The following is a 57,291-nucleotide window of genomic DNA, read 5'->3' on the forward strand; positions in this document are numbered from 1 at the left end:
ACTGGTGCGGTGCGCTGCCGTCCGGCGACGAGGTCGGCTGACGGCCCGGGGACGTCAGACGGGCGCGCCCCGCTCCGTGGCAACGCGAAGCGTTGCGCGGGGCGCGCCGACCGAGCCTGCGGGGGAGGCCCGTTGCCAGCCGGCAACGGGCCTCCCGTCGATCAGGTGGTGACGACTACGCCAGCGTGGCCGCGTCGATCACGAAGCGGTAGCGCACGTCCGAGGACAGCACGCGCTCGTAGGCCTCGTTGATCTGGTCGGCGCTGATGAGCTCGGTCTCCGGCAGGATCCCGTGCTCGGCGCAGAAGTCGAGCATCTCCTGGGTCTCCTGGATGCCGCCGATGGCGGAGCCAGCCCAGCTGAGCCGACGCGGGATGAGCGCGAAGGCCGGGACCTCGAGCGGCTCGGACGGAGCGCCGACGTTGACGAGCGTGCCGTCGACCTTGAGCAGGCCGAGGTAGGCGCCCATCGGGATCTTCGCCGAGACGGTGTTGATGATGAGCTCGAAGGAGTTCGCGAGCTTCTCGAACGTCTCCGGGTCCTTCGTCGCGTAGTGGGCCTTCGCGCCGTAGCGGAGCGAGTCCTCCTGCTTCGAGGTGGTCTGCGACAGGACGGTGACCTCGGCGCCGAGCGCGACGGCGATCTTGACGGCCATGTGGCCGAGCCCGCCCATGCCGACGACGGCGACCTTGGTGCCCGGGCCGGCGTTCCAGTGGTGCAGCGGCGAGTAGGTGGTGATGCCGGCGCAGAGCAGCGGCGCGACCTTCTCGATGTCGAGCGACTCGGGGACCCGGAGGACGAAGTCCTCGTTCACCACGACGGCCTGCGAGTAGCCGCCCTGGGTGATCGAGCCGTCGGCCGGGTCGACGCCCGCGTAGGTCTGGATGTTGCCCTTGAGGCAGTACTGCTCCTGGCCGGCGACGCAGTTCTCGCACTCGCCGCAGGAGTTCACCATGCAGCCGACGCCGACGCGGTCGCCGACCTGGTGCTTGGTGACGTTCTCACCGACGGCGGAGACGTGTCCGACGATCTCGTGGCCGACGACCTGCGGGTACTGGATGGGGCCCCACTCGCCGCGGACGGTGTGGATGTCCGAGTGGCAGATGCCGGCGTAGGCGATGTCGATCTCGACGTCGTTCGGGCCGACGTCACGACGGGTGATGGTGGTCTTGACGAGCGGCTCGGTCGCTGACGGTGCCGCGTACGCGTTGACGGTGCGCAATGATCTCCTCGTGGGGTGGTTCGTCGCGGGCCGGTTCCGGCCCGGAACCAGTCTGCGCGCAGGCGAGGCCGGGTGGGAGGTACAACCAGGACACCCCTGTGCCCGCGGACGGGCGCGTCGCGGCGGCTGCCCGGCGCGTCGGCGCGGCACCGCGCCGCCGCGTTGCTCGCGTCGTCCTGTTCGCTCAGACGAGCCGGGCCAACCGCTGTCCCGCGATCGTGGCGAAGCGCAGCGGGTCGGCGAGGGCGTCGTCGGGCTCGCCGGTGGTCTGCGTCGCGAGCACGGTGAGCGATGCGGCGGCCGCGTAGTCGTCGAGCGGGGCCTCGATCGCGCCGGCGACGAGCATCGAACGGGCGCCGGGAGCGTGCGCCGCGGTCAGGTCGCGGACCACCGAGGGCACCTTGCCGACGGCGCTCTGCCCGTCGAAGCACCCTTCGCCGCTGACCACCACATCGGCTCCGTCGAGCAGTGCCGGGAGCCCGAGGACCTCGGCGACGGCCGCGGCCCCGCCGGCGAGCGTGGCGCCCCACACCAGCAGGCCGAACCCGACACCGCCGGCGGCTCCGGCGCCCGGGGTGTCCGGGTCGACGTCGGGGAACCGCGCGGCCCAGGTGGCGAGCCGGTCGTCGACGGACGCCACCCGGTCGGGCGTGATGCCCTTCTGCGGGCCGAAGACCGCGGCGGCACCGGTCGGACCGAGCAGGGGAGAGGTCACGTCGGTGAGCACGGTGACGCCGAGCGGGGGGAGTTCCCGGAGGCCGTCGGTGCCGGCTCCGTCACTGTCGAGTCCGAGCGCCTCGAGCACCGGACGCCCGCCGTCGGTGGACGCGCTGCCCCCGATGCCGAGCACGAGCCCCGTGGCACCGGCGTCGAGCGCGGCGGCGATCGCTTCGCCGAACCCGCGGCTCGTCGCCGTGTCCGGCATCGGTGCGTCGAGCAGGGGGAGGCCGCTCGTCGCCGCGAGCTCCACGACCGCGCGGCCGTCGGGCAGCCGCAGCCAGTGGGTGTCGACCGGCGTGCCGCCCGGTCCGGTGACGGTGACGGGGACCCGGACGGCTCCGGGGACGGCGGTCGCGAAGGCGTCGAGCGTGCCCTCGCCGCCGTCGGCCATCGGGACGAGCACCACGTCGTCGTCGGGCCGCTCGGTCAGCCAACCGTCGCGGACCGCCGCAACGATCGACGCCGCCGTCGCGGTGCCCTTGAACGAGTCCGGAGCCACGATGATGCGCACAGCTCCCACCGTAGCGGCCCGTCGCGAGACGCCGTCGTGCGGTGGACCCGTCCGTGCGTCAGGTCGCGGGCACCGGCTCCGGCAGGGCGAAGCGCGGGTGTGGCACGCCACCCGTCGCGAGGTCCGCGAGCATCTCGCCGAGCAGTGGCGCGAACTTGAAGCCGTGCCCGGAGAACCCCGTCGCCACGGTCAGTGGCCCGACCCGGTCGATGACGAAGTCCTCGTCGGGGGAGTTGTCGTACAGGCAGCTGATGAACTCAGGCTTCGTCGCGTCGACCCCCGGCACGTACCGCGCGACGTACGCCTGCAGTCGCTCGGCCTCGGCCGGCACGGGCACGAAGTCCCGGTGGTCCGGGTCGACGACGGGCCCGGTGCCGTGGAACCCGACCTTCACGCCCTCACCCGGCGTCAGCAGCCCGTACACGTCGTCGCCGTCGGCCCAGTGCACGAAGCTCGGCCAGGCCGCGTCCGGCAGGTGGCTGGGGAAGTGGGCCGGCTGCTCCTGGGTGACGCGGATGGCCGGGAGGCCCGCCCCGCGTCCGGCGAGCAGCTCGCCGACCAGCGTGGGGGCCCACGATCCCACCGCGGCGACCACGGACGCGGTGCGGACCGCGCTGCCGTCGGACAGCGTCACGGTGACGTCGTCACCGTGGTCCTCGAGCCCGGTGACCCGGGTCTCGAAGCGCAGGTCCGCGAGTCCGGTCGCTTCGGCCAGCGTGAGGAACACCTCGATCGTCCGGTCGGAGCGGATGCGTCCTGCCGACGGGTGGGTCAGCACGTGCCCCTCGAACGCGATGCCGGGCCAGCGCGCCGCCGCCTGGTCCGGCGAGAGCGACTCGTGGGAGATCCCCGCGTCGGCGAGGGCGGCGGCGATCGCGTCGACGACCTCGGGCCGGCCGTGGTCGACGGCACCCGTGCGGACGATGAGCTCTTCGCCGGCAGCGGCCTCGAACGCTTCCCACAGCGCCAGTGCCCGCGTGGTCAGCGCGACGTACTCCGGGTCGGCGTAGCCCTGCCGGAAGATCCGGGTCGCACCGTGCGAGGAGCCGAGGTGATGGCCGCGGGCGTGCTGTTCCACGAGCAGGACGCGCTCGCCGCGGGCGGCGAGCGCGTACGCGGTCGCGGCACCGACGACCCCGCCACCGATGACGACCACGGGTGCCACGTGTTCGGGGGAACCGGGAGAGGAGGACATGCGGCGAGCGTACGTCCGACGGAGCGAGTGACGGGAATCGAACCCGCGCTACCAGCTTGGGAAGCTGGAGTTCTACCATTGAACTACACTCGCGCGCCCCGCAGAACGGGACTCGGCAAGCCTAGCGGATTCTCGCCTGGAAGCCAGCCGACCGCGCACCGTACGCCGTCTCGCGGCCGCGTGTCGCGCCTCCCGAGTCTCCGCTGTGAGGGTGCGAGCCTGACGGACAGGTGTCGCCCCCGTGTGTACCGTCCAGGGAGTTCCAGCCCCGAACCGAGGAGGACCCGGATGGTCAGGCATCCCCTCATCGACGACGTGGTCGGCTCGGCGATCGTGGTCGAGTCCGCCTCGCCCGTCGTGTGGCTGACCGACGCGCTCGCCTCGCTGCTCCGTCGGTCGGCGGACGCCGGACGGACGGTCGTGCTCCGCACCGGCCGGGCCGCAGCGATCACCCCGGCACTCCGGCACGCGCTCGGCGCGTACGGCGCCGCGTGGGCGGTGTCGGACTTCGACGGCACACTGCGTGACGGCCGGACCGGCGTCGCCGCATCGGACATCGAGGACTTCGTGCACCGCGGCCCCGAACTCGTGGGCACGCCGTCACCCGAGCACCCGGTCTCGGCCGACTCGGTGCGACAGATCAGCATCGACCTGACCCTCCGCCACCACCCCGGCCGTGCCGTCGACATGGGCTCCGCGATCGAGGCGCTGTGCCACACCGTCGGCACCTGCCCGACCCGGTGGGGCACCGCCGAACCGCTCACCGTGCCGTGGGACCGCTGGGTCGTCACGCAGTACGCGAAGCACGAGGCGCCCGGCATCTCCACCTCGTACGCCGTCGGCGAGGGGTTCTCCGCGACGATGACCGCGCACCTGGTCGGCGGGGTCGTCGTCGAGACGATGTCCGCCGTGCTCACCGTGCCCGAGGAGAACACCGACCCGGGCCTGGCCAACCGCATGTTCGACGCCGTGCAGCGGGTCGCCGACCAGGTCGTCCCCGTGTTCGGTGTGGTCATGCAGCGCCGCGGCGACGCGGACCACCTGGTGCGGGCCGTCTCGCACGGCGAACCGTCGCCGCTCGCCGTCGTCGTGGGCCCCGAGGCCGCCGGCTTCCTGGACCGCGACGGCGTCTGGCCGCCACCGCGCACCACGACCGCGACCTTCGCAGCCGGCTCCGGATCGGCCGCCCGTCCGGACGCCGACGCCGCTGACGACGGCGGCATGATCGTCCGCTTCGAGGACGGCTGGGAGGCGCTCGAGTCGTTCCTGGACCGCATCGACGAGGACCGCTTCCTGCAGCTGGTCGGTGGCGCACCGCTCGACCCCGCGCACGACGAGGGCACGCTCGACGGGCACGTCCGCGACGACCGGATGGTGGGCGGTCAGGGTGCCGCGTGACGTCACCATCCTCTGCCGCCAGCCGGTGGAGACGCGCGAGGTGGCGGAGGCGCTCCTGCTGCACGACGAGACCTGGGGTGTCCGGGCGCTCGACGACGGCCCGATGATGCAGGTCTGCCGGGACGCCACCCACCCGGTGATCACCGTGCTCGGCGTTCGCCGGGTGGACTCCTCCGATGAGGTCGAGCGGATCCTGCCGGACGCCCCGACCCTGGCGACCCCGCTGTGGTGGGTCGACACCGTGACGCCCGCCGGCCCCGACGGGGAATCGGGGATCTCGGCCGCGCTCGAGGCCGCGATGGACCTCGACGCGGTCTGCATCGTCCACGGGGACTGACCCGGGTCGTGCCAGCAGTGTGGCCGGTGCCGCGCGTCAGTCCCGCTTGCTCATCGCGGCCAGACGCTCGTTGTAGGCCTTGAGGTCGGCGTCACCGTCGCGGTCGGCCTTGCGGTCCAGGCGCTTCGCGTCGCGCTTGTCCGAGCGCATCCAGTTCCGGACGACGAGCAGGGCCACGAACACCATCGGGAGCTCCGATGCACCCCAGGCGATGCCGCCGCCGGTGTGCTGGTCGTCGAGCAGTGCGGCGTCGTTCGTCTGCCCCAGTGCGTGGAACCAGTCGATCGCGAACACCGACTGCGACGTCATGACCGCGACGCCGAAGAACGCGTGGAACGCCAGGGTGGCCAGCAGCGTGATGATGAGCATCGGGTACGGCGGGCGCTGCGGGCCCGGGTCGACGCCGACGAAGACCCAGAAGAACAGGTAGCCGCTCAGGACGAAGTGGATGATCATCGCGACGTGCCACTCGTGCGACTGCATCGCGGCCTGGTACGCCGGCGTGAAGTAGAACACCACGAGGGACCCGGCGAAGATGATCCCCGCGACGGCGGGCTTGCCGAGGAACTGCATCCAGCGGGAGTGCACGAAGAGCATGAGCCACTCGCGGGCGCCGCGTGAGCCGTCGTTCCGGACCGGCAGGGTGCGGAGCGCGAGGAGCACCGGGCCGCCGAGCACGAGCGGCAGCGGGACGAACATCATCAGCAGCATGTGCTGGAGCATGTGCGACGAGAAGTGGATCATGCCGTAGACCGCGGGGCCGGCCGACGTCGTCCAGATGAACAGGGCGCAGCCGAGCAGCCAGGCGATGGTGCGACCGACGGGCCAGGCGTCGCCGCGCTTCCGGAGCTTGCGCACCGCCAGCAGGTACCAGACGGCCCCGACGACGGCCAAGCCGAGCCACACCCAGTCGATGTGCCACTGGGTCAGGTAGGTCTGCGTGGTCTGCGCCGGCGGGAACGGGAACCCGATCAGGCCGGAGCGGGTGTCCTCGCCCGTCGCCGGGGTCTGCGGGATCGGCGGCTGTGAACGGGACACGGCGACCGAGACACCGATGGCCACGGCCATGAACACGATCTCGGCCAGGGCGAACCGGGTGAACAGGCGGCGGTCGAGCGGAGCGCGGAGGAGCCCGGGAACGAGCTTCCGGCGCTGCACGATCCCCGCGACGCCGAGCAGCACGAGGATGAGCGCCTTGACGGTGATGAGCCAGCCGTACGAGGTCGTGACCAGGTCGAGCGGGCCGGTCAGTCGGAGCGACGCGTTGACGATGCCGGAGAACGCGACGGCTCCGAACGACCAGCCGGCGAGCGTCGAGTACCGGGCGATCACGCGTCCGGTCGCGCCCCTGGTGCGGGTGCGGAGCAGGACCACGGCGACCAGGCCGCCGGCCCACACGCACACCCCGACCAGGTGGATGGCGAGCGAGTTCACCGCGTTCGCGTGCTCGAGCGACCCGGCGGCGTGCCCGGACAGCGCCAGGGGGAGCAGGGCGAACAGGCCGATCACGGTGGCGAACGCCAGGGTCGTCACCCGGGTGGCGAAGGCGGCGACCACCGTGGCGACCAGGATCGCGGCAGCCGACACCACGAGCGCCTGGCCGATCTCGACCTGGAACGCGAAGAGCATGAAGTTGCGGGCGAACACCGGGCTGGTGAGCGGGACACCGAGGGTGTTCGCGCCGGTCAGGACGATGCTCACCGCTGCGGCCAGGAACCAGACGGCGCCGGTCGCAGCAGCCCACCGGGTCGCACGGTGCTGCACGCTGGACACGGCGCCGTGGTCCTTCTTCTGCGCGGGGAGCGCGAACGCGGCGACGATGAGGAGCCCGATGGTCAGCGCCGCCATCGTGTCGTGCACGACGCGGGCGATCGGCAGGCCGTACTCGACGACCTCGCCGGCGGACACCAGCTGCTGACTCGCGCTGAAGGCCCCGGTGACGGTCAGCCCGAGGATCGAGCACGCGACGGCCAGCGGGATCGCGATGACGAGGACCGTCGCGACGGTGGACGAGCGCCCGGTGGTGGGGGCGGCGTCCGGCGCTGACCCGGTGGGCTGGGTTTCGGGTGACGTGACGGTCATGACCGTCCAATGGTAGGCGTGTCGGCTGGACGGCGGCCCCTCGGATGCGCCCTCAGACCCGCCGTTCCCAGATGCCCTCGCAGCCGACGCCGACGAACCCGACGGCCTCGTTCACGTCGAGCATGTGGCGGTTCTCCTCCGCGTTGAACGTGATGACCGAGGGGCGCCCCGGGAACCGCCGCTCGAGTTCCTGGATCCCGACGACCTTGAGCAGCCAGCCGAGCCGGTGGCCGCGGTGCTCCCGGAGCACCAGGGTGTCCCACTGCTGTGCCGGCCGTGCCGGGTCGTCCGGCACGGACAGCTGCGTGAAACCGGCCAGGATGGTCGTCGGCAGGTGCTCGACGGCCACGGTGAGCAGGGTGCGCGGTGCCCGGGCGAGCTCGTCCTCGTGCTCCCGGAGTCGTTCGGCGGTCCAGACGTCCTCGGGCTCCTCCATGTCCCCGGCGGGCGCGTCGGTGCTCATCCGGGTCTCGAGCAGGGCGATGCCGTCGAGCCACTGCTCCGGTGTGCGACCCGTCCAGGCGTGCACGCGGTACTCCGGGCCGGCGGCAGCGGACGCCCGCTCGTGCAGTCCGCGCACCAGGGATGCGTCGGCGGGCAGCGGGAGCCGGCTGATCCGGTTGACCTGGCCGAAGTGCCAGCCGCGGGCGGTCAGGAACCGCACCCCGGCCTCGTCCTCCGGCACGGCGCCGAACCCCGTCGGTGCCTGCACGTACCCGGGCCCCGACGCGGGACCGACCTGCCGCGAGACCGCGTACGTCTTCCACTGCGTGCGGCCGTCGGCACGGGCCATCGCCTCCAGGTGGTCGGCGAGCAGCGTCCCGACGCCGCGGCGCTGGTGCTCGGGGGCGACGCCGACCGACAGCCAGCAGTTGGTGGTGCCGGGCTCCTGCTTCGTGTCGTACGAGCCGGCACCGACCACGGTGCCGCGGTCATCGCGCGCGACGACGAGTCGGCTCGGCGCTCCCGGCTCGCGGCACAGCGGCAGGTACTCCTCCGGGGTCCAGGCCAACTCGTGCAGCCCGTGCACGGCTGCTCCGGCCCCGTCGGACACCGCGAGCCACTCGGCGAAGGTCGCGACGGTGGACGGGTCGTCGTCCATCGAGGTGGGCACCGTGATCTCGTCGACGGTGTACGTGGTCATCACTGCTCCGAACGCCGCCCGCCCGGGTGGTGGGCAGCCTGGCAGCATACCGGCGCGACGCCCGCTGCCGCTAGGCTTCGTCCGTGCTGCTCTCCGACCGCGACATCACCGCCCAGCTCGCTGCAGGCCGGATCGGCCTCGACCCGTACGACGCCTCGCTCGTGCAGCCGTCGAGCATCGACGTCCGGCTCGACAAGTTCTTCCGGCTGTTCGACAACCACAAGTACCCGCACATCGACCCCGCGGTGGACCAGCCCGACCTGACCCGTCTGGTCGAGACCGACCCGGACGAGGCGTTCGTGCTGCACCCGGGCGAGTTCGTCCTCGGCTCCACGTTCGAGGTCGTGACGCTGCCCGACGACATCGCCGCACGGCTCGAGGGCAAGAGCTCGCTCGGTCGCCTCGGCCTCCTGACCCACTCGACCGCGGGCTTCATCGACCCCGGGTTCTCCGGGCACGTGACGCTCGAGCTGTCGAACGTGGCGACGCTGCCCATCGAGTTGTGGCCGGGGATGAAGATCGGACAGCTGTGCTTCTTCCAGTTGTCGAGCCCGGCCGAGAAGCCCTACGGATCCGCCGAGTACCAGTCCCGTTACCAGGGCCAGCGCGGCCCGACCGCGTCGCGCTCGGCGCTGAACTTCCACCGGGCGGACGTCTCCGACCACCGCTGAGCGTGTGCCGCTCCGGCGGCAGACGAAAATGTTGGATGCTGTGTATCGTTGCAGCATGTCCGCTGTTCCCCAACGGTCCGCCCGGCCACTGTCGGCCGCGGTGCTCATCCGCGACGCCCGTGAGCGCGCCGAACTGACCCAGGTCCAGCTCGCCCAGCGTGCCGGCGTCACGCAGAGCGTCATCAGCACCTATGAGAACGGTCGGCGCGAACCATCGCTCGCGGCGCTGCAACGCATGCTCCACGCCGCGGGCTTCACGACCAGCATCGACCTGCAGCCCGTCGAGGAACCACCGCCCCTGCGGGACCGCGTCACCGCCGCGCGGCAGGAGCTCATCGCGATCGTCGAGCGCTTCGGCGGGCACCGTCCTCGACTCTTCGGCAGCGTCGCTCGGGGCGAGGACGGCCCGGGCAGCGACGTCGACCTGATGATCGACCTCGACCCGGGGCTCGGGATCTTCGCGCTCATGCGGATCCAGGACGCGGCTGAACGACTCCTCGGTGTCCGCGTCGACGTGGTCGATGCGGCGGGGATGAGCCGCGAGGTCGTCCGGACCGCGGTGCCCCTGTGACCCGCGGGTCGACCACCCGTCGCGACGTCCGCGATCGTCTCGACGACGTCATCGCCGCCTGTGCCGCGATCCTGCGCTACGTCGACGACCGCCGGTTGCCCGAGGACCTCGTGCACGACGCCGTCCGGATGCGCCTGGTCGAGATCGGTGAGGCCGTCCGCGTGCTCCCCGCGGCGGTCACCGCGGGCGAGCCGAGCATCCCGTGGTCGCGGGTGTCGGACCTGGGTGAGCGACTCACCCGGCGGTACTTCGACACCACGCGAGCCGTCGTGTTCGGCACCGCGCGGACGGACGTGCCGCTCCTGGCCGAGGCGGCTCGGCGGCTGCGCGCCGCTCAGCCGTAGACCGGACCACAGGGCGGACGGGAGGCACGGCCACGACGTGCACCGAGCCTCCCGTCCGCCCTGTGGCCGGCCTCCGGACGACGCAGGACGGCCCCGTCTCGCCGAGGCGAGACGGGGCCGTCCGTGGTGCTGGGGAGATCAGCCCTTCTTGGCGAGCTCCTCGAGGGTGTCGTTGCCCTTGTAGGCCTCGACGGCGTTGTCCTTGGTGACCAGGACCGGCGTGAGCTCGATCGCGGGGACCGTCTTCTTGCCGTTGTAGTTGTTCGTCTTGTCCATCGTCGTGTCGGGCTTGTCGCCCTTCGACAGCGTGGAGACGAGGTCGACGGCCGCCTGGGCCTCCTTCGACGTGTCCTTGAAGATCGTCGAGTACTGCGTGCCCTTCATGATGAGCGGGATGGACGCGGTCTCCGAGTCCTGGCCCGTCACGACGGGGTTGTCCTTGCCGGCGGCCTTGGTCGCGGTGAGGATCGCACGGGCGAGGGTGTCGTTCGGCGACAGGACGCCGTCGAGCTCGGTGTCACCCGTGTAGTACTGCGAGAGCAGGTCGGTCATGCGCGACTGGGCCTTCTGCGCGAGCCAGCCCTGCGTGACGACCTTCTGGAAGGTGGTCTGACCGGAGACGACCTTGATCGTGCCGTCGTCGATCTTCGGCTGCAGGACGTCCATCGCACCGTTGAAGAACACGGTCGCGTTGGCGTCGTCCGGCGAACCGGCGAAGAGCTCGACGTTGTACGGCTTGTCGCCCTTCTTCTCCTCGAGGCCCTTGAGCAGCGCCTCGGCCTGGAGCTGGCCGACCTTGAAGTTGTTGAACGCCACGTAGTAGTCGACGTTCTTCGTGTTCAGGATGTTGCGGTCCCAGGCGATGACGACGGCGCCACGGTCCTTGGCGGACTTCACCTGCGCGGTCAGCTGCGAACCGTCGGCGGCACCGATGATGACGGCCTTGGCACCCTTGGTGATCATGCCCGAGATCTGCGACTGCTGGTCGGGGACCGGGTTGCCGGCGTTGGCGTACTGGATGTCGGCCTTGAAGCCGGCGTCCTCGATCGACTTCTTGAAGGCGGCGCCCGCGAGGACCCAGTTCTGCGAGGTCTTGGCCGGCAGGGCGACGCCGATGAGGTCGCCCTTCTTGATGCTGCTGGTGCTGCCGGCGTCGTCGGACGAGCCGCGTGCCGAGCAGCCGCTGAGGGCGAGGCCCGCGATGAGCGCCAGGCTGAGGCCGGCGACGATCTTCTTGCGCATGTGATTGCTTTCTCTTCGTTGAGGAGGTGTGGGGCCGGAGCCCCGCTGTGGGGAGGGGTGGACTAGGGGAGGGTGATCTTGTCCGGCTGGTCCTCGATGGACCGCGGCTGCTGGGCGGCCACCGTGTTCTGCTCGGTGTCCTTCCGCTGGAACTGCCGCATCATGCCCCCGATGAGCGACGGGCGTCCCTGCGACTTCGAGTAGACGTCGAAGGCGACGGCGACGAGCAGGACCAGGCCGCGGATGATCTGCACCTGGTTGGACTCGAGGCCCATGAGCTGCAGACCGTTCGACAGCAGCGCCATCACGAGACCACCGATGATCGAGCCGGAGATCGTGCCGACACCACCGGCGACCGCCGCGCCACCGACGAACACGGCGGCGATCGCGTCGAGCTCCCAGCCGGTGCCGTCCGCGGGGCCCGAAGCGCCGGAGTAGGCGACGAACACCATGCCGGCGATCGCGGCGAGGACGGACATGTTCATCATGACGAAGAAGTTGACCCGCCGCGCCGAGACGCCGGACAGGACGGCCGCGTTGGCGTTGCCACCGACGGCGTAGACCTGGCGACCGAAGATCGTGTTCTTCGTGACGAAGCCGTAGACGATGGTCAGGATGCCGAGGATGATCGCGACGATCGGGACCGAGGTGCCGACCGGACCGGCACCGAACAGGTACGTGGCGACGAGCGTGACGGCGACCAGGATGCCGGTGCGCACGATCGAGACCCACAGCGGCGGGACCTCGGCCTGCATCTTCCGACGGCGGGCACGGCCCCGGGCCTCGATGATGATGAGCGCGAGGACTGTGACGAGGCCGATGAGCAGCGTGCCGTTGCTGAAGCCGAAGTCGGGGCCGAAGTCACCGAGGAAGCCGGCGCCGATCGGGGTGAAGGCATCCGGGACGGGGACCGACGTCGAGTTGCCGATGATCTGGTTCACACCACGGAAGATGAGCTGACCGGCCAGCGTCACGATGAAGGCCGGGACCTTCACGAACGCGACCCAGAAGCCCTGCCACGCACCGATCAGGGCACCGCATGCGAGACCCAGGATGATGGCGGCCCACACCGGGAAGTCCCACACGGCCATGGACTGCGCCACGACGATGCCGACGACCGCTGCGACCGAACCCACCGACAGGTCGATGTGCCCCGCGATGATGACCATGACCATGCCGAGCGCCAGGATCAGGATGTAGGAGTACTGCAGGAACAGGTTGATGACGTTGGTCGGCTCGAGGATGAGCCCGTTCGTCGTGACCGAGAAGAAGATCAGCAGCACGATGAGCGCGATGATCATGCCGTACTGGCCGATGCTGTTGCCCTTGCCGAAGAGCAGTTTCAGGTTGTTCATGAGGCGGTGGCGCCCTTCCGCGCGGAGGTCATGCTGCGCATGAGCGATTCGGGATCGGCCTGGTCGGCCGGGAGGTCAGCGGTGATCTGGCCCTCGAAGATGGTGTAGATCCGGTCGGAGAGACCGAGGAGTTCGGGGAGCTCGGACGAGATGAGGATGATGCCCTTCCCCTCGGCGGCGAGCTGCTGGATGATCCCGTAGATCTCGAACTTGGCGCCCACGTCGATGCCGCGGGTGGGCTCGTCGAGGATCAGGATGTCCGGGTCGGTGAACATCCACTTGGACAGGACGACCTTCTGCTGGTTGCCACCGGACAGCTTGCCGACGTTGTCCTCGACGCTCGGCACCTTCGTGCGGAGCATCTTGCGGTACTTCTCGGCGACCGAGTACTCCTCGAGCGAGTCGACGACACCGAGCTTCGAGATCTTCTGCAGGTCGGCGGCGACCGTCGAGCGCTTCACGGTGTCGAGCAGGTTCAGGCCGAGCGCCTTGCGGTCCTCGGAGACGTAGCCGAGGCCGTTCTCGATCGCCTGCTGGACGTTCGTGACCTTGATCTCGCGGCCGTCCTTGATGATCTGGCCGTCGAGCCAGGTGCCGTACGAGCGGCCGAACAGGCTCATCGCGAGCTCGGTGCGTCCGGCGCCCATCAGGCCGGCGAAGCCGACGATCTCACCGCGGCGGACGTGGAAGTTCGAGGCCTTGCAGACCAGACGCGACGAGTCGAGCGGGTGCTGCACGGTCCAGTTGCGGACCTCGAAGAAGGTCTCGCCGATCTTCGGGGTGCGGTCGGGGAAGCGCGACTCGAGCGAGCGGCCGACCATGCCGCGGATGATGCGGTCCTCGTTGACGCCGTCCGCCTTGACGTTGAGCGTCTCGATGGCCTTGCCGTCGCGGATGATCGTGATCTCGTCGGCGATCTGCTCGATCTCGTTGAGCTTGTGGCTGATGATGATGCTCGCGATGCCCTTGGCCTTCAGCCCGACGATCAGGTCGAGCAGGTGCTGCGAGTCGTTCTCGTTGAGCGCGGCGGTCGGCTCGTCGAGGATCAGGAGCTTGACGTCCTTGTGCAGGGCCTTCGCGATCTCGACGAGCTGCTGCTTGCCGACACCGAGGTTCTTGATCTGCGTGTCCGGGTCGTCGGCCAGGCCCACGCGGGCGAGCAGGTCCTGCGCACGGAGCTGCGCGGCGGTCCAGTCGATGCGTCCGAAGCGGCCCGGCTCGTTGCCGAGGAACAGGTTCTCGGTGATCGAGAGCTCCGGGATGAGTGCCAGCTCCTGGTGGATGATGACGATGCCGGCCTGCTCGGACTGCTTGATGTTCGAGAAGCGGACTTCTTCGCCCTCGTAGACGATCTCGCCGCTGTAGGTGCCGTACGGGTAGACGCCCGACAAGACCTTCATCAGGGTCGACTTGCCGGCGCCGTTCTCGCCGCAGATCGCGTGGATCTCGCCGGCGCGGACGCTGAGGGAGACGTCGGCCAGCGCCTTCACACCAGGGAACTCCTTGGTGATCGAGCGCATCTCGAGGATCGTCTCGGGTGCGGTGATCGACCGGGTCTCGAGGCCGGTGTCGATCGGGGTTGACGCCACAGTGCATCTCCTTCTGCCGCTGCGATGCGGCAGTTGTTCGGGTGGTTCTGCTGCGGCAGCGAATGGGCGCAGGTGGCCTGCGTGGACTTCGTTGTCGCGTCCGGTGTCCTGCTGGTGTGACGCTCATGTGAACGGTCACATCGGCTGGACGGAGGCAATTTACGCACAGCCTCGGTGCGGCTGTCAATTCGGATTGGTCGCGTTTTCGTAACGGCGTGCGTGATCCGGAGGGAACGTCCCCCGGGTTGGGGCCAGGGGCCCCGGAACCGGGCGCTTCGTTGCGTGGATCCGCATGCGCGGACGGGAGGCCCGTGGCGGGCCCGCCACGGGCCTCCCGTCCGTTCGATGGCCCGTCCGGGGCCGCGCTCGCCTTGTCGGAGCGGGTGTACCTGGCGCTTCCGGGCGTACCGGGTCGGAAGTTCGTGGCAGGTACGCCCGTTCCTGGCAGGTACTCCGGGGTGGGCGCGGCCCGATGTGCGTCAGCGTGTGCGGGGCGCGCTGGTGGAGGCGCGCACGACCAGCTGCGGGACGATGTCGATCGGGCGGAGCAGCTCGCCCTCACTCGGCAGCAGCAGGTCCACACAGCGACGCCCGAGCTCGGCGAAGTCGACCTGCACCGTGGTGAGCGGCGGCCAGAAGTGCTTCGCCTCCGGGATGTCGTCGTAGCCGACCACGGACAGGTCGCCCGGGACGTCGAGCCCGTACGAGCGCGCTGCGTGCATCACGCCGAGCGCCATCTGGTCGTTCGAGCAGAAGATGGCGGTGCAGTCCCGCCACCGCAGCAGCTCGCGGCCGGCGTGGTAGCCGAAGTCGGCGGTCCAGTCGCCCAGGATCGGCGGGGCGACGGCCATGTCGCGGTCGGACATCTCGCGCAGGAACCCCTGCATCCGGGCATCGGCCTCGATCCAGTCCTGCGGCCCCGCGATGTGTCGGACGTACTCGTGCCCCAGGTCGAGCAGGTGCGCGGTCGCGAGTCGTGCGCCCTCCATCTGGTCCACCCACAGGGCCGTCGGGTCCTCGCCGACGCTGGCGCGCATGGTGACGTAGGGGGTGCGGATCCCGAGCTCCGCGATCAGGTCGAAGACCCGCTGCTGGGGCGCGATGACGACGATGCCCTCGACGTCGAGGTCGAGCAGGTGCCCCAGTCCTTCACGGACGGCGGCGTCGGTCGCCTCGGCGATGTTCGCCGTCGTGACCGAGTAGCCGCGGAGCATCGCGGCGTCCTCGATCGCCTGCAGTGCCACGGCGGGGCCGTAGTGGGCGCGGCGGGCCGTCAGGACGCCGATCGTGTGGGTCCGGCTCGTGACCAGGGCGCGTGCAGCCCGGTTCGGCCGGTACTGCAGCTGCTCCATGGCCGCCAGGACCTTGTCGCGTGTCTCGGCCCGGATCGCGTCCGAGTTGTTCAGCACCCGCGAGACGGTCTGGTGCGAGACGCCCGCGATCCGTGCGACGTCACGGATGCTGGGCGAACGCGGTTGCTGTGTCCGCGATGACGCCATTGCTGCTCGTTTCCGCCCGGGTGTCGTGGCACATCGATGTGCACGTTCACATTCCGGGCCAGATCATTATGCACGTCCGGCGGATCGACGCCACCTGTGCGTCGATCCGCCGTCCGCTCAGAGCCAGTTGCGCTTGCGGAAGATCGCCCAGAGCACGCCCATCAGCAGGAGCATGCCGAGGATCGCGACCGGGTACCCGTAGTGCCAGTGCAGCTCGGGCATGTGGTCGAAGTTCATCCCGTAGACACCGGCGATCAGGCCGGGCGCGAACAGGATCGCCGCCCATGACGAGATCTTCTTGACCTCTTCGCCCTGGCGGTGGGCTGCCCGGGCGAGTTGCCGGCTCTCCTCGCCCTGGGCCAGGCTCGCGCTGGTCATCCGGCGCATCGCCTCGTTCTGCTCCTGCGACACCAGGGTGGCGTGCAGGGTCAGGGCGTTCTCGAGCAGGGCCCGGAACGAGTCGACGCGCTCGGTGACCCGGAGCGCGTGGTCGTGCACGTTGCGGAGCCGGTGCTGCACGTCGTCGTCGACGCCGTACTTGTCCGCACCGCGGAGCAGCCCGGTCACCATCGCCGGCACCGGGGTGGTGGCCCGCTGGAACGCCAGGACCTCACTGAGCAGCTGGTAGATGCGCTTCGAGACCCCGGCGTCGACCTGTCCGGCGAACAGCTGGTCCTCGATGGCGTCGATCTGTTCCTGCAGCACCTGGACGACTGGGCCGTAGCCGTCCACGACCTCGTCGAGCACGGCCGCGGTCACCGCCTCGGACCCCTTCGCCAGGAACTCCGGGTCCGCCTCGACCTGTGCCCGGAGTGCCGCCAGGTCGGGTCGGGCGGCGTGCCGGACGCTCACCACGAAGTGGTCGCCGACGAACAGGTGCACCTCCCCGAACTCCACGGTGCCCGAGGCCGGGTCGAACCAGGCCGGACGGAGCACCAGGAACAGGGTGTCGCCGTAGCGCTCGAGCTTGGCGCGCTGGTGTCCCTTGCGGGCGTCCTCGACGGCGTTCTCGTGCAGGTCGAACTCGGCGGCGACGGCCTCGAGCTCGTGCGGGTCGGGCCGGAGCAGCCCGATCCACGTCAGGTCGCCACGAGCCGGGCGCGACGGGGTCGACGGAGACTCCACGCGGCGTCCCCGGACGTAGATCGCGTTGTCGATCAGTGCCATGTGCGTGCTCCTCCGGTGGGGAGCAGGCGGGCGCGATGGCGCCCCGGAGGCGATCCGGGGCGGGGCAGGGTCAGCGAACGGGCGCGACGACCGACACGGGCGGCCGGCCCGATCGAGGATGGTCACCCGACATCGCGCCTCACCTGCCCTTCTCGTCTCGTCGTGGCGGCGCCCAGAGCGCTACCGACGGTCGAGCGTACGCCTGCGGCGTGGGGTCGGACAACCCGTGGCGCCTGACGCAGGAACGTCAGCGCGTGACGTGCAGCCCGGCGGTCTCGAGCTCGGCGAGCTGCCACCCGAGCCACGGGCTCCAGGCGAACGGCGCGCCGGCGACGGCCTGCCTGAGAGAGTCCTCGGACACCCATGCCCACTCGGCGACCTCGTCGTCCGCGGGCGCCGGGGTGTCGTCGGTCACGGCGCGGAAGACGGGGCAGACCTCGTTCTCCACGATGCCGGAGGCGTCGACCGCGCGGTACCGGAACTCCGGCAGCACGACCTCGACGTCGCGCACCGTGATGCCGAGCTCGCGGGAGGCCCGACGGGCGATGGCGTCCTCGAAGGACTCGTCCGGCCCGGGGTGGCCGCAGAAGGTGTTCGTCCACACCCCCGGCCAGGTCTTCTTCGACAGTGCTCGTCGGGTCACCAGGACGTCACCGTCGGTGTTCCGGACGTGGCACGAGAACGCCAGGTGCAGGGGCGTGTGGGCTGTGTGCACCGTGAACTTGTCCGCCGTCCCGATCGGGGTACGGTCGTCGGCCAGGAGCACCACGGATTCAGGGAAAGCGTTCATCTGTGTCGATAGGTTAGGCCAATGAGCGAGGAAGCGACCACCGTGCCGCACATCGACCTCGCGCTCGTCGACGACTGCCTCGAGCGCTTCTTCGCCGTGTCGTCGGCACGCGCCGAGCGCTACGGCCGACCGTCGGAAGAACTGTGGCGCGTGCTCCGCAAGGCGAGCATGGGCGGCAAGCGCTTCCGGCCCCGCATGGTCATGACCGCGTACGCCGGCATGGGCGGCACCGACGTGCACGCCGCCGCCAACGTCGCCGCGGCCTACGAACTCCTGCACACCGCACTCGTGGTGCACGACGACGTCATCGACCGCGACTGGTCGCGCCGTGGGCAGCCGAACGTCGCCGGGTCCTTCCGGGACAACGGGACGACGGGCGGCCTGCCGCTGCCGACCGCCGAACACCGGGGGATGAGTGCCGCCGTGATCGCCGGTGACCTGGCCCTCGCCGGCGCGCCCCGCTTCATCGAGGCCGCGGGCGTCGACGGCACCCGGCGCGAGCGGCTGCTCGAACTGTTCGACGAGGCCGTGTTCGCCAGCGCCGCCGGCGAGATGACCGACGTCGACCTGGCCCTCGGCGTGATGCCGACGGTGGACGAGGTCCTGGCGATGGAGCGGGCGAAGACGAGCGTGTACTCGTTCGAGGCCCCGCTGCAGTCCGGTGCCGTCCTGGCCGGCGCCGACGAGGAGATCGTCACCGCCCTCGAGGCCTTCGGCCGAGAGATCGGCATCGCCTACCAGATCGTCGACGACCTGCTGGGGGTCTTCGGCGACGAGACCATGACCGGCAAGACCGTGCTGGGCGACCTGCGCGAGGGCAAGCGCACGATGCTCATCGCGTACGCGGCGACCACGGACTGCTGGCCCGACCTCGAGCCGTACCTGGGTGACCCGGACCTGACCGAGGCCCGTGCGGACGAGGTCCGTGCGACCCTGGTCTCCTGCGGTGCGCGCGGCGCCGCGGAAGCACGCGTCGCCGACCACACCGCACTCGCCCGGGCCGAGCTCGCCCGGCTGCCGTACGACCTCGCCGACCGCCTGGAGGCCCTCGTGACCGAACTCGTGGAGCGCGCCCGGTGACCCACAGCACCACCACGGCGACCGGACCCCGTCCGGCTCGCCTCCAGCTCTACGACGCCACGGCCGAGGCCGCGTCGGGGGTCGTCATCGACCGGTACTCCACGTCGTTCGGCCTGGCGAGCCGCATGCTCGCCCGCGACACGCGCGAGCACATCCGGAACGTCTACGCGCTGGTCCGCGTCGCGGACGAGGTCGTCGACGGCCCCGCGACCGAGGCCGGGCTCGACCGCGAGCTCGCCCGCACGGTGCTCGACGAGCTCGAGGCCGACACCGAACGCGCCATCGCACTCGGCTTCTCGGTGAACCCGGTCGTCCACGCCTTCGCCCGCACCGCCCGTGCCACCGGCTTCGGCGCCGAGCTCACCGCACCGTTCTTCGCGTCGATGCGCATGGACCTCGACCGCACCGAGCACGACGACGCCTCGTTCGACGCGTACGTGTACGGCTCCGCCGAGGTCGTCGGCCTGATGTGCCTGCGTGCGTTCGTGTACCGGGCTGGTCGTCCGACGTTCGACCAGGCCGAACTCGTCGCCGGCGCGCGTGCGCTCGGTGCCGCGTTCCAGAAGGTGAACTTCCTGCGAGACCTGCATGCCGACTTCGAGGTGCTCGGTCGCTCGTACTTCCCGGGCGTCGACATCCGGTCGTTCGACGAGGCCACGAAGGACCGCTTGGTCGCTGACGTGCAGGCCGACCTCGACCACGCCGCACGGACGATCCGGCTGCTGCCGGCCGATGCCCGCAACGCGGTCGGACTCGCACACGCGCTGTTCCAGGAACTCAACGACCGACTCGCGCGCACGCCGGCGAGCCGCCTCGTCACGACGCGCGTGCGCGTCCCCAACCCGGTGAAGGTGCGCCTCGCCGCGCAGGTCCTCGCCGGACGCGCACCGCTCCGGTCGCGCGTCACCACCCACCGGCCGGGAGGCTCCTCATGACCCCGCCACGCGCCTCCCGACCGACGACGGTCGCCACCACCACCCGGCGCAAGGTGCCCGCGCGTCGTGCCGTCGTCATCGGTGGCGGCATCAGCGGCCTGGCGGCCGCCGCGCTGCTCGCACGCGACGGCTTCTCGGTGACGGTGCTCGAGCAGCGCACGCAGCTCGGCGGCCGTGCCGGCTCGTGGGAGCAGGACGGGTTCCGGTTCGACACCGGGCCGTCGTGGTACCTCATGCCCGAGGTCTTCGACCACTTCTTCCAGCTGCTCGGGACGTCGGCCGAGGCCGAACTCGACCTGGTGAAGCTCGACCCCGGCTACCGCGTGTACAGCGAGGGCCACGACGAGCCGATCGACCTGCGAGCCGACGCCGAGGCCAACATCGCGCTGTTCGAGTCCATCGAGCCCGGTGCCGGCGAGCGGCTGCGGAAGTACCTCGCATCGGCCGAGGACACCTACACGATGGCCGTGCGCCGGTTCCTGTACACGAGCTTCCAGGACCTCACGAAGCTCGCCGCACCCGACGTCCTGCGTCGTCTGCCCAAGCTCGCGCGCCTGCTGCTCGAGCCGCTCTCCACCTTCGCCGAGACCGCCGTGCGCGACCGTCGCCTGTGGCAGATCCTCGGCTACCCGGCGGTGTTCCTCGGTACGAGCCCGTACGCGGCACCGAGCATGTACCACCTGATGAGCCACCTCGACCTGGCCGACGGCGTGCTCTACCCGAAGGGCGGCATCACCGAGGTGATCTCCGCCGTCGAGCGTGTCGCCCGGGCCGAGGGCGCGAAGATCATCGCCGGCGCGAAGGTCGAACGGATCGTGGTCGAGGACGGCGTCGCCACCGGGGTCGTCCACCGCGACCGCGACGGTGTGCAGCACACGGCCCCCGCCGACCTCGTGGTCAGCGCCGCCGACATGCAGCACACCGAGATGCAGCTGCTCGAGCGTGAGCACCGCGCCCACGGCGCCGACCACTGGAAGAAGCGCGACCCGGGCCCGAGCGCGGTGCTCGTGTACCTCGGCATCGACGGTCCGACGCCGGGCCTGCTGCACCACACCCTGATGTTCACCGCGGACTGGAAGGCGAACTTCGGCGCGATCTTCGGGGACGACCGGCACGTGCCGGACCCCGCCTCGATCTACGTCTGCGCCCCCTCCGAGACCGACCCGAGCGTTTCCCCGCCCGGCACCAGCAACCTGTTCATCCTGGTGCCCCTGCCCGCCGACCTGTCGATCGGCAAGGGCGGCATCGACGGTGCCGGTGACTACCAGGTCGAGCAGATCGCCGACCGTGCCATCGACGTGCTGGCCGAGCGCGCCGGGGTGCCGGACCTGCGCGACCGCATCCGGGTCCGACGCACCATCGGACCGCGCGACTTCGCCGACGACCTGAACGCCTGGAACGGCTCGATGCTCGGTCCGGCGCACACCCTCAAGCAGAGCGCGTTCTTCCGCGAGAAGAACGCGTCGAAGAAGGTCGAGGGGCTGTACTACGTCGGTGCCTCGACGATCCCTGGGATCGGTCTGCCGATGTGCCTGATCAGCGCCGAGGTCCTGCTCAAGCGCATCCACGGCGACCGGAGTACCGAGCCGCTGCCGACGCCCCTCGGGGCCCCGCGGGACCGGACCGAGCAAGCCTGATGCCCGGGGTCTACCTCGCCGGCCTGGTGGTGTCCCTGGTCGGCATGACCGTGCTGGACGCCCGCTTCCGGCTGTTCTTCTGGCGGGCTCCGTGGCGGGCGGCGGCCGTGATGGTCGTCGGTGTCGCGTTCTTCATGGTGTGGGACGTCGTCGGTGTCGCCGCCGGCATCTTCTTCATCGGCCCGCAGGACCTGCTCACCGGGGTGCTCCTGGCGCCCGAGGTCCCGCTCGAGGAACTCTTCTTCCTGCTGCTGCTCTGCTACTCGACGATGGACCTGGTCGGCTTCGTCCGGCCCCTCGTGCAGCGGGCGACCGATCGGCGGCGCGCGTGAACGGCACCGGAGCGTACGCGCTCCTGGCCCTGCCGTTCTTCGGCGTCACGGCCGTCGTGGCCGTGGTCGCCGGGGTCGTCGCCGCTCGCCGAGCCCGTGCGGCGGGTCGACGGCCCACGGTCGGGCGACGGGTCGCGGTGCTCACGTCCGTGATCGCGGGCATCGTGCTGCTGGTGATGACGATGGTGTTCGACAACGTCATCGTCACGCTGCGGATCGTCGCCTACGACCCCTCGCTCATCAGCGGTGCGAAGATCGGTGCCATCCCGGTCGAGGACCTCGCCTACGCGATGTCCGCCATCGTGCTGCTGCCCAGCCTGTGGGTCCTGTTCGACCGGACCGGCGCACGCGACCGGACCGGCGCGCTCCCCGCGCCCGACCCGACCCCAGCACCAGCAGAGCCAGCACCAGCAGAGGACATGAAGTGAACGCCAGCACCGCCTCCCGGCCGTCGACCCTGCGTGCCCTGTTCGTCTCGTCGCGCCCGATCAGCTGGGTGAACACCGCCTACCCGTTCGGCGCCGCGTACCTGCTCGGCAGCGGGGTCGGGGTCGAGGGCGGCGGCGGGTTCTCGCTCGTCGCGTTCCTGGTCGGCGTCGTGTACTTCCTGGTGCCCTACAACCTGGCGATGTACGGCATCAACGACGTCTTCGACTACGAGTCCGACCTGCGCAACCCGCGGAAGGGTGGTGTCGAGGGCGCCCTGCTCGACAAGAGCGTCCACCGCACCACGCTGTGGGCCGTCGTCATCACGAACGTCCCCTTCCTCGTCGCGCTCGTGGTGCTCGGCGCGGTCAGCGGCAACGGGCCGTGGTCGTGGCTCGTCCTGGCGATCAGCGTGTTCGCGGTCATCGCGTACTCGGCCCCGGGCCTGCGGTTCAAGGAGAAGCCGTTCCTCGACTCGCTCACGTCGAGCACCCACTTCGTGTCGCCGGCGGTCTACGGCCTCGCCCTGGCGGGCCCGCACTGGACCGCGGAACTCGTCGCCGTGTGCATCGCGTTCTTCCTGTGGGGCGTGGCCTCGCACGCGTTCGGCGCCGTGCAGGACGTCCTGGCCGACCGGGCCGGTGGCATCGGCTCCGTCGCGACCGTCATCGGCGCCCGCTCCACCGTCCGTCTGGCCTTCGTCGCCTACCTGGTCGCCGGGGTCGCGCTGCTGTTCTCGGCGTTCCCCGGTCCGATCGCCGCGATCGTCGTCATCCCGTACGCGCTCAACGTGCTGCCGTGGTGGAACATCACCGACCAGGGTGCCGAGGCCGCGAACGCCGGGTGGAAGCGCTTCCTCTGGATCAACTACCTGGCCGGGTTCATCGTCACGATGGCGCTCATCGCGTACGCCTTCACGCACTGAGGCCGGCGACGGCCCTCGACCGCCCGCCCACCCGTCGTCGCCGCCGCCTGACAGACTGGACGCACGCACCGCGGCGTCCGTGGTGCGTCACCAACCACGACGGCAGTCACGAAGGAGTGCGCGCATGAGCGTCCGGATCATCCACGTCGGTCTCGGAGGGTGGGGCGGCAACTGGGCCCGCACCGCCATCCCGGAGGTGTCGGAAGTGCAGGTGGTCGGGATCGTCGACCCGTCGGCGCCGACGCTCGAGGCCGTGCGGACCGACCTCGGGCTCCCGGCCTCCGCTGCGTTCGGGTCCCTGACCGAGGCACTCGCCGCGGTCGACGCCGACGCCGTCGTCATCACCGCCCCGGCCGTGACGCACGTGCCGCTCGCGCTCGAGGCCCTCGACGCCGGCAAGCACGTCCTGGTCGAGAAGCCGTTCGCCAACACCACCGACGAGGCCGTCACCGCGGTCCGTCGCGCCGAGGAGCTCGGCCTGGTGCTGCAGGTCAGCCAGAACTACCGCTGGTACCCGGCACCGCGGGTGGTGCAGGAGATGCTCGAGGCGGACGTCGTCGGCGAGGTCTCCGCGATCAACGTCGACTTCCGGCAGTGGGACAACGACCAGCCCGCCGAGACGTACCCGCACTACCGGTTCCCGCACGCGATGATCAACGACATGGCGATCCACCACTTCGACCTGCTCCGGATGATCACGGGGCAAGAGGCCGTCCGCGTCTTCGCCAAGGCCAGCTACCCCGCCTACAGCAAGTACCAGGACGAAGCGGTCGCCTCGATGATCATCGAGCTCGACGGCGGCACGGTCGTCAACTACCGCGGCAGCTGGCTGAGCCGCGGCCCGCGCACCGCCTGGGCCGGCGAGTGGAGCATCGAGGGTGAGGACGGCGAGCTCTGGTTCACGAGCCGCGACGGTGAGCCGAACGCGGTCGACGGCGACCGGGTCACCGTCCGCCGCACGCAGGACGACGTCGCCGAGTCGGTCGAGCTCCCCGTGCTCGCGCACACGGACCGCCAGGGCGGGCTGCAGGCGTTCGCGCGATCGGTGCAGGGCGGCCCCGCCCCGGAGACGAGCGGGCGCGACAACCTGCGGAGCCTCGCGCTGATGGAGGCTGCTGGCCGCTCCGCGGCGTCCGGCCTGCCCGAGGACGTCGTCGTCCCGTCCTGACCGCGACCACCCACGGCCTGGAGGCGCGAGGCGGGCCCGCACCGCGCCTCCAGGCCGGCTCGGGTCGCCTCCACCGCCGCCAATGCGACAGTGCGCTGCGGAACGTCCGCGGCACACTGTCGCGTTCGTGCACCAGACCCGGTGGGGTCCGCCTCATCTGTCGCGTCCGCGCGTCAGGCGGCGCCAGCCGCCCGCCGCGCCTGCGCGACGGCACTCCGCACACCGAGCGACCAGCCCGGTCCGTGGCCGGGCAGCACGTGCTTCGCCTCGGTGTCCGCGAGCCGGTCCAGCGACGCGACCGCCGTGTCGACGTCGGACGTCGCCGCCGGTGCCACGATCCGGGGTCCGATCCCGCCCGTGTACGGGTCGAAGGTGACGAGCGCATCCCCGGCGATCACGGCGTCGCGGTCGGCGAAGTGCAGTGCCACGTGCCCGTCGGTGTGCCCCGGGGTCTCGATGATCCACGGGTTGCCCGGCACGTCGGCGCGGTTCTCCAGCGGTTCGGTGTCCGTGATGCCGTCGCCGGTGACCGCTCCGGCCAGGAGCATCCTGCCCAGCGGGCGCAGACCGCCCGGGTGGAGCGCGACGAACCCGGCACGGTTCGTCTGCGGCCGGTACGAGTACGGGTGCGCGGCGAGGTGCCGGTCGCCCGGGTGGACGAACACCGGCGTGCCCCAGTCGCGGTGCATCCGTGCGGCGGTACCGACGTGGTCGAAGTGCCCGTGCGTGAGCAGGAGCCCCTCGACCTGGTCGGGCGTGTACCCGAGGTCGTGCACGGCGAGCTGCAGGTGCGGCCACGCGGCGGGCAACCCCGCATCGACGACGAGCAACCGATCGCCGGTTTCGACGAGGTAGGTGTTGGTGTGTGCGATCTCGAGGCGGTGGATCCCCTCGGCGGCGTCCCGGAAGAGCATGTGCGGCACGGTAGACGCGGCCTGCTGGGCACGATCCCGGGTGGGACGTGTACGAAATGGGGAATGGCCAAGGACAGTCTGCCCGAGCTCGAACTCGCCAACGTGCGCACCCGCGAAGGCATCACGGACACCGTGACGGAGCTGAAGCGACGCGCGGACCTGCCCGCCCGCACCCGTCTCGCGGTCGCCAAGACGAAGCAGCGGTGGCACCGGGACCCCACACCCCTGGTGGCGATGGGCATCACCGGGCTGACCGGTGTCGCGGCGATCGTCCTCGGCATCGCGCTGCGGAACCGCCCCGCCGGGCACCTGGCCGCGCCGCCGGCGAACTCGGCGTTCACCGCGCTGCTGCCGTTCGGTGCGCGCGGCGACGCCCCCTCGGCGAAGGAGCAGGCCCAGGCAGGCCGGAAGGGCCGGAAGGCGCGGGCCAAGGCGGCCGAGGAAGCCCTCGAGCAGGACCCGGCGCACAAGGCGCGCGTGAAGCAGCAGGTCGGCATCGCGGCAGTGCAGCGACGGGCGAACAAGAACCGCAAGCAGGCGGTCAAGCGGTCGAAGCAGGCCGCGAAGCGGGCGAACACGGCGCGGAAGGGCTGAGACGATGACCGACGCACAGCAGAAGCCGGATCCGGACGACGCCCGGAAGCCGGACAACCCCACCGACCTCAAGAAGCCGACGCTCGTCTACACGCTGAAGAAGACGCTGCGCGAGTTCACGAGTGACCAGTGCACGGATCTCGCCGCGAGCCTGACGTACTACTCGGTGCTCGCGCTGTTCCCCGGGCTGCTGGCGGTCGTGTCGATCCTCGGGCTGGTGTCCGACCCGAAGAAGACGATCGACACACTGCTCGACATCATCGGCAACATCGGGTCGCAGCAGGTCGTCGAACTGATCCGGGATCCGGTCGAGGGGCTCGTCCGCTCGCCCGCTGCTCCCATCACGTTCATCGTCGGCATCGTCGGTGCGCTCTGGTCGGCCTCCGGCTACGTCGGCGCCTTCGGTCGCGCGATGAACCGGATCTACAACGTCCGCGAGGGCCGCCCGATCTGGAAGCTCCGCCCGACCATGCTCGGCGTGACCGTCACCACGGTCGTCCTGCTCGTGGTCGGTCTGCTGGTGCTGGTGAGCGCGCCGCTCGCCCGCAGCTTCGGCGACGTCATCGGCCTCGGCGACGTGGCCGTCACCGTCCTGTCGATCGTGCAGTGGCCGATCCTGCTCGTCATCGCGATCATCGTCGTCGCCGTGCTCTACTACTGGTCGCCGAACGTCAAGCAGCCGAAGTTCACCTGGGTCAGCGGCGGGTCGATCCTCGCGCTCCTCATCTGGATCATCGCGAGCGTCGGCTTCGGGTTCTACGTCGGGAACTTCTCGAACTACAACGCCACGTACGGCTCGCTCGGTGGGGTCATCGTGTTCCTGCTCTGGATCTGGATCACGAACAACGCCCTGCTCTTCGGTGCCGAGTTCGACGCCGAGATCGAGCGGGGTCGCGAGCTGCAGGCCGGCATCCGCGCGGAGGAGGACATCCAGCTCCCCGAGCGCGACACCCGCCAGATCGAGAAGCAGGACGAGAAGCGTGCGCAGGACGTGCTGGAGGGCATCCGCATCCGCCAGGGCGTCGACAACGACTGACGGTCGGTCCCCGGGTCGGGGCGCTACCGTGCGAGCGTGCCGTCCTTCCTCGAGGGGCTCCCGTTCCGGTGGCTCGTCCTCGCGCTCTTCCTGGTCGTGTTCTGCCGCGCGCAGGCCACGTACTGGGTCGCGCGGCTCGCGGTGGCGGGTGCGTCCCGCTCGCGGTGGGGTGGCTGGTTGCGCTCGCCAGCCGTCCGTCGCGGTTCGGCGTTGCTCGACCGCTGGGGCCTGCCCGTCGTGACGGTGAGCTTCGTCGTGGTCGGCCTGCAGACGGTGATGAACGCCGCAGCCGGGCTGGCACGGGTCGCCTGGTGGCGGTACACGATCGCGATGGTGCCGGGGTGCGTGGCGTGGGCGCTCCTGTACGCGACCGTCGGGCTCGCGGTGTTCTGGGCCGTCGTCGCGGCGCTCGCCGGCTCGCCGTGGGGCATCGCGGCGCTCGTGGGTTTCGTGGTCACCGCCGGTGTCGCGCTGACGGTGCTGCGTCGTCGCCGCGACCGCACAGGAGGCCCATCCCGGCTTCCGTAGGCTGGCCCACGTGACGACAGAACCGCTCCAGAACCGTCCGGTCGCCCTGGTGACCGGAGCCACCCGCGGCATCGGCCGTGCGATCGCCGCCGACCTCGGCCGCACGCATCACGTGCTCGTCGGCGGCCGGTCCGCCGACGCAGTGGACTCCATCGTCCAGGAGCTGCCGAGTGCTGCGCCGTTCGTCGGTGACCTCGGCGCGGGCGAGGTCCCGGCGCTGCCCGAGCGGCTCGACGTGCTCGTGCACTCGGCCGGCGTCGAGCAGGGCACCACCGTCGCCGAGACCCCGCGTGCCGTGTGGGAGCAGGTCTTCGCGACGAACGTGTTCGCGGTCGCCGAGCTCACCCGGGCGGCGCTGCCGGCACTGCGGGTGGCGCGAGGCATCGTCGTACCGATCAACAGCGGGTCCGGGTTCCACTCCGGCCCCGGCGGTGGCGTGTACGCGGCGTCGAAGTTCGCGCTGCGGGCCTTCGCCGACGCCCTGCGTGAGGAGGAACGGGCGAACGGCGTCCGGGTGTCGAGCGTGCACCCGGGCCGCACCGACTCGGACATGCAGCGGCAGCTCGTGGCGAAGCTCGGGGAGTCCTACGACACCGACTACTACCTGGCGCCGGAGGACGTCGCCGCCGCGGTCCGCACCGTCGTCGACCTGCCCGAGCGCGGCACGGTCGAGTCGCTCGCGATCCGACCGACCCGACGGCGCTGACCGCGGGTTACGTCAGCTCGATGCGCGCGTCGAGCTCCAGCCGCTCCAGGAACGTCGCGTCGTGGCTCACCACGACGAGTGCTCCTCGGTAGGCCCGCAGCGCGTCGACGAGCTGGTCGACGCTCGTCAGGTCGAGGTCGTTCGTCGGTTCGTCGAGCACGAGCAGCTGCGGCGGCGGGTCGGCGAGCACCAGGGCCGCCAGCGCCACCCGGAACCGCTCCCCGCCGGACAGGTCCCCGGCCGGGCGGTCGACGGTGTCCCCGCGCACCAGGAACTTCGCCAGCCGGTTGCGGACTTCGGCGACGGGGACGTGCGGGGCGTCCCGGCGCACGTTGTCGAGCACCGTGGCGGTGTCGTCCAGGCTGTCCTTCCGTTGCGGCAGGTACGCGATCCGGTCGACGTGGGCGACGGCCGTGGTCTCGGGCAGCGGGTGCTCCCGGGCCGCGGGGTCGCCGACCAGCTGTTCGAGCAGGGTGGACTTGCCGACGCCGTTGTCCCCGGTGACGGCGATCCGTTCCGGCCCCTGCACGATCACGTCCCGTCCACGCACCGTGACGGTCGCGATCCGCCGTGACGCCGGCACGTCCGGGTCGGGCAGGGTGACGTGGATCGACTCGTCGTCCCGCAGGCGGAGCTCGGCCTCGCGCTTGGCGGCGAGCGCGGCGGCTTCGTCGTCCGCGTACCCGACGCGCAGTCGGCCGGCGGTCTCCTGTGCTTTCTTCCGCTGCTCGTTCGCCAGGATCTTCGGCATCGAGCGGCCCGCCTTCGCACCGGCCTTCGCACGACGCGCGATCTTCGTCTCCGCCTCGATGCGCTGCCGCTTCTCGGTGCGGTGCCGCTGCTCGGCGACGCGGACCTCGCGTTCGACGGCCGCCTGCTGCACGGCCAGGTGCTCCTCGAACGCGCTGAACGTCCCGCCGAAGACCGTCACCGCCCCGGCGCGGAGCTCCACGGTCTCGTCGACGTGCTCGAGGAGCTCCCGGTCGTGGCTGACGAGCACGAGCGTGCCGCGCCAGTCGTCGACCAGGTCGAGGAGCAGCCCGCGGGCCCGGCGGTCCAGATTGTTCGTCGGCTCGTCCAGGAACACGATCGGCCGGGCGCGCAACCGCACCCCGGCGACGGCGACGAGCACCGACTGCCCGCCGGACAGCGTCGACACCGGCCGGTCGAGGTCGTCGCCGTCGATCCCGACCCGGTCGAGCACGGCGGCGGCCCGTTCCTCGAGGTCCCAGTCGTCGCCGACTGCCTCCAGCTGTGCGGCCGTGGCGTCGCCGGCCAGGACGGCCCGGAGCGCGGTGAGTGTGGGCCGGACGCCGAGCAGGTCGGCGACGGTGTCGTCGGCACCCGTCGCCAGGCGCTGCGGCAGGTGGTCGACGGGACCCGACGTCGCGATGCTGCCCGACGTGGGGTGGAGCCGGCCGGTCGCGAGCCGGACCAGCGTGGACTTGCCGGCCCCGTTCCTCCCGACCAGGCCGGTCCGGCCATGTCCGAAGGCGGCGGTGAGGTGGTCGAGCGCGACGGTGCCGTCGGGCCAGGCGAAGCTGACGTCGTGCAGGACGACGGACGGACTGGTGGGCATGGGGGTGTCTCCCGGTGTCGATGCTGGGCGCACGACACCGAGGCCACCGCGGTGCGGTGGAGCGCCCGACGGGGCGCGCGATCACGGTGTCAGCGCGTGGGCTGAGCGGTACCGGTGATCGACAGCAATCCGTCTGCTTCCGTCGGGGGACCCCCGTGTCCGCCATCCGTTCCGCCGGTCGGTCTCCCGCCCCGGCGGCCCCGCGATGACGACGAGGTGACCTCCACGGTAATCCCGTGACGCGGGCACCCGCAAGGGATGACAGGCTGGGGGCATGCCGGAGAACCTGTTGCCGACCCCGTCGTCGAACCCCGAGACCCTGCTGCCCGCCGAGCCGGAGGTGACCGCCGCGATCGAGGCGGACGCCCCCGTCGCCAGCGTGGTGGTGTCCTACCCGTCGTCGAGCCTGGCGTGGGCGCTGCTCGCCGACGAGGCGTGGGCGCGCGGCGCGACCCTCGAGTCCTACGCGTACGCCCGTGTCGGGTACCACCGTGGGCTCGATGCCCTGCGCAAGGCCGGCTGGCGCGGTGTCGGTCCGGTGCCGTGGTCGCACGAACCGAACCGAGGCGTGCTGCGGGCGCTGTTCGCCCTGCGCCGTGCCGCCGAGGCGATCGACGAGCCCGGCGAGCCGGAGCGCCTGACCGACTTCCTGAACGCGAGCGACCCCGAAGCCCTGCGGGCCCTGTCCGCCGGCGCGTAGGTCCCGCACGCGGAACACCGGTGTTCGCACTGCACGCCGCGGGATGCGGGTGTGCAACGTGCGAACACCGGTGTCTTGCGGGGCCGCCGCCCGCCTAGCCCAGCAGCACGCTCCAACTGAACGCCTGCGGCCAGAGCTGGTGCTCCGGCAACACGTCGAGCCCGCACGCCCGGCTGCCGAGCCCGTGCTGCGCGGCGTCGAGGTACAGGTACAGGTGGTCGGACGTCGGCAGCTCGTACGGGTGCTCGGCACGGTCGATCTGCTGCGCGGTCCACGGCGACAGCGTGAACCCCGCACGGTGCGACCCCACCGTGGTCACGGTGAACGGCCCGACGGACAGCTCCCGCAGGTCGGGCCGGTGCCCGGTCTCCTGCGGCCGCGAGTACGCCACCCCGAGCGATCGCACCGGCGCGGTGAACCGGCCGACACGGGCAGCGTGCGAGGAATCGGCGTACGACTCCAGCGGTCCGGTCCCGAACCAGGTGGCGTCCGCATCGGCCAGCGATGCCGGCAGGTCGAACCGCACCCCGATCCGCGGCCAGGTGACGTCCCAGGCGCCGAACGGCACGGCGTCGGTCTGCAGCACGAGCCCGTCGGACGTCAGGGTCCAGCGGTGCGTGACCTCCAGCCCCCACCCGCTGTTCGCCGCCGCGACGCGGACACGCTGCTCCAGACCGGAGTCGGTGCGTGACACCGACACCAGCCGGTGCGTCAGCCGGTCCAGCCCGCGATCGCGCCAGCGCGTCGCCGACGGGGGAGCGCTCGGGTCGCCGACTCCGTGCGTGAGCACCGGGTCCGCGGTCTCGTAGCCGCCCTGTGACGCCAGGCTGTCGTTGTCCGTGGGCGCTCGCCAGAGCTCCAGGCGGGGCCCGGCGACCACGTGGTCCTTCCAGGACACCAGGTCACCGCGGGCGTTGAACGTTCCCTCGCCCAGGTGGTCGCCGTCCCACCCCTGCCGGGAGGCCCGTGGTGCGTCCGCCGCGCGCGCCGCGACGAGCCGCTGGGTGCGTGCGACGACGTGGCCGGTGTCCGCCCACGCGGTCGGCCCCGCCAGTTCCACGGTCAGGTCGAACCAGAGCTCGTCGCCTGGTGCGAGTTCGGACGTGACCGCGTCGAGCACCTCCGAGGGCACCGGGACCGTCGCCGACTCCCGAGCGGCGACGATGCCCGCGGCCAGGCGCCCCGAGGCCTCGACGACGCCGTTCCGCGACAGGGTCCAGCACAGCCGGAGCCCGGCGGTCGAAGCCGAGTGGTACCGGTTCTCGACCAGCACCGTCGTGTCCGAGACCGCCAGGCGGATCGGGGCCACGACGGCGGCGAACTCGGCGAGCCCCGGCGTCGGGGTGTCGTCGGGCAGCACCAGGCCGTCCATCACGAAGTTGCCGTCGTGCACGACCTCGCCGAAGTCGCCGCCGTACGCGTAGTAGTCCTCGCCCGTGGGCGACTTCGCGAGCAGGCCGTGGTCCCGCCACTCCCACACGAACCCGCCGTGCAGCCGTGGGTACCGGTCGACCAGGGCCTCGTACTCGGCGATCTGCCCGGGGCCGTTGCCCATCGCGTGCACGTACTCGCAGTGGATGAAGGGCTTCGACCGCTGCCGAGCGGCCTCGGCCGGGCCGCAGCCGAGCAGGGGCGTCGGGGTGCCGCCGCCGATCGACTCGGTCTCCTGCAGCGTCGGGTACATCCGCGAGTAGACGTCCGTGTACTCGCCCGTGTAGTCGCCCTCGTAGTGCACGGGGCGCTCGGCGTCGCGGTCGTGCACCCACTGCGACATCGCCGCGAGGTTCCGGCCGGTGCCGGACTCGTTGCCGAGCGACCACATCACGATCGACGCGTGGTTCTTGTCGCGCTCGACGGTGCGGGCGATGCGGTCGAGGTAGGCCTCGGCCCACGCCGGGTCGTCCGAGGGGTTGCCCACCCAGTCGGTGAACAGGAACCCGTGGGTCTCCAGGTCGCACTCCAGGATCACCCAGAACCCGAGCTCGTCGGCCAGGTCGAGCACGCGGGGGTGCGGCGGGTAGTGCGAGGTGCGGATCGCGTTGACGTTGTTCCGCTTCATCAGCGCCATGTCGGCGCGGGCGTGCGCCTCGTCGAACACCCGGCCGCGCACGGGGTGGGTCTCGTGCCGGTTCACGCCGTGGAACACCACGCGCTCACCGTTCACCAGGAACCGGTCGCCGACGATCGACACGGTGCGGAACCCGAGCCGGAGCGAGACGGTCTCGCCACCGGCGGTACCGCCCGCGGCGCCCGAGCCGGCCGCCGCGGAACCGGTCGACAGCGTCGCGTCGTACAGCTTCGGCAGTTCGGCGCTCCACGGTTCGACGCCCTCGACCTCGATCGGCGCGACGTCGTCCGCCGCGGCCCAGGTCACGTCGACGCCCAGGTCGGGCACCGTGAACCGCACCGGGAAGACCGCGTCGAGCGTCGGGAACGTGATCGTGCCGGTCCCCGTCTCCGGCCGTCCCGACGCCGCGGTGCCCGCCGAGGCAGCCGTGCCGAGCGTCGCCCGCCATCCAGCGCGCACGAACACGTCGTCGATCGGCGCCGTGGGCCGGGCGAGCAGGGTGACGTCACGGAAGATGCCGGGCAGCCACCACTGGTCCTGGTCCTCCAGGTAGGACGCCGCCGACCACTGGTGCACCCGCACCGCGAGCTCGTTCGCCCCCGGGCGCACCAGTTCGGTGACGTCGAACTCGGTCGCCAGGCGCGAGCCCGTCGACCATCCCACGAGTGTCCCGTTCAGCCACACCCGGAAGTGCGACTCGACCCCGTCGAACCGCAGCAGCACCCGGGCGGCACCGTCGAACGACGACGGCAGCTCGAACGTGCGGCGGTGGTCTCCGGTCGGGTTCTCCTCCGGCGGGTGCGGCGGGTCGATCGGGAACGGGTACTGCAGGTTCGTGTAGCTCGGCGCCCCGTGGCCGTGCAGCACCCAGTGCGACGGCACCGGGAGCTCGCCCCAGGCCGGGTCGTCGTCCTCCCCACCCTCGGTCGCGAAGTCCTCGGAGACCGAGGCGACGGGCGACCACCGGAACCGCCAGTCCCCGTTCAGCGACAGGGACGGGGCGTCGGTGTGCAGCCAGGCACGGGGTGCCAGCCGCGAGTCGGAGCCGGGTGCGGTGGACGAGAGTGCGGAGTGGGTCAACCCTTGACCGATCCTTCCGTGAGGCCTCCACGCCAGAAGCGCTGGAGGACGATGATGGCGATGACGAGCGGGATGACCGAGACGAGCACCCCGCCGGTGGTGAGTTGGTAGAACTCCGGCAGGCGGTCGACCTGCGAGCGCCAGTTGTTCAGACCCAGTGTTATCGGGTACAGCTTCTGGTCTGCCAGCATGATGAGCGGCAGGAAGAAGTTGTTCCAGATCCCGACCACCTGGAACAGGAACACGGTGACGAGCGCCGGGGTCATCTGCCGGAGCACCACGGTGTGGAAGATCCGCAGTTCACCGGCCCCGTCGATGCGTGCCTGCTCGAGGAGCGCCGTGTCCACCGACGCCGCGGCGTACACCCGGCACAGGAACAGGCCGAACGGCGAGACGAGGCTCGGGATGAGCACACTCCAGTACGTGTCCGTCAGGCCCATCGACGAGAACAGCAGGAACAGCGGCAGCGCCGTCGCGGTCCCCGGCACGAGCACGCCGCCGAGGATCGTGCCGAACACGAACTGGCGCCCCCGGAAGTCGTACTTCGCCAGCGCGTACCCGCCGGCCGCGGCGAAGTAGGTCGCCAGGACGGCACCGACGCCGGAGTACAGGATGCTGTTCGCGATCCACCGGACGAAGATGCCGCCGTCGTAGGTGAACACCTGCTGCAGGTTGCTCCAGAGCGCGAACTCGCCGCCGAACCAGAACCCGTTCGTCGAGAACAGTGCACCCGTGGTCTTCGTCGCGGCGATGACGACCCAGTACAGCGGGACGATGAAGTACAGCGCGACGATGACGAGGATCCCCGTGACGACGATCTGCGACCGGGGGGACCGGTCGAGCTTGCGGCGCTGGTGCGCACTGATCGACGTGGTGTCGACCGGGACCGCGGTCTTCGCCGTGGCCGGCGCTTCGATGGCTTCGCTGGTCATGCGTCCGCCCCCTTCGTGACGTTGATGCCGTGGTCCGGACCGGAGCGGTCCTGGAGGCGCGGTGCGGCCTGGGTGGTGACCGTCCCGGCCGACGTGACGCGCGTCTGGAGCGCGGCCCGCGCCTCCTGGCCGTCCCGCTTCGCCCGCTTGCGGCGATCTCGTTCGTCCTTCGGCGGACGGTTCGTCAGCGCGAGGAACGTGAACGACAGGATGAACGCGGCCAGGGCGATGATGACCGCCTGCGCACTCGCGACGCCGTACTCGTTGAACGCGAACGCGTTCGTGTAGGCGGCGTAGTTCGGCGTGTACTCGGTGTCGATCGCGGGGGCGACCGTGGACAGGATCTGCGGCTCCGCGAAGAGCTGCAGGGTGCCGATGATCGAGAACACCGTCGTGAGCACCAGGGCCGGTGCGATGAGCGGGATCTGGATCCGCCACGCGACCTGGAACGCGTTCGCGCCGTCCACCTTGGCGGCCTCGTAGACCTCGCCGGGGATGGACTTCAGCTGCGCCACGATGATGAGCATGTTGTAGCCGGTGTACGTCCACGTGACGATGTTCGCGATCGACCACAGCACGCTGTCCGCGCCGAGGAAGTCCGGCTGCAACCCCATCGACTGCAGCAGCGACACGATGGGCGACAGGCCGGGCACGTACAGGAACGACCACAGGATCGTGGCGATGACGCCGGGGACGCCGTACGGCATGAAGTAGATCGCCCGGAAGAAGCCCGGCCAGCGGGCGCTCGCCGACTCGAGCAGCAGCGCGAGGATCGTGCAGGCGATGATCATCACCGGGACCTGGACGATGCCGAAGAGCAGCATGCGGCCGATCGAGGCGACGAACCCGCTGTCCTGCAGGGCGATCGCGTAGTTGTCGAACCCGGCGAACCGGCCGACGACGCCGTCCTCACCGAACAGGCCCTCGCGGTCGACGGTGGTGAACGACTGGAACAGGGCGCTGATGATCGGGATCACGAACGTCAGCAGGAACAGGGCCAGGAACGGGGCGAGCAGGATCCACGGGGCACGCTTCTGCGCGCTCGTGGCCTTCGTGCTCGTACGGAAGGCGGGACTGCCGCCAGCCGGACGACCGGTGGACCGTGGCGTGGTGGTCTGCTGGGTCATCGTGCCGTCCTGACACTGAGGCCCTTGTCCTTGAAGGACTGGACGATCTCCCGCTGTGCGAGCTCCACCGCGTCACTGAGCTTCAGGCCCGAGGTGAGCTTGCGGCGGAACTGGTTCTGCAGGCTGGTGAAGGCCGACTGGGTCACCGGGGACCAGGACCAGTCGATGTTCTGTTCCTTCGAGGCCGGCACGAAGACGTCCTCGTTGTAGTTCTGCCCGGAGAACCACTTCGACGGCTTCTCGCGCTGTGCCCCGATGTAGTCGACGGCGGGCGACCAGCCGATGCCGCAGTACTTGATCATCGCGTCGATGCCCGCCTTCGAGGTGGTCATCCACGTGATGAACTCGAGCGCCTCCTTCGGGTGCTTCGCGTTCGCCAGGACCGCGGCGGTGGAACCGCCGATGGCACTCGAGCCGAAGCCGTCGGCGCCCCACTTCTGCATCGGGGCGACCTTCCACTTGCCCTCGCCGCCCTGCACCGACTCGATCAGGGCGTCACCCCAGCTCGCACTCGTGACCGCGGCGATCTTGCCGCTCGCGGCCGCCGCGTACCACCCGGGGGAGTACGCGCCGGCACTCGTGTCGACGAGCTCGTCGTCGATCACACCGTCGAAGAAGTCCGCGACCATCAGGGTCTTGTCGTCGGTCATGTCGACGACCCACTCGTCGCCGTCGACCGTGAACCAGCGCGCGCCGGCCTGCTGTGCGTACGCGGCGAACGGTGAGGCGTCGGCGACCGGGAACACCTCGAGGTAGTTCTGCTTCCCGGTGCTCCGGACCTTGTCGGCCAGGTCACGCCACTCGTCCCACGTCGTGGGGGGTTCGCCGCCGGCCTGCTCGAGGATCGCGGTCTGGTAGTAGAACCCCATCGGGCCGGTGTCCTGCGGGATGCCGTAGATGCCGTCGACGAACGACACCTGCGCCCACGCGGCCTCGTCGTACTTCGACTCGAAGTCCTTCGCGCCGTACCGGGCCAGGTCGACCAGGCCGTTCGCGAGCATGAACTCGGGGATCTGCCGGAGCTCGACCTGCCCGATGTCCGGGCCGCCGCCGGCCGCGAGCGCGGAGTACATCTTCTGGTACCCGCCGCTGTTGCCGCCGGGGATCCAGTTCGCGGTCACCTGGATGTCCGGGTGCGTCTCGTTCCAGACGTCGCAGACCTTCTGCAGGTCCTTGAGCCAGGCCCAGTAGGTGAGCCGGACGGTCTCACCCGAGGCTGCGGCGGGCACGAGGGCCGCCTTGTTGACGTTGGTCGAGCCCGGGACCGCACAGCCGGCGAGGAGTCCCGCCGCCGCGGTGCCGAGGCCGAAGCCCAACAGGTGTCGTCTCGTGATGGGTCGTGGTCGTGGCGCCATTGCCGCACTCCGTTCGTCGTTGATCGGGGTTGTCCACACCCAACCACAGAACCGAACGCCGGTGTGGTTTCGTGGCCGACTCGTTGCCGTGTCCGAGCCGGCCCGGGGTCGCCTGGGTGTTCCCTCCCGACTGCGGACGAGCGCAGGTCGACGGGTGGAGTGTTGTCGCACGTGAGAGCGCCGGGGCTCATCGGCTCCGGCATCCGTCCGAGAGGAGCTGCCATGACGTCGACCAACGCGACGAGCGAACTGCACCGGATCCTGGGAGAGCGGCTGGAGGGCGGAGGCACCTGGGCCTGGGCGTACGCCGACGTCTCGGGCAACGTCGAAGACCCACGACGGCAGGCGGCACTCCGACTGCGCGGGATCGAGGAGACCCTCCGTGCGCAGGGCGCGTCCGACGCGGTCGTCGACCTGGTCGCCGCCGAGTTCGAGCAGGAGCCGGGCGTCCCGTCGCCGGTCGCGCGCTACGTCCTGGTGCACGACGACGTCGTGGTGCTGAGCGAGGTCCTGCCCGGGCACCTGCACGGACCGGAGTCCGTGGGGGTCGGTGCCGTGCCGGACCTGGTGCCGCTCGTCGCCCACCGCCCGGTCGACCTGCCGTTCCTGGTGGTCCACGCCGGCAAGGAGGGCGGGGCGTTCCGCGCCTACCGCCTCGGGCACGCGCCGGTCGCGGGGAACACGTCCGAGCAGCAGGTCCAGGGTCGCAACGACACCCTGCACTACGCGAAGGCCGGCACCGGGTGGAAGCAGCCGCACTGGCAGCAGCACACCGAGGAGATCTGGAAGCAGAACTCGTCGGAGACCGCGGCCGCCGTCGACGAGACCGTACGGACGATCCGCCCCGGTCTGGTCGTCGTCGCCGGTGACGTCACCGCGCGCGAGCTGCTGGTGAAGGCGTTCTCGGCCGAGACCCGGGCGCTCGTCTCGGTCTTCCCCGGTGATCCCCGCGCGGACGCCGCAGCGAAGCAGGCGTTCGTCGAGCACGTCGAGACCGCGCTCGCCCGTGTCGTCGCCACTCGTCGCCACGACCTCGAGGATGCGCTCCGCACCCACGTCGGCCGCGGCGACAACCAGGTCGTGACCGGTCTCGGGCCGGTCGTCGAGGCGCTGCAGCAGGCCCAGGGCGCCACGATCGCGCTCGACGCGGTGGCCGTCGGGGACCGGACGCTGCTCGCGTTGGCGGGGGCGCCCTGGGTCGCGACCGCGCCGGAGCAGGCCGTCGGTGTGCCGGTCATCGCCGCCGTCCCCGCCGTGTGCGCGCTCGTCCGTGCGGCGGTGCTGACGGATGCGGAGCTCGTGCTCGTCAACGCCGCGTCCCTGCCCGCAGGTGCCCCCGCGGCCGCGCTGCTCCGCTGGCCGGTCGGTCCGGTGGTCCCCGCGTGAGCCGGAGTTCGAGCTGACCTGGTCGAAACGGGCGTACCTGGTCGAAACGGGCGTACCTGGTCGGTTCTTCCGACCGGGTACGCCCGTTCCGGCAAGGCATCGCACGTGTCCTGGGAAGGAACGAACGGGGTGAGGAGTCAGTCGTGCGAGCGGTCGCGGCTGGGCACCAGCGGGACCGCCAGCAGCGGGAGCACCGCCACGATGCCGAACGACGCCGCGAAGCCGAGCGCACCGACCAGGGCGCCGATGCCCGGACCGACGGCGCTCGCCGCGATGAACTGCCCGGTGTTCTGCGCCCCGAGTGCCCGGCCCGACCAGAACGGTCCCGCCGCCTCGGCGACCGACGTGTAGGCCAGCCCGTTGTCCGCGACCGTCACACTCGTCGCGAGCACCAGGAACACCCCGGCCCCGGCCAGGTGCGTCGCGTCGACGACCGCGAGCACCGCCATCACCCCCGCGGCGCTCACCGCGACGATGCGCAGGGGTCCGACGCGCGATCCGGCACGGTCGCTCCAGCCACCGACCAGGATCCGGCCGATCGCCCCGACGAACTGCGCAGCGCCGACGAGCAGCCCGGCCGCCGGTGTCGACCAGCCGAGGCCCACGAGCCAGACCAGCCCGTACGTCGACAGCGTGAACTGCGGCACCACGAGCAGGACCGAGACCGCGTGCACCCGCCACAGGAAGCCGCTCGACCGGTAGGGGTTCGCGGTCATCGTCGTCGCGACCGTGGCCCGGGCCGGGCGTGGCGGGTCGGTGATCCCGATCGTGCAGCAGACGGCGAGCACCGCGCACAGCACGATCGGCAGGACCAGGGCCGCGCGGATCCCGGAGGCCTCGGCGAACTGCGGCACCGTGACCGCCGCGAGCGTCACCCCGAGCGGCTGTGACATCTGTCGGATGCCCATCGCGAGCCCCCGGCGCTCCTTCGGGAACCACCCCACCACGACCCGGCCGCTCGCCGCGTTCGTCGAGGCACTCGTCATGCCGCCGGCCAGGAACGCCGACCCGAGCAGCACCGGGTCGCCCGCAGCCAGCCAGGCAGCGACCACGGCCAGCGTGGTGAGCACGAGGCCGCCGGCGATGACGACGCGCTCGCCGAACCGGTCGGTGATCGCACCCCAGGCGATGAGCGTCAGGACCATGCCGAACGTCGGAGCAGCGGCGAGCAGCCCGGCGGCCGGCAGGGACGTACCGCGGCTGAGCAGGTGGGGGATGAGGAGCGCCGGCGCGGACACGACGAGCGTCCCCGCCGCCTGGGCCGCGACCCCGAGGGCGAGCATCGTCCAGGCGCGGGCGGAGACCGGCGGCGTCGTGGTCGATCTCGGCGCGGCGTCGGTCGTGGGCATGGGTCGTCTCGGCCGTTCGTCGTCGTTCCATCGCGGAACGGTTTGGTATACCAGAACGGTATACCATTCCCGCCGTCACGCCGCTAGGCTTGTCCGCCGTGACCGACACGACCGACGCCGCGCCCGTGTCGCAGACGGCCCAGCTCTACGACAACCTGCGCGCAGCCATCCTGACCCTCGACATCGCACCGGGGGAGCGCATCTCGGAGCGCGGGCTCGAGGCACGGTTCCACGCCTCGCGCACGCCGGTCCGCGCCGCACTGTCGCGGCTCGAGCGCGAGGGACTCATCCTGCACGAGGGCCGCTCGTGGACGGTCACCCCGATCGACCTCGACGAGATCGCCTCGCTCGCCGAACTCCGCGGCATCCTCGAGCCCGCTGCCGTCCGGTTGGCCGTCCAGCGCGCCACCCCGGAGCAGCTGGCCGAGGTCCGCGGGCACCTCGACGCGCTCCGGCCCACCCCCGACCAGCAAGCCGGTATCCGCATGGGGTCGACGTTCCACCTCGACCTCGCCGCGCTCGGTGGCAACCGGTTCGTCACCGACGCCATCGCCGATGCCCTGACGCGGCTCGAGCGCACGCGCTGGATCGAGGTCCGCACGCCCGAGGCCCGCGACGCCGCCTGGGACGAGCACAGCGCCATCATCGACGCGGTGCGCGACGGTGACGCCGACCGCGCAGCGGAACTCGTGGCCGCCCACGTGGCCGGCACGAACGACCGGCTCCTCAGCTGGATCGCGCAGGAGCGCCGACGCCTGCGCGGGGCGGGCATGACGATCGTGGGCGCGACCGAGGGGTGAGTGCCCGCGGACGTGAGCGGTCTGCGGGCGTGTCCCGGGCCTCCTGGCCGTGTCCGGGGGAGGCCGGGCGCGAGTTGCTAGCGCAGGTCCGTCGTCTCCTGCGGTGCGTCGGCGTCGTCGAACGTGCTGATCGAACCCGTGTGTTCGAGCAGCGCGTCGCGCACCTCGGCCTCGTCGTGGCTCGCGCGGAGTGCGAGCTTGCTCCCGGAACGTGTCGACTGCGACATGTCGTGTCCTTCCCCTGCGTGTGGGCAACCTGTTCGGTGCGGGCACACGGCCCGCTGGTGCGCTTCCTCACGGGACGTACTGAGGTCGGAACAGTGTCGCGCGGCCCGCGCTCTCCCGCAAGCGTCCCCGGCGCCCTGTGGAGGACTCCCGGCACAGGGCATGCCTAGGATGGTCCGGCCGCACAGCGCGAGGCGCGGCACCAGCGGACGTCGAAGGGGAGGCACGGGTTGGCCGACCAGCGCACCGCACCTCCCACGGTCTACGACGTCGCCTCGGCGGCCGGCGTCTCCATCGCCACCGTCTCGCGTGTGCTCCGCACGCCCGACGCCGTCCGTGAGGGCACCCGGGACCGCGTGCAGGCGGCGATCCGGAGCCTCGGCTACGTCCCGTCCGGCAACGCCCGGGCCCTCGCCGGCAAGCGCACCGGCGTCGTCGGGCTCCTGCTGCCCGGGTTCGACGTGGTGCCCGACGAGCGCCCGGACCTGGTCACCGACGGCGGCGTCCGCGTGGTCGACGACCGGCGCCACGTGACGCAGCCGTTCTCGTCCAACCTGTACTTCGACGAGGTCCTGCGCGGTGCCGAGACCGAGGCCTGGCAGCGGGGGCTCGCGCTCATGGTGGCCGCCGGGCGGGGCTCGTCACGCGACGTCATCGTGAACGACGTCGCCGGCCGGGTCGACGGGCTCGCCGTGCTGGCGCAGACCGTGCCCGACGACCTGCTCGAGCACGTCGCCCGCCGCATCCCCGTCGTGGTGCTCGCCGACGACCGGCGCTCGCACGGGTTCGACTCGGTGAGCGTGGACAACGCCGCGGGCATGCGGACCCTGGCGTCGCACGTGATCGGGCGCCTGGGTATCCGGTCCCTCGCGTACGTCGCGGGCCCGATCGACTCGCCCGACGACATGGAGCGCTCGGCGGGCTTCCGCGCGGCGCTGGCCGACCACGGGGTGCCGGCCTCGGCGGTGCGCACCGTGCACGGCGACTTCGGGCGGGCTCGGGCGCGGGAGCTCGCGGTGTCGCTGCTGGCAGACGACGTCCCGCGCGCCGTCGTCTGCTCGAACGACCAGTCCGCGCTCGGGGTGCTCGACGCCGCCGCTGCCAGGGGGCTCCGCGTCCCCGAGGACCTCGTCGTGACCGGGTTCGACGGCATCGACGCCGGGCGGTTCTCGGCGCCGCGCCTGACGACCGTGCACCAGCCGATGGGGGCCCTCGGGCGTGCCGCCGTCCAGGCGATCGTCGACCGGCTGGAGCGCCGCGAGGGGCCGCCGCGCGCCGTGCGCCTGCCCGTCGAGGTGCTGCTGCGCGAGAGCTGCCCGCCCGCGCTGTAGGCGTGCGACGCCTCGCACCGTGCGAGGGGCGTGTGGTGCGAGCTTCCGTGTTCGGTGCGAGCCTCGCGACCTCGCACCACGGACGGAACCTCGCACCACGCGCGACGACCCTCGCACCGTGCGGCGCCCCGCGCCGACGACACCTCGCACGGTGCCACCCCGCAAAACAACACCCGCGCTTGCACGCTGCGATGTAAGCGCATACATTGAGCAGGTACCGAATCGACATGGAGGTCGACCGAGCAATGACGCTTCCCCCACAGCGCACGCGCGGCACGCGCGACCCGGGCCCCCGCCGCCGAGGCCGCCTCGTCGCGGCCATCGCCGGCCTCGCCGCAGTGGCCCTCGTGGCCACCGGCTGCAGCATCCAGGTCCGATCCGAACCCGATCCCACCATCGGCAAGGACACGATGCTCATCAACGCGGACCGCGGCAACCCGCTGTTCGACCGCAACTTCAACCCGTACATCGCGAACGCCCGCACGGCCTCCAAGTGGATGTACGAGCCCCTCATCGAGGTGAACCCCCTCGACGGCAAGCGCAACCCGTGGCTCGCCAGCGCGTGGAGCCAGCCCGACGCGAAGACCATCGACATGACGATCCGATCGGGCGTCGAGTGGTCCGACGGTTCGCCGTTCAGCGCGAAGGACGTCGTCTTCACCTTCGACCTGCTCAAGAAGTTCCCCGCCATGGACGTCAAGGGCGCCTGGCAGCACATCAAGAGCATCGAGCAGGACGGCGACCACGTCGTCTTCCACCTCAAGAGCGAGGACGTCCCGAGCCTGACGATCATCGGGCAGACGTACATCCTCGGCGAGGACCACTGGGGCGGCGTGAAGGACCCGACGACCTGGCGCGACCCGAACCCGGTCGGCACCGGGCCGTTCGTCCTCGGCAACTACACCGACCAGCAGTACTCGATGGACAAGAACCCGAAGTACTGGCAAGCGGACAAGATCGCCATCAAGCACCTCATCCTGCCGGCGACGAACACGCAGCTCGACACCGTCACCCGCGGCTACGACTGGGCGTACTCGTTCATCTCCGACGTCAAGGGCACCTGGGGTGCCGCGTCGAAGACGAACGAGTGGTGGTTCCCGGCCGGCGGTGTGATCGGCCTCATCCCGAACCTCACGAAGGCGCCGTACAACGACGTCAACGTCCGCCGGGGCATCTCGCTCGCGCTGGACCGTGACGCCATCGCCGAGACCGCGTCCGAGGGCAACCTGTCGGCGGCGGGTCAGACCGGCCTGATCCTGCCGAACCAGGAGCGGTACCTCAACCCGGACATCCCCGACCAGGGCATGATCACCCAGGACACGAAGGCGGCGCTCGCCAGCCTCGCGAAGTCCGGTTACACCGTGCAGGGCGGCAAGGTCGTCAAGGACGGCAAGCAGCTCGCGATCACGATCATGACCGCGAACGGCTACTCCGACTGGCTCCGCGCCGCGCAGGAGGTCCGCCGCGAACTGACGGCCATCGGCATCAAGGTGACGATCCAGGCGCCGCAGCCCGCCGGGTACCAGCAGAACATCAACAACGGCACGTTCGACATGGCGATGGGCGGCATGGGCAACGGTGACGTCTACCAGGCGTTCAACTCCCTGCTCAGCAGCGAGTTCTACCAGCCCGTCGGCAAGTCGACCGTGAACAACTACGAGCGGTACAAGAACGCCGACACCCAGAAGCTCCTCGACGAGTACAAGGCGACGACGGACACCGCGAAGCAGCAGGAGATCCTCGACCAGCTGCAGCAGACCGTCTACGACGAGCTCCCCGTCATCGGCATGTACTACGGCGGGCTCTGGGGCCTGTTCAACACCGGCAAGTTCGTCGGCTGGCCGAGCGCGAAGGACCCCTACATGGCACCGCAGAACTACGACTCGGCACCGCTGCTCATCTTCACCAAGCTCCGTCTGCGCGACAGCGCCGCCGGCGAGCAGATCCTGCAGGAGCAGGACGGCGCGCAGCAGGAGGACCAGAAGTGAAGTACATCCTCCAGAAACTCGTCCTCTTCGTCCTGACCCTCTGGGCCGCGGTCACGCTGAACTTCGTGCTCCCGCGCCTGATGCCCGGCAGCCCGGCCGACGCCGCGCTCGCGAAGCTCAGCCAGAACGGCCCGGTCACCGACGCCACAAAGAAGGCCATCGAGGCCCAGCTCGGGGTGCCGACCGGCAACCTCTGGGACCAGTACGTCAGCTACCTGCACCAGGTCATCACCCTCGACTTCGGCACGAGCTACACGTTCTACCCGCAGCCCGTCGGTGACCTCGTGTCGAAGGCCCTGCCCTACACGCTGATCCTGGTCGGGGTCGTCACGATCCTGGCGTTCGTCCTCGGCACCCTGATCGGTGTCGCGGCGGCATGGAAGCGCGGCACCTGGCTCGACTCGCTCCCCACCCTGTCGGGCAGCTTCATGTCGACGTTCCCGTACTTCTGGACCGCCCTGTTGCTGCTGTTCTTCCTCGGCTACGTGCTGCACTGGTTCCCGACCACGGGCGCCTACTCCGCCACGACGACCCCGGGCCTGAACGGTGCGTTCGTCGGCGACGCCCTGCAGCACGCGGTGCTACCGGCGGTCACGATCCTGGTGACGAGCCTCGGTGGCTGGATCATCGGCATGCGCAACGCGATGATCAACACCCTCGGTGACGACTACGTGACCTTCGCCGAGGCCAACGGCCTCCGCGGGCGCACCGTCGCCATCCGCTACGCGGCCCGCAACGCGATCCTGCCGAACCTGACCGGATTCGGTCTGGCGCTCGGTGGCGTGGTCGGCGGTTCCGTCCTGGTCGAGCAGGTCTTCGGCTACCCGGGCATCGGCTACCTGCTGTTCAACGCCGTGATCGGGCAGGACTACCCGCTCATGCAGGCCCTCTTCCTGATGATCACCGTGTCGGTGCTCATCGCCAACTTCATCGTGGACGTCATGTACGGCGTCCTGGACCCGAGGACGCGTCGATGACCAACACCACCACTCCGGACGCCACAGTCGCAGTCCGCACGCAAGAAGAAGAACAGCACGCCCCGAGCAAGCTCCGCGCCGCCGTCCGCCAGTTCGGCGTCGTCTGGTCGAACAAGAAGGCCCGGATCGGCATCATCATCCTCGGCGTCTTCGTGTTCGTCGCGGTCTTCGCCCCGCTCCTGGCCCCGTACGGCGCCAGCCAGAACGGCTTCGCCCGGTCCGCCGACGCGACGCCCGACCACTGGATGGGCACCACCGCCGCCGGCGAGGACGTCCTGTCTCAGATCATCTACGGCGCACGGATCTCGGTCATGGTCGGCGCGGTCGCGGGCATCCTGTCCACGCTCGTCGCCGTCGCGATCGGCCTCAGCTGGGGCTACGTCCGCGGCTGGATCGCCGAGGTCATCGGGTTCATCGTGAACCTGTTCCTCGTCATCCCGGGTCTGCCCCTGATGATCGTCATCGCTGCGTACCTGCAGAACGGCGGCATCGCGGTGATCATCGCGGTCATCGTCGTGACCGGATGGGCGTGGGGCGCTCGCGTGCTCCGCTCGCAGACGCAGTCGCTGCGCGGTCGGGACTTCGTCACCGCCGCCCAGTTCTCCGGCGACGGCGCGACCCGCATCGTCTTCCGCGAGATCCTGCCGAACATGACGAGCCTCATCGTCGGCAGCTTCTTCGGGGCCGCCACCAGCGCGATCCTCGCCGAGGCGGGCCTCGAGTTCCTCGGGCTCGGCGACTCGTCGATCGTCAGCTGGGGCACGATCCTCTACTGGGCCCAGAACTCGAACGCGCTCCTCACCGGGCAGTGGATCCTGCTGTTCGCGCCGGGTCTCTGCATCGCGCTGCTCGCGATGAGCCTCACCCTGATCAACTTCGGCGTCGACGCCGTGTCCAACCCGCGGCTGCGCGAGGGCGCGCGGCCCCGTAAGGAGAAGCGCGCATGAGCGGCTCGCCAGAAACGCACCCCGCAGACGGCCTGGAGGCGCCCACCGGCGCCGCCACGCGCCTCCCCTCCGACGCCACGAGCGCCACGCAGGATGTCCTGCTCGACGTGCGCGACCTGTCGGTCGTCTACGAGTCGGCCGGCCAGACGGCCGTCCAGGCCGTCGACCACGTGTCGTTCCAGCTCAGGAAGGGTGAGTTCGTCGGCCTGGTCGGCGAGTCCGGTTCGGGCAAGTCGACGCTCGGCTACGCGCTGACCCGGCTGCAGAAGCCGCCGGCGCGCACCAACGGCGGCAGCATCGTCTTCGCGGGCAAGGACATCCGCGACCTCGACGACGAAGCCCTGCGCCAGCAGCGGCAGGGTGGCTTCGCGATGGTGCTGCAGTCCGGCATGAACGCGCTCAACCCGGTGCGCACCATCCGGAACCACTTCATCGACGTCTTCAAGGCACACGGCCACGTGCCGCGCGACCGCTGGGACGCGCGGATGAAGGAGCTCATCGAGAAGGTGAAGCTGCCGGCCTCGATGCTCGCCCGGTTCCCCGGAGAGCTCTCCGGCGGCATGCGGCAGCGCGTCTCCATCGCCCTGGCGCTCTCGCTCGAACCGCAGCTCATGGTGTTCGACGAGCCGACGACGGCGCTCGACGTCCTGGTGCAGCACGCGGTGATGGACACGATCATCGAGCTCCAGCGCACCGAGGGCTTCACGGCGATCCTGATCAGCCACGACCTCGGCATCGTCCTCGAGGCCACCGAGCGCGTCCTCGTCATGCACGAGGGCCGCATCGTCGAGGACGGCGGCTCCCGCGAGATCCTCCGCGACCCGCAGGACGAGTACACGCAGATGCTCCTGTCGCACTACGCCGACCCGCGCGCCGAGGTCGTCTCGCTCCCCGGGTTCCCGGATCGATCGCTCCGCGACCCGTCGGCCACCCGACAGGAGACCACCAGCTCGTTCAGCACCGTCGGGTCCCGCGAGCGCAGTGCCGCCCGCAACCCGATCGTCGTCGACCACATCGTGAAGACCTACCCGGCACCCCGCCGCGGCGAGCAGCCGGTGCAGGCCGTGCGCGACGTGTCGTTCACCCTGGAGCCCGGGCAGTCGCTCGCCCTGGTCGGCCAGTCCGGTTCGGGCAAGTCGACCATCGCGAAGCTGCTCACCGGCGTCGAGAAGCCGACCACCGGCACCGTCCGGTTCGGCGACCTCGACGTCGCCCGCCTCGGCAAGCGCGGCCTGCGGGACCTGCGCTCCGAGGTCCAGATGGTGTTCCAGGACCCGTACTCGGCGCTCAACCCGCTGCACACGGTCGAGTACACGCTGTCCCGGCCGATCGCGAACTACACCGGCTTGACCGGCCGTGATGCCCGGCGCCGGGTGCTCGAGCTGCTCGAGACGGTGGGGCTCACCCCCGTGGAGCAGTTCGCGCAGAAGCTCCCGCACCAGCTCTCCGGCGGGCAACGGCAGCGCGTGGTGATCGCCAGGGCGCTCGCCAGCGACCCGCAGGTGATCATCGCCGACGAACCGGTCTCGATGCTCGACGTGACGCTGCGTGCCGGTGTGCTCGCGCTGCTCGAGGACCTCCGCGAGCAGTGGGGCGTCTCGCTCCTCTACATCACGCACGACCTGCTGAGTGCGCGGCTCATCACGGACGACATCATGGTGCTCCACGAGGGCGCCGTCGTCGAACGCGGTCACACGGCCCAGGTGCTGCAGGATCCGCAGGACCCGTACACGATCGCCCTCCTCGACGCCGTGCCGAACCCGCGGCGCACGCTCGTGGAAGGACGACCATGACCACCCTGCACGACTTCCCGACGGTCCCGCCGTTCGGGCACCTGCCCACCCCGGACGGCGTCGACGTCGTCGGGATCGACGTCCCGGTCGGGCGGCTGACGGCCTACCGGATCGTGCCCGAGGGGGTGTCGAAGGGCACCGTGCTCATCGTCCCCGGCTACACCGGCTCGAAGGAGGACTGGCGGACCTTCCTGCCCGTCCTCCGCGACGCCGGGTGGACCGCGGTCGCGATCAGCCGGCGGGGTCAGGCCGACTCGGCCGCGCCGACCGAGCCGCGGGACTACTCCCTCGACGAAGAAGCCGCCGACGTCGTCCGGGTCGCGCGCCTGCTCGACGACGGCGCCCCCGTGCACCTGGTCGGGCACTCGCTCGGCGGTGTGATCGTCCGGGCCGCCGCGCTCCAGGACCCGACGGCGTTCCGCGACGTCGTGCAGTTCTGCTCCGGGCCGCACGGCTGGCCGTACCGCAAGGTCGCCGAGCTGACGATCCTGCACGACACCGGCGGGAACCTTCGGCAGCTGTTCGACTCGACGAACCCGCTCTGGGCGGGCCGGCCCGACGAGGAGCTGCCCGACGACGTCCGGATGGTCCGGGACCGCTTCGACGCGACGAGCCCGCTCAGCGTCGTCGCCGGTGGCCACATCCTCGAGGACCACACCGACGCCTCCGACGCCCTGCGCGCCACGGGCCTGCCGGTCCTCGTCGCCCACGGCGAGTGGGACAACGCCTGGCCGATCCCGTGGCAGCGGGCGATGGCCGAGCAGACCGGTGCCGAGTACGTCGTCATCCCCGCGAGCTACCACGGCCCCCAGGTCGAGAACCCGCTCGGGACGGTCGCCGTCTTCGACGCATTCCTGAGCCAGCACTGACTCGAACAAGCACTGAAAGGCACCATCATCTCCACGCTGCAGTTCCCCGACGGCTTCCTCTGGGGTGCCGCCACCGCCGCCCACCAGATCGAGGGCAACAACGTCAACAGCAACTGGTGGGTGCACGAGCACGAGCCGGACACCACCATCGTCGAGCCGTCGGGCGACGCGGCGGACAGCTACCACCGGTACCGCGAGGACATCCGCATCGCGGCCGAGCTCGGGCTGAACTCGTACCGGTTCAGCATCGAGTGGGCCCGCATCGAGCCCGAGCGCGGGTTCGTCAGCCGTGCCGAGGTCGATCACTACCGCCGCATGGTCGACGCCTGCCACGAGTTCGGCATCGAACCGATCGTCACCCTCATGCACTTCACCGTGCCGCGCTGGTTCGAACGCGACGGCTTCTGGCGGGCACCCGACGCCGCCGACCTGTTCGCCCGCTACACCGAGGCTGCGCTCCCCGTGGTGCAGGACGGTGTCCGCTACGTCTGCACGATCAACGAGCCGAACATCGCGGCGATGCTCGCCGGCGGCGAGGACGCGGCCAACCTGGTGGCCTTCGGCCTGCCGAACCCGGACCTGGGGGTCGCCGACGCCCTGCTGGCCAGCCACAGGCGGTCGCGCGAGGTCCTGTCACAGGTGTCGGGCCTCCGGTCGGGGTGGACCATCGCGACGCAGGCCTTCAAGTCGTCCGGCGAGCCCGGGGCGGACGCCATGCTCCGCGAGTACGGGTACCCGCGCGACGACTGGTACCTCGAGCAGGCCGCCGGCGACGACTTCCTGGGGGTGCAGGCCTACACCCGCACGTTCATCGGTCCGGACGGGCCCCTGCCCGTGTCGGACGACGTCGAGACGACCCTGACCGGCTGGGAGTTCTACCCCGAGGCCTCGGCCGACGGGCTGCGCAGCGCGTGGGAGCTGTCCGGCGGCGTCCCGCTGATGATCACCGAGAACGGCATCGCCACCGCCGACGACTCCCGCCGGCAGGCGTACACACAGGGCGCCCTCGAGGGCATCCACCGCTGCATCGAGGACGGCATCGAGGTCCTGGGCTACCAGCACTGGTCGCTCCTGGACAACTACGAGTGGGCCTCGGGCTTCCGCCCGACGTTCGGGTTGGTCGCATGGGACCGCGAGACCTTCGAGCGCACGCCGAAGGACTCCGCCCGCTGGTACGGGCGGGTCGCGCGGGCGAACGCCATCGAGCAGGTCACCGTCTAGGACGGTCGACCCCGCAGGCGCGCGGCGGACGGGAGGCCCTGCTCCCGTCCGCCGCGCTTCTGCGCGCCCGGCACATGACCGGGGCACGGGCCGTGGTGCGGGCCGCGGTCAGGCCGCGGCGAGCAGGTCTGCGACGGCCGCCTCGCGGAGCAGCTCCGCGCGGTCCGCGGCGGTCGAGCCCTCGTCGTCGACGGCGTCCCGGTCGACGTCGAGCGACAGCACGACCCGGACCGTGTCGAGGTCGCCGGAGTCGACGGCCGCGATCAGCAGCGTCGCACCCCGTGACCCGCGCGCCCTGGTGTCCGCACCCGCGGTGGCGAGGGCACGCACGATCGCGGCGTGCCCACCCCACGCAGCGCGGACGATCGGGGTGTTGCCGTCGCCGTCACGGGCCTCCAGGTCGGCACCCGCTGCGACCAGCGCGTCGACCGCCCGTCGCGCGTCGCGGTCGATCGCCAGCGTCAGCGGCGTCCGCCCCTCGGTGTCCTCCAGCTGCAGGGTCGCGCCGCGGCGCAGGAGTTCCTCGAGCATCTCGGGGTGGTCGAACCACGCGGCGGCGTGCAGCGGGGCGAAGCCCCAGCGGGGGTCGACGTCGTCGACGTCGCTCGCGTCGTCGGCCAGGTGCAGTCCGCCGAGGTCGCCGGAGGCCGCTGCCCGCACCACCTCGGTCGTCCACTCGACCCAGCCGTCCGGTACCGGGCCGTGCCAGCCGCGTGCCGGGCGTGCCTCGAGGCCGGCGTACACGCTCTCGGCGACGCTCCGGATCGCCACCCGGACGCCCCGGAACCGGATCGCGACCTCGCCGACGGGGGAGATCAGCAGGCGGAGTTCCCAGGCGTCGTGCTCGTTCAGGTACTCGAGCTCGCCCCGGGCGACGTGCGCGTCACCGGCGAGCAGTGCTGCGGCGTCGATGCCCGGCGGGTCGATGACGGCGTCCCGGAGTCGGAGCGACACCCTGGCGTGGTTCCAGCGGCGCCACAGGCCGTCCGAGGTGTCGAGGACCTCGTCGTTGCGCACCACGATGTCGGCGTGCACGACGACCGGGTCGGGCACACCGTGCCCCGGCAGGTCGACGGGTGTCGTCACGTCGTCCTCGTCGGCGTCCGGGTCGACGACGGCGTCGGCGGACTCCACGACCCAGCGTTCGACCCGTGAGTCGGTCCACTTGACGGTCAGGAGCGCGGCGACCGTGGGTGGGGCGTCCTCGAGCAACCGGGTCACGTGTTCGCGCTGGCCGTCGAAGTCCTCGAGGGAGACGTAGCCAACGGAGGGCCAGTTCACTCGACTCCATCGCACGGGACGACACTACCGGCGTCCGGCTGCGGGGCGGGGGCGCGAACCCCTGGCACTCGTGATCATCACGCTTGATATGTCGTACCGGTATATCGTATGGTGGTCCGGCAGCGGAGGTCCCGCCGCGCCTGATCCGGCAGCGCACCCATGACCCCCAGTCCCACCCTCCCGACGGCGTTCATCGCCCCGGCAGCCGTCGTGTCGCCCTCGGCGGACGTCGCTCCCGGAGCCCGCATCTGGGACGACTCCCACGTCGAGGCGCACGCGTCCGTCGGCAGCGAGACCCTCGTCGGTCGCGGCGTCACGATCGGAGCCGGGGTCCGCATCGGTGCTCGCTGCAAGGTCCAGAACGGGGCTCTCGTCTACGGACCGGCGGTCGTCGGCGACGGAGTCTTCATCGGACCCGGTGCCGTCCTCACCAACGACAACACTCCGCGGGCGATCAACCCGGACGGCTCCGTGCAGGACGCCGACGACTGGCGGCCCACGGCCGTCGTCGTCGAGCACGGTGCGTCGATCGGGGCCGGGGCGCTCTGCGTCGCCCCCATCCGCATCGGCCGGTGGGCGATGGTCGCGGCCGGCGCCGTCGTCGTCCACGACGTCCCGGACCACGCGCTCGTCGCCGGGGTCCCCGCGCGCCGCATCGGCTGGGTGAGCCGGACCGGCCGACGGCTGGCGCAGGTCGACGACCACACGCTGGTCTGCACCGAGACCGGTGACCGCTTCCTCCACTCCGAGACCACCGACACGATCGAGGCCATCCGTTGACCACCACACTCGAACTCATCCCCGCGGCGAAGCCCCTCATCGGCCTCGACGAACGCCGCGCCGTCGATGCCGTCCTCGAAAGCGGCGGTCTCGCGCAGGGCCCCGAGGTCGCCGCCTTCGAGCGCGAGTTCGGCGACGTCCTCGTCGCCGGAGCCTCGGTCACCGCGGTCAACAGCGGCACCGCTGCACTGCACCTGGCGCTCGTCGCGCTCGGCATCGGTCCGGGTGACGAGGTCATCGTGCCGTCGTTCACCTTCGCCGCCACGGCCAATGCCGTCCGACTCGTCGGCGCCGAGCCGGTGTTCGTCGACATCGATCCCCTGACCTACTGCGTCGACCCGGCCGCCGTCCGCGCTGCGGTCACCCCGGCGACCCGGGCGGTGATGCCGGTGCACCTCTACGGACACCCGGCCGACATGACCGCGATCGCGCGCATCGCCGAGGAGCACGACCTGCTCGTGGTCGAGGACGCTGCGCAGGCGCACGGAGCCCGGTGGGCGGGCACGCGCGTCGGCAGTTCGTCCGACGCCGCGGCGTTCAGCCTCTACCCCACCAAGAACATGACCGCCGGCGAAGGGGGCATGGTCTCGACCCGCGACGCCGCGGTCGACCGCATGCTCCGGCTGCTGCGCAACCAGGGCATGGAGCAGCGCTACGCGAACGAGGTCATCGGTTTCAACGCGCGGATGACCGACATCCACGCCGCGATCGGGCGCGTGCAGCTCCGCAAGGTCCTGGGGTGGACCGCGCAGCGGCAGGCGAACGCCGCCTACTTCAGCCGCGAGCTCGACGGCGTGGTGACGCCGACGACCGATCCGCGGGCAGAGCACGTCTTCCACCAGTACGTCGTACGGGTGCCCTCGGACCGCGACGGCTTCGCGGCCGCACTCCGCTCCGAGTTCGGGATCGGCTCCGGCGTCTACTACCCGACCCCCGTGCACCGGCTCCCGTCGTTCGGGCACGACCTCGACCTGCCCGAGACGGAGCGTGCGGCGTCCGAGGTCCTCGCGCTGCCGGTGTACCCGACCCTCACGCTCTCGCAACTCGACCGGGTCGTCGAGGCCGTCAACACCCTCGCCGGGGCCGGACGATGAGCGGCGTGCTGCGGGCCGGGGTGATCGGCCTCGGGATGATGGGGCGGCACCACGCCCGGGTCCTCCGGTCGCTCGAGGGGGTCGAACTCGTCGGCGTCGCCGATGCCCTCGGTGACCAGCACGACGTCGCCCAGGGCGTGCCGGTCGTCCGGTCGGTCGGGGAGCTCATCGCGCTCGGCCTCGACACCGCGGTCGTCGCGGTGCCCACTGCGCACCACGAGACCGTCGGTCTGGAACTCGCCGCGGCGGGGGTGCACGCCCTGATCGAGAAGCCCGTCGCGGTCGACGGTCCGGCTGCGGCGCGCCTCGTGGGCGCGTTCGACCGCGCCGGACTCGTCGGCGCGGTGGGGCACATCGAGCGGTACAACCCGGCGTTGCAGGCACTGCGGCAGCGGCTCGACGCCGGCGAGCTGGGCGACGTCTACCAGATCGTCACGCGTCGACAGGGGCCCTTCCCTGCACGGATCGCGGACGTCGGCGTCGTGAAGGACCTCGCCACGCACGACATCGACTCGACGTCGTGGATCGCCCGGTCACCGTTCGTCCACGTCGGTGCGCTCGCGGGGACCAAGAGCGGGCGCCCCCACGAGGACCTCGTCACCGTCACCGGTCGCCTGGCCGACGGCACGCTGACCTCGCACCTCGTGAACTGGCTCACCCCGTACAAGGAGCGCCTGTTGATCGTCACCGGTGACCGCGGCACGTTCGTCGCCGACACCCTCACCGCCGACCTGACCTTCCACGAGAACGGCACCGTCCAGACCGAGTGGGACCAGGTCGCCGCGTTCCGGGGTGTGTCCGAGGGGGCCAGCACCCGGTTCGCCATCAGCAAGCGCGAGCCGCTCCTGGTCGAGCACGAGGCGTTCCGCGACGCCGTGCTCGGGCGGCCGTCGGACATCGTCACCCTCCGCGACGGCCTCCGGACGGTGCTCGTCGCCGAGGCCGTCCTCGAGTCCTCGCGGATCCAGCAGACCGTGCAGCTCGGCACGGACGCCGAAGGAGCAGCAGCATGAACGTCGTCGTCGTCGGTCTCGGCAAGATCGGGCTCCCGCTCGCCGTCCAGTACGCACGGTCCGGTGCCCGCGTCACGGGTCTCGACGTCGCGAGCGGGGTGGTCGACGCGGTGAACGCCGCGACCGAGCCGTTCCCCGGCGAGCACGGGCTCGCCGACGGCCTGCGTGAGGTCGTCCCCGCGGGGCGGCTCCGTGCGACCACTGACGCCGCGGCAGCGATCCCCGGCGCCGACGTCGTCGTGGTCGTCGTGCCCCTCTTCGTGGACGCCGACGGCATCCCCGACTTCGGCTGGATGGACGCCGCCACCGACACGATCGGCGACCACCTGCGACCCGGCACCCTGGTCGCGTACGAGACGACGCTGCCGGTCGGTACGACCCGTGGTCGCTGGGCACCCCGGCTCGAGGCCCGCTCCGGACTCCTCGAGGGGCAGGACTTCCACGTCGTCTTCTCGCCGGAGCGGGTCCTGACCGGCCGGGTGTTCGCCGACCTCCGGCGCTACCCGAAGCTCGTCGGTGGTCTCTCCGACCAGGGCTCGGCGCGCGGCCGGGCGTTCTACGAAGCGGTGCTGCAGTTCGACGAGCGCGACGACCTCGGCCGGCCGAACGGCGTCTGGGACCTCCACACCGCCGAGGCCGCCGAGCTCGCGAAGCTCGCCGAGACCACCTACCGCGACGTCAACATCGCGCTCGCGAACGAGTTCGCCCGGTTCGCCGAACGGCAGTCCATCGACATCGCCGCGGTCATCGACGCGTGCAACTCCCAGCCGTACAGCCACATCCACCGTCCCGGGATCGCGGTCGGCGGTCACTGCATCCCGGTGTACCCGCGGCTGTACCTCTGGAACGACCCGGAGGCCACGGTCGTCCGTGCCGCTCGTGCCAGGAACGCCGCGATGCCGGCCCACGCGGTCGACCTCCTCGGGCGCCTGCACGGGGACCTGCGGGGCCAGCGGGTCGTCGTCCTCGGTGCCGCCTACCGTGGCGGCGTGAAGGAGACCGCGTTCTCCGGGGTCTTCGGCACCGTCGACGCGCTCCGGGCGCACGGCGCAGTGGTGACCGTGTCCGACCCCCTGTACGCCGACGTCGAACTCCGCGGTCTCGGCTTCGAGCCCCACGCCGACGGTGAACCGGTGGACGCGGCGGTCGTGCAGGCCGACCACGCCGAGTACGCGACGTGGGACGAGTCCCGGCTCCCCGGCGTCCGCACGGTCGTCGACGGACGACGGGTCCTCGACGTCGAACGGTGGGCATCCACCACGGTGACCGCGATCGGTGCGCCGCCCGTGGTCCCCGTGGCCTGACGCCGTGCGGTCCTCGCCACGACGGCGGCTCCCGGCGATCGCGACGATCCTCGTCGGCACGGTCCTCGGCCAGGGTCTGGTCGTGGCGATCTCACCGCTGCTGACGCGGCTCTACACCCCGGCGGACTTCGGCACGCTCGCGGTCGTCACAGCGGTCGCGAGCATCCTCGGAGCCGGTGCGACGCTCGGCACCGACCGTGCACTGGTCGTCGCGCACGACCGGGCGACGACCAGCGCGCTGGTCGCACTCGGTCTGTTCTCGACGCTGATCGTCGGCGTCGGCACCGCCGGGGTCGCCTGGGTCCTCCGCGGCGACGCGGCACGGTGGTTCACCGCACCGGCCCTCGAGGACCTGTGGTGGACGGTCCCCGTGACGGTCGTCGCGGTGGGGGCGCAACGGATCGCCTCCGCCGTGCTCGCGCGGCGGCAGCAGCACCGGTCCATCGCCGTGCGCAACGCCTGCCAGGGCATCGGCCAGTCCGTCTGGAACGTGGCGATGGCCGCGGCGGGTCCGGTCGGGTTGGTGGGCGGCCTGGCGGTGGGCCGGATCGCGGCCGTGCTCGGGATGGTCCGGTTCCGGCGAGGCGACGCCGAGCGGACCACCCCTCGGTCGCTCACGGCCGCCGCCCGTCACCACCGGCGGTTCCTCGTCATCACGCCGTGGTCCTCGATGCTGAACGTCGTCGGCCAGCAGGCGCCCGGCTTGCTCATCGCGGCGCTGCACGGCAGCGTCGCCGCAGGCTTCGTCGCCCTCACGATGCGGGTGCTCGGTGCTCCGGTCGGCATGGTCGCGGACGCCACCGCGCAGTACGCCGCCGGGGCGTTCGGACTCCGCATCCGGTCGGGTGATCCGGTGCGCCGGCTCGTCCTGCGGCTCGTCGTGCGTCTCGCCACCGCGGGTGCGGTCGCGGTACTCGTCGTCGTGCTGCTCGGACCCGCCGTGTTCTCGACCGTGTTCGGTGCGGAGTGGGCGGTCTCCGGCACCTACGCGCAGGTCCTCGTCCCGGCGTTCGCGGTCCAGGTCGCCGCATCGCCGGTCACGCAGGTGCTGTCGATGCTGCAGCGGCAGGGTGCGCAGCTGACGTGGGACGCATCGCGTCTCGTGGTGTGCGCCGCCGCGGTGCTCGTGCCCTCCGTGCTCGGGGCCCCGATGCCGGTCGTGCTCGTCGCGCTCGCCTCGGCGATGACCGTCTCCTACGCGGCGGTCCTGCTGCTCGTGGTGCGAGCGACCCGCCAGCACGACGAGATGCTCGGTGTGGTGCCGTGAGTGGACCGGTCCGCTGGAATGCAACATGTAGATAACTCGCGCGGGTGCCGGGCCGCCCCGTAGTTTCGCTGCATGGCCCCTCGACCCCGCCCGTTCGACATCGTCCATGTCTCGAGCGCCCACCCGTGGACCGACAACCGAGTGCACCTCCGTGCTGCGGCGAGCGCGGCGCGTGCCGGGTACCGCACGGCGTTGGTCGCCGTCGCTGCCGCCGGTGCCGGCCCTGAAACGGACTGGCACCTCCCCGACCCCGAGACGGGGGTCTACGTCCGACGCATCCCGGCCCGGCGTCGCGGGCGACGGGTCCTGGTGTCCTCGGTGCAGGTCATCGGGGCGGCGCTCTCGTCGCGGGCGCCGATCGTGCACCTGCACGACCCCGAACTGCTCTGGGCGCTCCCGCTCCTGCGGGTGCTGCACCGGACGGTGGTGTACGACGCCCACGAAGACCTGCCGGAGCAGGTGCGGGGCAAGGAGTACCTCGGCCCCGTCGCCCGCCGTGGCAGCACGGTGGCGGCGCACGCCGCAGTGGCCCTGGCACGCCGGTCACGCACCGTGGTGGCCGCGACGCCAACCATCGCACGCCGCTTCCGCGCCGACCGGACCGTCCTGGTCCGGAACGTCCCACGGCTCCGTGCCCAGGACACCGACGCCCCGCCAGCCGCTGCTCGTGGTCAGGTGGCCGTCTACCTCGGCTCGATGAGCCGCGA

52 protein-coding genes, 1 tRNA gene and 1 pseudogene (2 of these 54 running past the window's edge) are annotated in these 57,291 nt (G+C 71.2%); 33 read left to right on the forward strand and 21 right to left on the reverse strand.

The annotated features are described in order from the left end of the window. Positions 1–41 carry the 3' end of a hypothetical protein gene (locus OE229_RS04835; RefSeq protein WP_262139996.1) on the forward strand. 1,411 nt of this gene lie to the left of the window's left edge, so 41 of the gene's 1,452 nt are visible here — the last part of the coding sequence; its start codon lies beyond the left edge, outside the window; its stop codon occupies positions 39–41. 134 nt (positions 42–175) lie between these two features. Here the strand turns inward: OE229_RS04835 and OE229_RS04840 are convergent, their stop codons facing one another. The 4 genes from OE229_RS04840 to OE229_RS04855 all read right to left on the reverse strand — a co-directional run bounded on the left by OE229_RS04840 (position 176) and on the right by OE229_RS04855 (position 3,741). Next, positions 176–1,222: an NAD(P)-dependent alcohol dehydrogenase gene (locus OE229_RS04840; protein ID WP_182066195.1), complete on the reverse strand. Its 1,047-nt coding sequence runs from the start codon at positions 1,220–1,222 to the stop codon at positions 176–178. A 184-nt stretch (positions 1,223–1,406) separates the two neighbouring features. Continuing rightward, positions 1,407–2,453: a glycerate kinase family protein gene (locus tag OE229_RS04845; RefSeq protein ID WP_262139997.1), complete on the reverse strand. Its 1,047-nt coding sequence runs from the start codon at positions 2,451–2,453 to the stop codon at positions 1,407–1,409. Positions 2,454–2,511: 58 nt separating this feature from the next. Next, positions 2,512–3,648 (reverse strand): FAD-dependent oxidoreductase, encoded by a 1,137-nt coding sequence (locus OE229_RS04850; protein ID WP_262139998.1) that lies wholly within the window; start codon positions 3,646–3,648, stop codon positions 2,512–2,514. A 22-nt stretch (positions 3,649–3,670) separates the two neighbouring features. Beyond that, positions 3,671–3,741: transfer RNA gene (locus OE229_RS04855), tRNA-Gly, on the reverse strand. 195 nt (positions 3,742–3,936) lie between these two features. On the opposite strand from OE229_RS04855, the gene OE229_RS04860 reads away from it, so the two are divergent. Then, on the forward strand, positions 3,937–5,046 hold the full coding sequence (locus tag OE229_RS04860) for a DUF6177 family protein (protein WP_071404923.1): 1,110 nt from the start codon (positions 3,937–3,939) through the stop codon (positions 5,044–5,046). Then, on the forward strand, positions 5,036–5,383 hold the full coding sequence (locus tag OE229_RS04865; protein WP_110864947.1) for a hypothetical protein: 348 nt from the start codon (positions 5,036–5,038) through the stop codon (positions 5,381–5,383). The genes OE229_RS04860 and OE229_RS04865 overlap by 11 nt, the downstream gene beginning before the upstream one ends. Positions 5,384–5,419: 36 nt before the next feature. Here the strand turns inward: OE229_RS04865 and OE229_RS04870 are convergent, their stop codons facing one another. After that, on the reverse strand, positions 5,420–7,465 hold the full coding sequence (locus OE229_RS04870; protein WP_262139999.1) for a cytochrome c oxidase assembly protein: 2,046 nt from the start codon (positions 7,463–7,465) through the stop codon (positions 5,420–5,422). A gap of 52 nt (positions 7,466–7,517) precedes the next feature. Further along, on the reverse strand, positions 7,518–8,609 hold the full coding sequence (locus OE229_RS04875; RefSeq protein ID WP_262140000.1) for a GNAT family N-acetyltransferase: 1,092 nt from the start codon (positions 8,607–8,609) through the stop codon (positions 7,518–7,520). A gap of 83 nt (positions 8,610–8,692) precedes the next feature. Between OE229_RS04875 and dcd the strand changes: the two genes are divergently transcribed. Genes dcd through OE229_RS04890 form a run of 3 tightly spaced genes read left to right on the forward strand, consistent with a single transcriptional unit; the run spans position 8,693 to position 10,195 of the window. Then, on the forward strand, positions 8,693–9,280 hold the full coding sequence (gene dcd, locus OE229_RS04880; RefSeq protein ID WP_262140001.1) for a dCTP deaminase: 588 nt from the start codon (positions 8,693–8,695) through the stop codon (positions 9,278–9,280). A gap of 55 nt (positions 9,281–9,335) precedes the next feature. Then, entirely contained in the window at positions 9,336–9,851 is a 516-nt protein-coding gene (locus tag OE229_RS04885) for a helix-turn-helix domain-containing protein (protein ID WP_262140002.1), read from the forward strand. Then, entirely contained in the window at positions 9,848–10,195 is a 348-nt protein-coding gene (locus tag OE229_RS04890) for a HepT-like ribonuclease domain-containing protein (RefSeq protein ID WP_182064542.1), read from the forward strand. The genes OE229_RS04885 and OE229_RS04890 overlap by 4 nt, the downstream gene beginning before the upstream one ends. 138 nt (positions 10,196–10,333) lie before the next feature. Here the strand turns inward: OE229_RS04890 and OE229_RS04895 are convergent, their stop codons facing one another. The 6 genes from OE229_RS04895 to idi form a co-directional block, all read right to left on the reverse strand. Beyond that, positions 10,334–11,437 carry a substrate-binding domain-containing protein gene (locus tag OE229_RS04895; protein WP_111039391.1) on the reverse strand — a complete coding sequence of 368 codons (1,104 nt, stop codon included), beginning with the start codon at positions 11,435–11,437 and terminating at the stop codon, positions 10,334–10,336. A 62-nt stretch (positions 11,438–11,499) separates the two neighbouring features. Continuing rightward, positions 11,500–12,792, reverse strand: coding sequence for a multiple monosaccharide ABC transporter permease (gene mmsB, locus OE229_RS04900; protein ID WP_110892126.1), 1,293 nt, complete (start codon positions 12,790–12,792; stop codon positions 11,500–11,502). After that, positions 12,789–14,312, reverse strand: a complete 1,524-nt coding sequence (mmsA, locus tag OE229_RS04905; protein ID WP_111104781.1) for a multiple monosaccharide ABC transporter ATP-binding protein — start codon at positions 14,310–14,312, stop codon at positions 12,789–12,791. Before mmsA ends, mmsB begins: the two co-directional genes overlap by 4 nt. A gap of 548 nt (positions 14,313–14,860) precedes the next feature. Further along, positions 14,861–15,880, reverse strand: a complete 1,020-nt coding sequence (locus OE229_RS04910) for a LacI family DNA-binding transcriptional regulator (protein ID WP_017886425.1) — start codon at positions 15,878–15,880, stop codon at positions 14,861–14,863. Between the two features lie 117 nt (positions 15,881–15,997). After that, complete coding sequence (locus OE229_RS04915) at positions 15,998–17,047, reverse strand: magnesium and cobalt transport protein CorA (protein WP_262140005.1); 1,050 nt, start codon at positions 17,045–17,047, stop codon at positions 15,998–16,000. Between the two features lie 247 nt (positions 17,048–17,294). Continuing rightward, a complete protein-coding gene (gene idi, locus OE229_RS04920) occupies positions 17,295–17,837 on the reverse strand; it encodes an isopentenyl-diphosphate Delta-isomerase (protein ID WP_071246200.1) in 543 nt (180 codons plus the stop codon). Positions 17,838–17,858: 21 nt separating this feature from the next. Between idi and OE229_RS04925 the strand changes: the two genes are divergently transcribed. From OE229_RS04925 to OE229_RS04955, 7 genes are all read left to right on the forward strand, one after another. Further along, the gene (locus tag OE229_RS04925; protein WP_262140007.1) at positions 17,859–18,917 is read left to right on the forward strand and encodes a polyprenyl synthetase family protein; all 1,059 of its coding nucleotides are present in this window, start codon (positions 17,859–17,861) and stop codon (positions 18,915–18,917) included. Then, positions 18,914–19,852: a phytoene/squalene synthase family protein gene (locus OE229_RS04930; protein WP_259581392.1), complete on the forward strand. Its 939-nt coding sequence runs from the start codon at positions 18,914–18,916 to the stop codon at positions 19,850–19,852. Before OE229_RS04925 ends, OE229_RS04930 begins: the two co-directional genes overlap by 4 nt. After that, the gene (gene crtI, locus OE229_RS04935; protein ID WP_262140009.1) at positions 19,849–21,489 is read left to right on the forward strand and encodes a phytoene desaturase family protein; all 1,641 of its coding nucleotides are present in this window, start codon (positions 19,849–19,851) and stop codon (positions 21,487–21,489) included. Before OE229_RS04930 ends, crtI begins: the two co-directional genes overlap by 4 nt. After that, positions 21,489–21,821 carry a lycopene cyclase domain-containing protein gene (locus OE229_RS04940; RefSeq protein WP_262140011.1) on the forward strand — a complete coding sequence of 111 codons (333 nt, stop codon included), beginning with the start codon at positions 21,489–21,491 and terminating at the stop codon, positions 21,819–21,821. Before crtI ends, OE229_RS04940 begins: the two co-directional genes overlap by 1 nt. Further along, entirely contained in the window at positions 21,818–22,249 is a 432-nt protein-coding gene (locus OE229_RS04945) for a lycopene cyclase domain-containing protein (protein WP_262140012.1), read from the forward strand. The genes OE229_RS04940 and OE229_RS04945 overlap by 4 nt, the downstream gene beginning before the upstream one ends. Further along, a complete protein-coding gene (locus tag OE229_RS04950) occupies positions 22,246–23,172 on the forward strand; it encodes a prenyltransferase (protein WP_262140013.1) in 927 nt (308 codons plus the stop codon). The genes OE229_RS04945 and OE229_RS04950 overlap by 4 nt, the downstream gene beginning before the upstream one ends. Before the next feature lie 124 nt (positions 23,173–23,296). Next, on the forward strand, positions 23,297–24,340 hold the full coding sequence (locus tag OE229_RS04955; RefSeq protein ID WP_182064547.1) for a Gfo/Idh/MocA family protein: 1,044 nt from the start codon (positions 23,297–23,299) through the stop codon (positions 24,338–24,340). 173 nt (positions 24,341–24,513) lie between these two features. Here OE229_RS04955 and OE229_RS04960 read toward each other — a convergent pair whose 3' ends face one another. Beyond that, positions 24,514–25,254, reverse strand: coding sequence for an MBL fold metallo-hydrolase (locus OE229_RS04960; RefSeq protein ID WP_262140015.1), 741 nt, complete (start codon positions 25,252–25,254; stop codon positions 24,514–24,516). Between the two features lie 63 nt (positions 25,255–25,317). Between OE229_RS04960 and OE229_RS04965 the strand changes: the two genes are divergently transcribed. From OE229_RS04965 to OE229_RS04980, 4 genes are read left to right on the forward strand one after another with little or no spacing between them, the layout of a single operon-like run. Next, positions 25,318–25,848: a hypothetical protein gene (locus tag OE229_RS04965; protein ID WP_262140017.1), complete on the forward strand. Its 531-nt coding sequence runs from the start codon at positions 25,318–25,320 to the stop codon at positions 25,846–25,848. A 4-nt stretch (positions 25,849–25,852) separates the two neighbouring features. Next, complete coding sequence (locus OE229_RS04970) at positions 25,853–26,884, forward strand: YihY/virulence factor BrkB family protein (RefSeq protein WP_259581403.1); 1,032 nt, start codon at positions 25,853–25,855, stop codon at positions 26,882–26,884. A gap of 36 nt (positions 26,885–26,920) precedes the next feature. After that, complete coding sequence (locus OE229_RS04975) at positions 26,921–27,412, forward strand: DedA family protein (RefSeq protein ID WP_262140018.1); 492 nt, start codon at positions 26,921–26,923, stop codon at positions 27,410–27,412. Positions 27,413–27,422: 10 nt separating this feature from the next. After that, positions 27,423–28,118, forward strand: coding sequence for an SDR family oxidoreductase (locus tag OE229_RS04980; RefSeq protein ID WP_182064552.1), 696 nt, complete (start codon positions 27,423–27,425; stop codon positions 28,116–28,118). 7 nt (positions 28,119–28,125) lie between these two features. Here the strand turns inward: OE229_RS04980 and OE229_RS04985 are convergent, their stop codons facing one another. Further along, positions 28,126–29,697, reverse strand: a complete 1,572-nt coding sequence (locus OE229_RS04985) for an ABC-F family ATP-binding cassette domain-containing protein (protein WP_262140020.1) — start codon at positions 29,695–29,697, stop codon at positions 28,126–28,128. A 274-nt stretch (positions 29,698–29,971) separates the two neighbouring features. Between OE229_RS04985 and OE229_RS04990 the strand changes: the two genes are divergently transcribed. Further along, the gene (locus OE229_RS04990) at positions 29,972–30,397 is read left to right on the forward strand and encodes a DUF3151 domain-containing protein (RefSeq protein WP_182064554.1); all 426 of its coding nucleotides are present in this window, start codon (positions 29,972–29,974) and stop codon (positions 30,395–30,397) included. A 94-nt stretch (positions 30,398–30,491) separates the two neighbouring features. On the opposite strand, the gene OE229_RS04995 is transcribed toward OE229_RS04990, so the two are convergent. From OE229_RS04995 to OE229_RS05010, 4 genes and pseudogenes are all read right to left on the reverse strand, one after another. Continuing rightward, positions 30,492–33,545, reverse strand: coding sequence for a glycoside hydrolase family 2 TIM barrel-domain containing protein (locus tag OE229_RS04995; RefSeq protein ID WP_262140021.1), 3,054 nt, complete (start codon positions 33,543–33,545; stop codon positions 30,492–30,494). Then, positions 33,542–34,477, reverse strand: a complete 936-nt coding sequence (locus OE229_RS05000; protein ID WP_182064556.1) for a carbohydrate ABC transporter permease — start codon at positions 34,475–34,477, stop codon at positions 33,542–33,544. Before OE229_RS05000 ends, OE229_RS04995 begins: the two co-directional genes overlap by 4 nt. Positions 34,478–34,653: 176 nt before the next feature. Continuing rightward, a pseudogene (locus tag OE229_RS05005) lies at positions 34,654–35,604 on the reverse strand (carbohydrate ABC transporter permease); the annotation flags it as partial. Further along, entirely contained in the window at positions 35,601–36,959 is a 1,359-nt protein-coding gene (locus OE229_RS05010; RefSeq protein WP_259581417.1) for an ABC transporter substrate-binding protein, read from the reverse strand. The pseudogene OE229_RS05005 and the gene OE229_RS05010, both read right to left, overlap by 4 nt. A 222-nt stretch (positions 36,960–37,181) precedes the next feature. Here OE229_RS05010 and OE229_RS05015 point away from each other — a divergent pair, with 222 nt between their 5' ends. After that, positions 37,182–38,345: a baeRF2 domain-containing protein gene (locus tag OE229_RS05015; protein WP_182064559.1), complete on the forward strand. Its 1,164-nt coding sequence runs from the start codon at positions 37,182–37,184 to the stop codon at positions 38,343–38,345. A gap of 137 nt (positions 38,346–38,482) precedes the next feature. On the opposite strand, the gene OE229_RS05020 is transcribed toward OE229_RS05015, so the two are convergent. Next, positions 38,483–39,694, reverse strand: a complete 1,212-nt coding sequence (locus OE229_RS05020; RefSeq protein ID WP_262140026.1) for an MFS transporter — start codon at positions 39,692–39,694, stop codon at positions 38,483–38,485. 98 nt (positions 39,695–39,792) lie between these two features. On the opposite strand from OE229_RS05020, the gene OE229_RS05025 reads away from it, so the two are divergent. Continuing rightward, entirely contained in the window at positions 39,793–40,494 is a 702-nt protein-coding gene (locus tag OE229_RS05025) for a GntR family transcriptional regulator (protein WP_231495634.1), read from the forward strand. A gap of 77 nt (positions 40,495–40,571) precedes the next feature. Here OE229_RS05025 and OE229_RS05030 read toward each other — a convergent pair whose 3' ends face one another. Continuing rightward, positions 40,572–40,721, reverse strand: coding sequence for a hypothetical protein (locus OE229_RS05030; protein WP_182064561.1), 150 nt, complete (start codon positions 40,719–40,721; stop codon positions 40,572–40,574). Between the two features lie 228 nt (positions 40,722–40,949). Here OE229_RS05030 and OE229_RS05035 point away from each other — a divergent pair, with 228 nt between their 5' ends. The 7 genes from OE229_RS05035 to OE229_RS05065 all read left to right on the forward strand — a co-directional run bounded on the left by OE229_RS05035 (position 40,950) and on the right by OE229_RS05065 (position 49,845). Further along, positions 40,950–42,050 (forward strand): LacI family DNA-binding transcriptional regulator, encoded by a 1,101-nt coding sequence (locus OE229_RS05035; protein WP_182064562.1) that lies wholly within the window; start codon positions 40,950–40,952, stop codon positions 42,048–42,050. Between the two features lie 245 nt (positions 42,051–42,295). Then, positions 42,296–44,038 (forward strand): ABC transporter substrate-binding protein, encoded by a 1,743-nt coding sequence (locus OE229_RS05040; RefSeq protein ID WP_262140027.1) that lies wholly within the window; start codon positions 42,296–42,298, stop codon positions 44,036–44,038. Beyond that, positions 44,035–45,015, forward strand: a complete 981-nt coding sequence (locus OE229_RS05045; protein WP_111039412.1) for an ABC transporter permease — start codon at positions 44,035–44,037, stop codon at positions 45,013–45,015. Before OE229_RS05040 ends, OE229_RS05045 begins: the two co-directional genes overlap by 4 nt. Then, positions 45,012–45,962 carry an ABC transporter permease gene (locus OE229_RS05050; RefSeq protein WP_262140028.1) on the forward strand — a complete coding sequence of 317 codons (951 nt, stop codon included), beginning with the start codon at positions 45,012–45,014 and terminating at the stop codon, positions 45,960–45,962. Before OE229_RS05045 ends, OE229_RS05050 begins: the two co-directional genes overlap by 4 nt. After that, positions 45,959–47,755, forward strand: a complete 1,797-nt coding sequence (locus OE229_RS05055; protein ID WP_259362665.1) for an ABC transporter ATP-binding protein — start codon at positions 45,959–45,961, stop codon at positions 47,753–47,755. The genes OE229_RS05050 and OE229_RS05055 overlap by 4 nt, the downstream gene beginning before the upstream one ends. Beyond that, positions 47,752–48,624 (forward strand): alpha/beta fold hydrolase, encoded by an 873-nt coding sequence (locus tag OE229_RS05060; protein WP_182064564.1) that lies wholly within the window; start codon positions 47,752–47,754, stop codon positions 48,622–48,624. Before OE229_RS05055 ends, OE229_RS05060 begins: the two co-directional genes overlap by 4 nt. Positions 48,625–48,648: 24 nt before the next feature. After that, positions 48,649–49,845, forward strand: a complete 1,197-nt coding sequence (locus OE229_RS05065) for a glycoside hydrolase family 1 protein (RefSeq protein WP_396136829.1) — start codon at positions 48,649–48,651, stop codon at positions 49,843–49,845. A gap of 108 nt (positions 49,846–49,953) precedes the next feature. On the opposite strand, the gene OE229_RS05070 is transcribed toward OE229_RS05065, so the two are convergent. Further along, positions 49,954–51,141, reverse strand: a complete 1,188-nt coding sequence (locus OE229_RS05070; RefSeq protein WP_262140031.1) for an ankyrin repeat domain-containing protein — start codon at positions 51,139–51,141, stop codon at positions 49,954–49,956. Between the two features lie 144 nt (positions 51,142–51,285). Between OE229_RS05070 and OE229_RS05075 the strand changes: the two genes are divergently transcribed. The 6 genes from OE229_RS05075 to OE229_RS05100 all read left to right on the forward strand — a co-directional run. After that, a complete protein-coding gene (locus OE229_RS05075) occupies positions 51,286–51,906 on the forward strand; it encodes an acyltransferase (protein ID WP_182064566.1) in 621 nt (206 codons plus the stop codon). After that, on the forward strand, positions 51,903–53,000 hold the full coding sequence (locus OE229_RS05080; protein ID WP_262140032.1) for a DegT/DnrJ/EryC1/StrS family aminotransferase: 1,098 nt from the start codon (positions 51,903–51,905) through the stop codon (positions 52,998–53,000). The genes OE229_RS05075 and OE229_RS05080 overlap by 4 nt, the downstream gene beginning before the upstream one ends. Continuing rightward, the gene (locus tag OE229_RS05085) at positions 52,997–54,013 is read left to right on the forward strand and encodes a Gfo/Idh/MocA family protein (RefSeq protein ID WP_209132974.1); all 1,017 of its coding nucleotides are present in this window, start codon (positions 52,997–52,999) and stop codon (positions 54,011–54,013) included. Before OE229_RS05080 ends, OE229_RS05085 begins: the two co-directional genes overlap by 4 nt. After that, the gene (locus tag OE229_RS05090; protein WP_262140034.1) at positions 54,010–55,317 is read left to right on the forward strand and encodes a nucleotide sugar dehydrogenase; all 1,308 of its coding nucleotides are present in this window, start codon (positions 54,010–54,012) and stop codon (positions 55,315–55,317) included. Before OE229_RS05085 ends, OE229_RS05090 begins: the two co-directional genes overlap by 4 nt. Before the next feature lie 4 nt (positions 55,318–55,321). Beyond that, positions 55,322–56,584 (forward strand): lipopolysaccharide biosynthesis protein, encoded by a 1,263-nt coding sequence (locus OE229_RS05095; protein ID WP_262140036.1) that lies wholly within the window; start codon positions 55,322–55,324, stop codon positions 56,582–56,584. A gap of 72 nt (positions 56,585–56,656) precedes the next feature. After that, on the forward strand, positions 56,657–57,291 hold the 5' portion of the coding sequence (locus OE229_RS05100) for a hypothetical protein (RefSeq protein ID WP_262136781.1). It continues 184 nt past the right edge of the window; only the first 635 of its 819 coding nucleotides appear in the window; it begins with the start codon at positions 56,657–56,659; the stop codon falls past the right edge of the window.

The organism is Curtobacterium poinsettiae (assembly GCF_025677645.1).
In the GTDB taxonomy this organism is placed as follows: Bacteria; Actinomycetota; Actinomycetes; order Actinomycetales; family Microbacteriaceae; genus Curtobacterium; species Curtobacterium poinsettiae_A.

Bases quoted from the DNA above. Each gene is read 5' to 3' on its own strand.
- OE229_RS04850 (WP_262139998.1), bottom strand. From the start codon at position 3,648: ATGTCCTCCTCTCCCGGTTCCCCCGAACACGTGGCACCCGTGGTCGTC.
- OE229_RS04860 (WP_071404923.1), top strand. From the start codon at position 3,937: ATGGTCAGGCATCCCCTCATCGACGACGTGGTCGGCTCGGCGATCGTG.
- OE229_RS04870 (WP_262139999.1), bottom strand. From the start codon at position 7,465: ATGACCGTCACGTCACCCGAAACCCAGCCCACCGGGTCAGCGCCGGAC.
- OE229_RS04875 (WP_262140000.1), bottom strand. From the start codon at position 8,609: ATGACCACGTACACCGTCGACGAGATCACGGTGCCCACCTCGATGGAC.
- OE229_RS04885 (WP_262140002.1), top strand. From the start codon at position 9,336: ATGTCCGCTGTTCCCCAACGGTCCGCCCGGCCACTGTCGGCCGCGGTG.
- OE229_RS04895 (WP_111039391.1), bottom strand. From the start codon at position 11,437: ATGCGCAAGAAGATCGTCGCCGGCCTCAGCCTGGCGCTCATCGCGGGC.
- mmsB (WP_110892126.1), bottom strand. From the start codon at position 12,792: ATGAACAACCTGAAACTGCTCTTCGGCAAGGGCAACAGCATCGGCCAG.
- mmsA (WP_111104781.1), bottom strand. From the start codon at position 14,312: ATGCGCTCGATCACCAAGGAGTTCCCTGGTGTGAAGGCGCTGGCCGAC.
- OE229_RS04910 (WP_017886425.1), bottom strand. From the start codon at position 15,880: ATGGCGTCATCGCGGACACAGCAACCGCGTTCGCCCAGCATCCGTGAC.
- OE229_RS04915 (WP_262140005.1), bottom strand. From the start codon at position 17,047: ATGGCACTGATCGACAACGCGATCTACGTCCGGGGACGCCGCGTGGAG.
- idi (WP_071246200.1), bottom strand. From the start codon at position 17,837: ATGAACGCTTTCCCTGAATCCGTGGTGCTCCTGGCCGACGACCGTACC.
- OE229_RS04925 (WP_262140007.1), top strand. From the start codon at position 17,859: ATGAGCGAGGAAGCGACCACCGTGCCGCACATCGACCTCGCGCTCGTC.
- crtI (WP_262140009.1), top strand. From the start codon at position 19,849: ATGACCCCGCCACGCGCCTCCCGACCGACGACGGTCGCCACCACCACC.
- OE229_RS04940 (WP_262140011.1), top strand. From the start codon at position 21,489: ATGCCCGGGGTCTACCTCGCCGGCCTGGTGGTGTCCCTGGTCGGCATG.
- OE229_RS04955 (WP_182064547.1), top strand. From the start codon at position 23,297: ATGAGCGTCCGGATCATCCACGTCGGTCTCGGAGGGTGGGGCGGCAAC.
- OE229_RS04960 (WP_262140015.1), bottom strand. From the start codon at position 25,254: ATGCTCTTCCGGGACGCCGCCGAGGGGATCCACCGCCTCGAGATCGCA.
- OE229_RS04965 (WP_262140017.1), top strand. From the start codon at position 25,318: ATGGCCAAGGACAGTCTGCCCGAGCTCGAACTCGCCAACGTGCGCACC.
- OE229_RS04970 (WP_259581403.1), top strand. From the start codon at position 25,853: ATGACCGACGCACAGCAGAAGCCGGATCCGGACGACGCCCGGAAGCCG.
- OE229_RS04985 (WP_262140020.1), bottom strand. From the start codon at position 29,697: ATGCCCACCAGTCCGTCCGTCGTCCTGCACGACGTCAGCTTCGCCTGG.
- OE229_RS04990 (WP_182064554.1), top strand. From the start codon at position 29,972: ATGCCGGAGAACCTGTTGCCGACCCCGTCGTCGAACCCCGAGACCCTG.
- OE229_RS05000 (WP_182064556.1), bottom strand. From the start codon at position 34,477: ATGACCAGCGAAGCCATCGAAGCGCCGGCCACGGCGAAGACCGCGGTC.
- OE229_RS05010 (WP_259581417.1), bottom strand. From the start codon at position 36,959: ATGGCGCCACGACCACGACCCATCACGAGACGACACCTGTTGGGCTTC.
- OE229_RS05015 (WP_182064559.1), top strand. From the start codon at position 37,182: ATGACGTCGACCAACGCGACGAGCGAACTGCACCGGATCCTGGGAGAG.
- OE229_RS05020 (WP_262140026.1), bottom strand. From the start codon at position 39,694: ATGCCCACGACCGACGCCGCGCCGAGATCGACCACGACGCCGCCGGTC.
- OE229_RS05030 (WP_182064561.1), bottom strand. From the start codon at position 40,721: ATGTCGCAGTCGACACGTTCCGGGAGCAAGCTCGCACTCCGCGCGAGC.
- OE229_RS05040 (WP_262140027.1), top strand. From the start codon at position 42,296: ATGACGCTTCCCCCACAGCGCACGCGCGGCACGCGCGACCCGGGCCCC.
- OE229_RS05050 (WP_262140028.1), top strand. From the start codon at position 45,012: ATGACCAACACCACCACTCCGGACGCCACAGTCGCAGTCCGCACGCAA.
- OE229_RS05055 (WP_259362665.1), top strand. From the start codon at position 45,959: ATGAGCGGCTCGCCAGAAACGCACCCCGCAGACGGCCTGGAGGCGCCC.
- OE229_RS05060 (WP_182064564.1), top strand. From the start codon at position 47,752: ATGACCACCCTGCACGACTTCCCGACGGTCCCGCCGTTCGGGCACCTG.
- OE229_RS05075 (WP_182064566.1), top strand. From the start codon at position 51,286: ATGACCCCCAGTCCCACCCTCCCGACGGCGTTCATCGCCCCGGCAGCC.
- OE229_RS05085 (WP_209132974.1), top strand. From the start codon at position 52,997: ATGAGCGGCGTGCTGCGGGCCGGGGTGATCGGCCTCGGGATGATGGGG.
- OE229_RS05090 (WP_262140034.1), top strand. From the start codon at position 54,010: ATGAACGTCGTCGTCGTCGGTCTCGGCAAGATCGGGCTCCCGCTCGCC.